Genomic DNA, 50,734 nt, shown 5'->3' with positions numbered 1-50,734 from the left:
GCTACGCTATCGCCTGCGGCCACCGCCTGATCTTTGATTGTCAGCACAACACTCGATGATCGCGGTGGCCGTTCCCATCTCTGCCACCAGCCCACACGCAAGATCGCCATCTACGGCTGGAGTACTAACTTCCTCACATATACCTCAATGGTAGTCGTGTGAATGTCAGGCGATCTTGTATCAGCAACTCTTTGATCTTGACAAGCTATGACAGAGAAATAAGTTTCGGACATAAAGCGGCCATAAACCCCGAGTATGGGGCAAGCGACCTAGCGTTATTTCATCCCCGGCCAAATCCAAGAGTCGCGACAGTGAGACTAGGCATGGCCGGACAGATCGATGCATATGAGACATATGTGAGCATTGACCGTGAGATACATCACACAATTACGGCCTGCGGGCCGCGTAGTCACGTGAGGGGTTCGCGGGCTCCACCGGGGGCGGCGAGGGCTTTGAAAGGTCGCTCAGCGGCAGCGCGCGTCGGGACGCTCGTCGCGGCCGCGTTCCGACTTGCTGAGGAACGGCGACCGGCCGAGGATCACGATGCCGCCGACGAGGGCGATCAGCCCGGTGACCTCCCCCGCCAGGGACTCGGGACGCACCCGCAGGTGCTCGCCGAGGATCGCCACGCCGAGGACGATGCCGCTGATCGGCTCGGCCGCCGTGGTGGCGGGCAGCGAGACCCGCAGGGGCGCCGCGTCGAACGCGCTCTGGTTGAGCAGGATCCCCGCCGTCGCGATGGCCGGGATCAGGTACGGCTGCCAGGAGGTGAAGAGGGCCTCCGGACCGTGCGACAGGATGAGGAGCGAGCCGCGCGTCAGGACGTCCTGGAGCCCGTAGAGCGTGCCGGCCGCTCCGGCCAGGAGCATCGCCTTGGCCGACAGGCCCATCCGCAACGCCACCAGCACCAGGACCGCCGCCACCGCGGGCACGGCCAGCACGGCCACCCACACCACCGACGCGGGACCGGGGACACCACCCCCTTCGGGCCGCGCCGACACCAGGAACACGGCCACCCCGCCGCTCACGAGCAGGGCGCCCAGCCACTCCGTGCGGCCCAGTCGCTCCTTGTAGAGGAAGGCCGCCACGCCGAGGGCGAAGATGAGGCTCGTCGCGAGGAGCGGCTCCACCCGCGCGACGTCGGCGTCCTGCAGCGCGAGGGCCCCGAGGATCTGCCCGCCGATCATCGTCGCCAGCCCGCCCAGCCACAGCGGCTGGCGGATCAGGTCGAGCAGCAGCGTGAGGCGCAGCATCGCGCCGAGGGGCTCGGTGTACGCGGCGTGCTGCTGGGCGACGAAGCCGACGCCCACCAGGCCGGCCGCCGCGAGAGCGAGGAGGACCGTGGCGATCATGACGGTCGCACCATGATCCTCACCTCGCTTCGCCGGGCCCGCCTGCCCCATTGCCCGGCCGCGTGCCCGCAGCCTCACACTTGCGTCAAGAACGGGTCATTTTTCGCCCGCGCGGGGGGTGCCTCGGGGTCAGATGAGACGGCGTGACACGATGCCGCCGCCGACGTCGTGCCCGCACCAGAGCCGGAAGCGCATGCCCGGCAGCAGATAGTCGACCGCGCCGTCGTCGGTCGTCGTGATCGTGACGATGTGCAGCCGCTCTCCGGGGACCAGCGGCTCCTCGTCGTCCGCCGCGATGGCGGCCTGGAAGGGGCGGCCGGGATGTCTCCCGTCCTCGGAGTCGTCGGCGCAGATCACCAGTGACTGCGTGCTGTACGGCAGTTCGTGGGAGAGCCCGCCCCTCTCGGGCGGGTAGAGAGTGATCAGCGCCTTCGCTCTGACGGTCATCACCATCACGACCTTTCGCCTGATATATCAAATGATGCACCACTTTGCGGCGATATTCCTGTTTGGCCCGATCGCCGCCGGCTCGGCGGCACGCGGAAACCTGCCGGGGGTCAGGCGATTTTTGGGGGAACAGGGGATTCGCTTGACCGCCCTGGCCCGTAGATAGCGGGTAGGGGTTCGCTGATGCTTCCGCCGTCCGCGTGAGGTGGTCATGCGCGTCCTACGCCTGTGCTCGGTATTCGAGCCGCCGGACTCGGCCCTGACCGGGTCAGGGGTGACCTACGACCCGGTCGGCGGCGTGCAGAACCACACCGCCGGCCTCACCCGGGCCCTCGACGCCCTCGGCGTGGCGCAGACCGTGCTCACCAGCCGGCCGCCGACCGCGCCCGTCGCCGCCCCGATCGGGCGGCACAGCCGGGTGATCAGGCTCGGCCACCCGATCGGCGCGTTCCGCCAGTGCTACGGCCTGTACGCGTGGATCCACCTGCCCCGGCTCGCCGCCGGCACCGATGTCGTCCACGCCCACCTGGGCGAGGACCTCGCCGTCGTGCCCCTCGCCCTGCGCGCCGCCGCCCTCAGCGGGGCCCCGATCGTGCTGACCGTCCACTGCAGCCTGCGCCACACCCTCAGCGGGGACGACCCCCGGTCGCTCTTACTGCGCACGCTCGGCGGCAGGCTCGAGGGCCGCGGGGTCGACCGGGCGGCGGCCGTCATCGCGCTCACCGAGCGGCTCGGGCGGCAGCTCTCCCGCCCCGGGGTGCACGTGATCCCGTCCGGGGTGAGCGGGGCGTTCCTGGCCGTGGAGCCCGGCCGCGGCCTGCCGCGCGACCTGCCGCATCCCCGCATCGCGTTCGTGGGACGGCTGCACCCCCAGAAGGGCGTCGACACCCTGCTGCACGCCTTCCGCCTCCTGGACGCCGGATATACCGGTTATCTGGTCATCGTCGGCGACGGACCCGAGCGGGCGCGCCTGCACCGCATGGCCCGCCACCTGGGGATCGCCCGCCGGACGCGCTTCCTCGGCTTCGTCCCGCACGACCGGATCCCGTCACTGCTGAAGGACGTCGACGTCCTGGTGCTGCCCTCACGCTACGAGGAGCTGGGCTCCGTGCTGGTGGAGGCGATGTACTGCGGGACGCCGGTCGTGGCCAGCGCGACCGGCGGCATCCCGGAGCTGGTCCGCGACGGGCACGAGGGCCTGCTGGTGCCGCCCGGTTCGCCGGCCGCCCTGGCCGGAGCCCTGCGCGAGGTGATCGACGATCCTCCGCTGGCCGCCCGGCTGGCCGGCCACGCGCGGCGGCGGGTCGACGAGCACACCTGGGATCACCTGGTCCACCGCGTCCTGGACGTCTACCGGGACGTCTGCCGGTCGGTCTCCCCGCTCCGGACCGCCTCCGACGGACCGCTCTCGGGCAGCCGGACGACGTCGAGGTGAGGCGCCTCCGCCGCCCCCGGGACGCCGAGGTCGGTGAGGACGGCGAGCGCGTGCCGCCACCGGCCGAGCGCCGCCTCGTGCCGGCCGAGATCTCCGGTGCGCAGGTGGCGGTGGAGCGTGGCCGACAGGCGCAGGGCGTGGCCGGGCCGTCCGTGGTCGGCCGCGTGGACGGCCGCGGCGAGCAGGTTGGTCAGTTCGGCGTCCAGCCACTCCATCGCGCGGGTCCGGTCGCGGAGGTCGGGTACGGCGACGCCCGCCCGCCGCTCGGCGCACGGCGGGGCGTCCCTGGAGTGAGCGCCGTCCACCGCGGCCGTCGCGGTCTGGACGTAGTAGTCGTAGAGCCTGGTCAGGGCGGTGCCCCGGTCGGCGTCCGCGTCCTCGTCCGCCAGCGTCGCGGTGGCGTGCGCGCGCAGGAGATCGTGGAACCGGTACCGGCCCGGCACCGGCTCCTGGAGCAGGTGGGCGTCGACCAGGTCGTCGATCAGCCGCCCGGCGTGGTAGGGCGTGGTCCCGGCCAGGGCCGCGGCCGCGAAGCGCTCGAAGTCGGGCCCCGGGTGCAGCCCGAGCAGGCGGTACATGTCCTGCCGGCCGCGGCCGAGATACCGGTACGACAGGTCCATCGTGGACGTGACGCTCAGCCGTCCCACTTCGAGCTCGCCGAGGCGGTGCTGGTGGTCGCGTAGCCGTTCGGCCAGGTGGGAGGGCGTCCAGCCGGATCGCACCCGCAGGCGCGCCGCGGCGATGCGGATCGCCAGGGGAAGCCGGCCGCACAGCTCGACGATCTCGGCCAGCAGCTCGGGGGACGCCTCCGCCAGCCGCCGCCGCCCGGCCGTGCGGATGAAGAGGGCGACGGCGTCGCCGCGCGGGAGGACGTCGAGCGACAGGGGCCGGACGTCCTCGAGCCCGGCCAGGCGCCTGCGGCTGGTGATCAGGACCAGGCAGGTCGGGGTGCCCGGCAGCAGGGCCCGGACCTGGGCCTCCTCGGCCGCGTTGTCCAGCAGCACCAGCAGCCGCTTGCCGGCCAGCCGGGTGCGGTAGAGCGCCGCGCGGGCGTCGAGGTCCGGGGGGAGCTGCTCGCCGGGCACGCCGAGCGCGCGCAGCATCTGGTCGAGGGCGTCGGCCGGGGCCACCGGCGACACGCCGTGGGTGAACCCGTGCAGATCGACGAAGAGCTGCCCGTCGGCGTAGAGGTCGGCCAGCCCGTGGGCGGTGTGGACGGCGAGGGCGGTCTTCCCGACCCCGGCCATGCCGTCGATCACGCTGACGACCGGAGCGGGCGGCCCGTCCGCCGGGCGGGCCAGGGCCCGCAGGCGCGCCAGCTCCGCCGCCCTGCCGGTGAAGCTGACGATGTCACGCGGCAGCTGCCGGGGCACGGCCGGGAGGACCGCCCCCACAGCCGCCCCCACGGCCGGGCCCGGGGCCGTTCCCTGGGCGGCTGCCTGAGCCGCGCCCGCGGGGTCGTGCGCCCGGAGCGGGACCGAAAGGTCCGCGTGGCCCGACAGCACCTGCTGGTGCAGCCGCCGCACGGCGGGGCCGGGCTCGACGCCGAGCTCGCGCACCAGCCGGCGGCGGAGGTCGCGGTAGGCCCGCAGCGCCTCGGCCTGCCGTCCGGAACGGTAGAGCGCGAGCATCCACTGCGCCTGCAGCCGTTCCCGCAGCGGGTGCTCGGCGACCAGCGCCCCGAGCTCCGGCAGCACGCCGGCGTGGTGGCCGAGGGCGAGCTGCGACTCGATCCACATCTCCTGCGCCGCGATCCTGCGTTCCTCCAGGCGGACCAGCTCCGCCTCCATCCGGTAGTCGAGCGGGACGTCCTCGAACGGCCGGCCCCGCCACAGCGCGAGCGCCCGTCTCAGCCGCTCGGCCGCGAGGACGGGCAGCCCGTCGCCGAGCGCCCGCTGGCCCTGATCCGCCAGCTCCTCGAACGCCAGCAGGTCGAGGTCGGCGGCCGACACCCGCATCTGGTAGCCCCCGGGCACCGTGGACAGCAGCGGGGGTTCCACCCGGTCGGCCAGCCCAAGGACCTGCCGGAGCGCCGACACGTAGGTCCGCAGCGCCACGGCGGCGGTGCGCGGCGGCCGTTGCGGCCACAGGGCGTCCAGGAGCCGGTCGGCGCTGACGGGGTGATTGACGTTCAGCAGCAGCACCGCGAGAAGAGCGCGTTGCTTGGCCGCGCCGAGACGGATCAACCGATGAGCACCGGAGCGGACCTCAAGTGTGCCGAGGACACGAAACCGCATGACCCGGCCATATCACACGTTTCGTACGCATCACTGTAATCAACAGGAGTTTTCAGAACAGGTTTGCCCGTAACACCCTTCCGGCCTTTTCTTCATATCCGAAAGCGGAAATTACGGCCGACGCCCTATCCCCCGCCGGCCATATCCCGCGCCGCCCGTTTCTCGAATCACGAGACGACCGGCCGCGCCCGGCGTAAACGGCGTCTTCCCAGGTCACAGATGCCTCTATGTCAAGCCGCGACTTTACCTGTCCTTGACGGCCCGCCCGCACCGTTGATCCCGCACGACCGTTTCCGCCGCCGGAGAAGGGAGATCGCGCGTGTCCGGACTGATCAGCCTCGACGAATGCGAACAGCTTGCCGCGGAACAGGTGCACGACCTGTACCGCAGACACGTCAGCCGAAGTCAGGTCTCACTCATGACGTCGTTCGGCTTCGGCCGCGAGCTCGTCGAACGCGCGGAGGGAGCGTGGATCTGGACGAAAGGCGGCCGGCGGATCCTCGACTTCACCGGCGGGGTGGGCGTGCTCAACCACGGCCACAACCACCCGCGCATCCTGGCCGCCCGGCGGCGATTCCAGGAGGCCCGGCGGATGGAGGTGCACAAGACCTACTTCTCGCCGTACGTCGCCGCGCTGGGGCACAACCTCGCCCACCTTCTGCCGGGCGACCTCACCATGTCGTTCCTGCCCAACTCCGGCGCCGAGGCCGTCGAGGGGGCGGTCAAGCTGGCCTACAAGTACCACGGGGGGCGCAGGCAGCGGATCCTCCGGGCCGACATCGCCTTCCACGGCAAGCTCCTCGGCTCGGGCAGCCTCACCGGCGGCGGCGACCGCTTCCGCTTCCCCGGTATCCCCGGCGTGACCACCTACCCGTACGGCGACCTTGCGGCCGTGCGCGCCGCGGTGGCCGCGGCCCGCACCGCCCGCGGCGGCTGCGACGTGTACGCGATCATCGTCGAGCCGTTCAGCGCGTCGACCATGCGCTCGTGCTCGGAGGAGTTCCTGCGCGGGCTGCGTGCCCTGTGCGACGCCGAGGACATCGTGCTGGTCTTCGACGAGATCTACACCGGCTGGGGCAAGACCGGCAGCCTCTTCTACTTCATGCGTTACCCGGGCCTGGTCCCCGACGTGCTCACCACGTCGAAGTCGTTCGGCGGCGGCAAGTCGTCGATCTCGGCGTACGTCGCGAGCGAGCGGGTGTTCCGCAGGGCCTACGACAACCTGACCGACTCGCTGCTGCACAGCACGAGCACGACCTACTACGGCTTCGGGGAGGAGGCGGCCACCGCGATCGAGGCGGTCAACATCGTCGTCGAGGACGACTACCCGCGGCGGGCGCGGGAGATCGAACGCGTCCTGGCCCCCGGCCTGGAACGGATCCGCAAGGGGCACCCCGACACGGTGGCCGAGGTGCGCGGCGCGGGTGCCCTGCACGGCGTCTTCCTGCGCGGCGGACCGAAGATCCTCGACCTGGCCGCGAAGATCGCGCCGGTCGGCATCGCGCGCGACCCCAACTTCCGGATCAAGCTCATCACCGGCTCGGTCGTGGACGCGCTCTACCGCGACCACGGCGTCTACGCCTACTACACGCTCAACGGGGACAACCCGCTGGTCGCGGCGCCGCCGCTGGTCGCCGGGACCGAGGAGGTCGAGTACTTCCTCGACAGTCTCGACGCGACCCTCTCGCAGGGGATGTCCCGGCTGCTCACCAGGTTCGTACGGGAGAAGGTGGCGCCGCGATGGCCGTCCGAGTCGTAGTCACGGGCAGCTCCGGGATGCTGGGCGGCGGCCTGGTCCGGCACCTGGCCGCCGAGGGACGCGAGGTGACAGGGGTCGACCTGCGTCCCGGCCCCGACCAGGTGCCCGGCGTCCGCTACGCGACCGGCGACATCCGCGACACGCCGCTGATGACCGAGCTGGCCGCCGGGGCCGGGGCCGTGGTGCACTGCGCGGCGGCGCTGCCCAGCTACCCCGACGAGGAGATCCGCGACGTCATCGTCCGGGGCACCGGCAGCGTGCTGACCGCCGCGAGCAGGGCCGGGGTGCCGCGCGTGGTGCACATCTCCTCCACCGCCGTCTACGGCCTGCCCTCGGTCGTGCCCACGCCGGAGACCCACCCGAGGCGGCCGGTCGACGCGTACAGCAGGGCCAAGGCCGCCGCCGAGGAGGTCGCGGAACGGTTCCGCGCCGAGGGGATGTGCGTGCCGATCCTCCGCCCGAAGACCTTCCTCGGCCCCGGCCGCATGGGCCTGTTCGCGATGCTCTTCGAGTGGGCGCAGGAGGGCCGCGACTTCCCCGTGCTCGGGCGCGGAGAGGCCCGCATCCAGATGCTGGCGGTCGACGACCTGTTCCGCGCGATCAGCCGGGCGCTCGACGCGCCGCCCGAGGTGGCCGGCGACACGTTCAACATCGCCGCCGCCGACTTCGCCACGCTCCGCGAGGACTTCCAGGCGGTGCTCGACGCCGCCGGGCGCGGCGGGCGGGTCCGGTCGATCCCGGCCCGCCCGGCCCTCGCCGTGCTCCGCCTCCTCGGGCGGGCCGGGGCGTCGCCGGTCTACGACCGCCTGCTGTACAAGCTGCTCGCCGACTCCTACGTCAGCGTCGACCGGGCCAGGGACCGGCTGGGCTTCGAGCCGCTCCTGTCCAACCGCGACGCGATCCTGCGCACGTACGAATGGTGGCGGCGGCACGCGGGGCCGGCCGCGGGCAGCGGCCGGACCAGCCGCGACGCCTGGCGGCAGGGCGCGCTGTCGCTCGCGAAGGTCTTCTTCTGATCCCGGCCGGAGGTGCGTATGCGTGTCATCGAGTCCCCCGGCAGGCCCCCGGGCCGCCGCCCGGGCCGGCCGCCCGGCCGTCCCCGGCCGGTGGCGGACCTCCTGGCCCTGGCACGGCCGGCGCACGCGGCCAAGAGCCTGCTGATCGTGCCCATCGCGCTCGCCGACGCGGGCGTCGTCACGGCGGGCGCGCTGGGCCGGCTGGCCTGGGCCGCGGGCGCGTTCGTCCTCGCCGGCGCCGCCGTCTACGTCGGCAACGACATCGCCGACCGGCACCGCGACCGGCACCACCCGGTCAAGCGCGACCGGCCGGTGGCCTCCGGCCGGGTGCCGGTCCGCGCCGCCGCGCTCTACTGCCTCGCGCTGCTCGGGCTGCTCGGCGTCGTGCTGTGCGCCGGACCGGACCGGCCGTACTGGCCGGTCCTGGCCTACCTCGCGCTCAACCTCGCCTACAGCCGTGTCCTCAAGCACCTCCCGCTGGTCGACGTCGGCGCGGTCGCCCTGGGCTTCGCGCTGCGCGTGCTCCAGGGCTGCCTGGTCGCCGGAGACCGGATATCCGGCTGGCTGATGGTCGCGGTGTTCTCCATGGCGCTGGTCCTCGTGATCGGCAAACGCCGCCAGGAGTTGCTGGACAGCGGGCCCGCTCACCGGCCCGCGCTGCGCGGCTACTCGGTGGAGCTGGCCAACCAGCTCCTCCAGCTCACCTGCGTGCTCGCCGCCGTCGCCGGCCTCATCTACCTGCGCAGCGAAGCGCCCCTCGGGCCGTACGGCCAGGCCGCGATGCTGCTGTGCACGCCGCCCGCGCTCTTCGCCCTGTTCCGCTACCTGAAGGCGGTGCTGGTCGACGGCCGGGGCGGCGACCCGGTGCGCGGGCTGCTCGGCGACCGCGGCATCGCCGCGGCGGGCGTCGCGATCGCGGTCGTCCTGGGCGCGGCCACGCTGCTCGCCCGCCACCCGGCGCTGGTCCCGGCCATCACCCCGTGACCCGCCCGCGACTCCCCGTCCCTCCTGTCGCTCCCGTCCCTCCGAACAAGGCGAAAGGCCACCGACGTGTCCCCACCGTCTCCCCTGGTGTCGGTCGTCGTCCCGGCACACAACTGCGAGAAGACGCTGCGCGCCTGCCTGTCGTCGGCCCTGTCCCAGACGTATCCCACGGTCGAGGTGGTGGTCGTCGACGACGCCAGCACCGACGGGACCCGCGAGATCGCCCGCGAGTTCCCCTGCACGCTGGTCGCCCAGCCGTACAACATGGGCGTCTCCGCGGCGCGCAACGCCGGCGCGGCGGCGGCTCGCGGCGCCGTCCTGTTCTTCCTCGACTCCGACGTCGCCCTCGCCCCCGACGCCGTCGCCAACGCGGTCCGGCTGCTCGGCGAGGACCCGAGGTGCGGCTGCGTCTACGGCGTGTACGCCAAGGAGCCGCTCGTCGACGACGGGCCGGTCGAGACCTACCGCACGCTGCGCATGCATCACGCGCTGCTGCGCGGCGCGGGCCTGACGGCGACCGCGGTCTTCGCCCTCGCGGCCGTCCCCAGGGCCGTGTTCGACGAGGTCGGCCCGTTCGACGCCCGGCTGCGCAGCGCCGAGGACGACGACTACAGCGAACGGCTGCTGGCCCGCCACCGGATCCGGCTCAGCCCGCAGGTGTCGGGCCGGCACGACGAGGCCGACCGGCTGCTGCCGCTGCTCGCGGAGCAGTACCGCAGATCGCGCCTGCTGCGGTTCTCCGCGCGCAACCGGATGCGGCCGGACGCCTTGAAGATCAACCGGATGGCCGGGGTGCTGACCACCGCGCTCACCCTCGCCGCCGTCCCGCTCGCGCTCGCCTGGCCGCCGGCGCTCCCCCTGCCGGCCGTCCTTTTCGCCGCGTTCGCGGTCTCCGACCCGCCGCTGACGCGGTTCGTGCTGCGCGAGAAGGGCCCCGCCTTCCTCGCGTACTTCACGGCGCTGCACTTCCTGACGCACGCGGCCCAGCTCTTCGGGGCCGCCGAGGGGCTGGCGCGGAGCGCGGCCGGCTCCTCCTTCGGGCCGTCGCGCCGCCTGGCCCCCCGCTCCCCCCAATCGTCGAAAGGCCGGTGAAACGTGGACTCCGCCCCCCTGGTGTCGGTCGTCATCCCCAACTACAACTACGGCGACGTGCTCGACCTGTGCCTCCGGTCGGTCCAGGAGCAGACGTACTCCCCGATCGAGATCATCCTGGTGGACGACTGCAGCACCGACGACTCCGTACGGGTCGCCCGCTCCCTGGGCGTGCCGGCGCTGAGCACGCCGCGCAACAGCGGCGTGTCCACCGCGCGCAACCTCGGCGTCGCGCACGCCCGGGGCGAGATCCTGTTCTTCCTCGACTCCGACGTCGCCCTCGCCCCCGACGCGGTCGCCCAGGCGGTGGAGATCCTGCGGTCCGACCCTCGCGTCGGCGCCGTGTGCGGCAACTACGAGCCGATCCCGCTGCGCCGCGACAGCCTGGTCAAGGAGTACCGCACACTCTACCGGCACTACTGGTACCTGGTCGCCGAGGGACCCATCACCGGTTTCCTGCCGGTAGCCATCATCGCCGTGCCCGCCGCCGTGTGGGCGGAGGTGGGCCCGTGGACCGACGCGCTGACGCAGTCGGAGGGCGCCGACGTCGGCGAGCGGCTGACCGGCCGATGGGAGGTGCGGCTCACCTCCGCCGTCCGCGGCCGTCACGACGACGACGCGACGCTGCGCGTCGCCCTCTGGAAGGTCTTCACCCGCACCCGGATGCACGTGCCGTTCTTCCTGCAACGCCGGTACGCCGCGGGGGTGGTGGGGTCGCCGGAGTCGGCGGCCAGCCTCGCCGCCGCGCTGACGGCGGTGACTCTGCCCGCGCCGCTGCTGGGCGGCGCCCTCTGGGCGGCGCTGCCGGCCCTGCTGTTCGCCGTCTGGCTGGCCATCGACCGGCGGATGTACCGGTTCGTGTTCTCCAGCCGCTCCACCTCGTTCGGGCTGTTCTTCGTCGCCATGCACTTCCTCGTCAACCTGACCATCGCCGCCGGGGCGGGCGCCGGGATCCTGCAGTGGCTGACGTCGCGGTCGTTCCGCCGCCTCTACGCCAAGGCGCCGGCGTGACCGGCGGCGGCGCGCGGCGCCGGAGGGTGTTCGCCGCGCTGCGCCTGGCTGCCTACGCGCTGGTGCTCGGATTTCTCGCCTACCAGCTCTGGCGGGTCAGGCACGGGCTGGGCCACAGCCTCGCCCGGGTGGGCTGGCGCGCCTGCCTGGTCGCCACCCTGCTCGCGGCGGTCGGCGGGGTGCCCGGCTTCGTCGGCTGGCGCATGCTGCTCGCCGGGCTCGGCACCCGGCTGCCCCTGCCCGTCGCCGTACGGGTGTTCTTCCTCGCCGGGGTGACCCGCTATCTCCCCGGCGGCGTGTGGCCGGCCGTGGCGCACGCCGCCATGGCGCGGCCCCTCGGGGAGCCGCCCGCCCGGCTGGCCGCGGCCTTCGTCGCCGGTCAGGGGCTCGGGGTGATCGCGGGGCTCGGCGTGGGACTCGTCGCCCTGCCCCGGCTGGTGCCGGCCGGCCCGCTCTGGTGGGGGCTCGTCCCGCTGCTGGCCGCGGCGCTCGTGCCGCTCGCCGCGCCGCGGCTGCTCTCCCGGCTGCTCGGGATCGCCCAGCGCGTGTTGCGCCGCGGCGGCCCGGCCCCCGTCCTGCCGGCCCGGCGGACGCTGCTCGCGGTGACAGGGCTGATGGCCCTCGGCTGGCTCGTCAGCGGGCTGCACGTCGCGGTGCTCGCCATCGCGCTCGGCGCGCCGCCCGGCGGGGCCCTGACCGTCGGCATCGGCGGCTTCGCGCTGTCCACGGTGGCCGGGATCTTCACCGTGATCATGCCGTCCGGGCTGGGCGCCCGCGAGGCCGTCCTCGGGCTCACCGTCGCCACCCTGCTGACCGGTCCCGGCCTGGTCACCCTGGTCGCCCTGAGCCGGGTCCTGATCACCGTCGCCGACCTGGCGTCCACGGCGGCCGTGCTCGCGGCGCTCACCTGGGCGGGCCGCCGCTCCCGTCCCTCCCCTGTCACCGACCGCCGGCCGGAAGGAGCCCCGCTGTCATGACGTCCGACTCCAGCCCCCTGTCCCTCACCCCGGGATCCGCGCAGCTCCGTCATCTCGCCCGGCAGGTGCCCGCCGGGCCCGTCACCGGCGCCCTGCTGCGGGCGGTCACCGCGCTGCCCCTCGCCGGCCGGTCGTTCGCCTGGCTTGAACGGCACCCGTCGGCCCAGGGCGTCCTGCTGACCGCCCTCGGCCTGCGCCGGCCGATCTTCATCGACCACCCCGGCCGGCCCGAGCCGCGGTTCGGATACGGCAGGCCCGATCACCCGGGCGTCACCGAGCTGCTGGAACGCGGCCGGGACCGCTACCGGCAGCGGCTCGGCCGGTTCCTGACCCTGTCGGACGACCTGGCGTCGATCCCGGTCCGCGACCGCCCCGGCGGCACCACGCCGTACTGGGACAACGGCTGGCTGCCGCCGCTGGACGCGCTCGCCCTCTACGGCCTGCTCGTGGAGGCGGCGCCGAGACGGTACGTCGAGATCGGCTCGGGAAACTCCACGAAGTTCGCCCGCCGCGCCGTCCGGCGGCACGGGCTGCCCACCTCCATCACCTCGATCGATCCGGCGCCTCGGGCGCACATCGACGCGCTGTGCGACCGGGTGGTCCGCACTCCGCTCGAACAGGCCGACCCCGCCGTCTTCGCCGAACTGGAGGCCGGCGACGTCGTCTTCCTGGACGGGTCGCACCGGGTCCTCATGGGTTCGGACGTGACCGTCTTCTTCTTCGAGATCCTGCCGCTCCTGCGCCCCGGCGTGCTGGTGCACCTGCACGACATCCTGCTGCCCCGCGACTATCCCCCCGAGTGGCGCTGGCGCTACTACTCGGAGCAGTACCTGCTCGCGGCGTTCCTGCTGGGGGGTCGCGACCGGTACGAGGTGGAACTGCCCGGCGCCTTCGTGCAGGGCGACGACGATCTGCGCGGCCTGGTGGAGCCGCTGTGGCGGCGGCTGGGGGTCGTCCACGACTACCTGCCCTCGTCGTTCTGGTTCCGTGTCACGGGCCACGGCGTCAACGGCGTCACGGGCGGCGGCGTCACGGGCGGCGGCGTCACGGGCGGCGCGGAGGAGGCCGCGCCGTGACGGGCGTCGCCGCCCGCGCGGCGACCTGGACGGGCCGGGCCGTCGCGGGCGGCGTGGCGGCGTGGCTGCTCGTGGGACTGGTCACCTGGTCGAGCGGGCGGTTCTGGTGGGGCGGCGCGGCCCCGATGCTGCTGGCGTTCGCCGCGCCGGTCGCCGTGCTCGGCGCGGCGGCGACGCCGCTGCTGGCCCGGCTGCCCCTGTCCCGCGGCGAGCGGGCGCTGGCCGGGCTGTGCCTGGCCGCGCTCCTGCTCGCCGTGCTCCGCCCGCTGCTCAGCGGCCGCACCTGGGTCTGGGTCGTGCCCGACCTGATGGTGCCGCCCTTGCTGTTCGCGCTGCTCCCGGCGGCGTTGCTCGCGATGTCGCTCGCGGCGTCCGCGACGGCCGCCGCGACGGCGGTCACGCCGCTCCTGACACGCCTTTCGCCCACGGCCCGCCGGTGGAGCGTCCTGCCCGCCGCGGCGGCCCTCGTCCTCGGGCTTGGCCAGTCGGGGCTCGAATGGCGGGCGCCGCTGGGCGGCGGCGGGGCCGGACCGGCCCCGCCGGGCGCGTTGCGCGTCGTCTCCTGGGACACGCTGTGCTGGAACGAGGGCGACGACCCCGCCCGGTTCCTCCGGTACCTGAAACGGTGGCGGGCCGACGTCTATCTGCTGCAGGAGCACGCGGGCTGCGCCCCGGGAGCGCTGGTGCCCCTGCACGACGAGGACCTGCTGCGGCGCGAGTTCCCCGGCAGCTGGTTCGCGACCGCCGACGGGCTGCTGACGATCTCCCGTTATCCGGTCGTCGGCCGGACGCCGGTCGGGTGGGCGGTCAACCCGGCCGCGGGCAACTGGAACCGGGCGGCGCTGCGCACCGACGTCCGCGTCGGCGACCGCGTCGTGTCCCTCTACAACGTGCACCTCTACGACATGCTCTATCTGGACTCCAGCCCGCTCTCCGGGCGGTTCTACCGGTCGATCCGGACGCTGGACGCGGCGCGGCGGACCCAGATCGACCAGCTCACCGCGGACCTTTCGGCCAATCGGAACCCGCTGCTCGCCAGTGGCGACTTCAACATGCTTCCGGGCACCGGGTTCGCCGGGCGGATGGACCGCTGGCGTGACGCGAGCCGCGCGGGGACGTCGATCTCGCCCGCCACGCTGACCTTCGCGGGGCTGCGCCTGTGGCGGATGGACTGGACGTTCACCTCGCCCGACCTGCGCGTCCACCGCTACGACCTGCGCTCCCCCGAAGGCCTGTCGAGCCATCACCTCCAGGACATGGTCGTCTCCCTGCCGCCGCGGCCCTGAGCGCCGCCGATCCCCCAAGCCAGTCCCCCGCAGCCGGACCCCAGGACAGCCGTTCTCCCCCCGAAGGCGAGGTCACCCGTGCCAGCCGACCGTCCCCTGGTCACCGTCGTCGTCCCCAATTACAACGGCGCGCGCTTCCTGCCGCTGTGCCTGCGCGCCGCGCGGGAGCAGACGTACGACCCGATCGAGATCATCGTGGTGGACGACCACAGCACCGACGAATCGGTGCGCATCGCCCGTTCCGCGGGCGTGAACGTGATACACACCCCCGCCAACGGCGGCGCGGCCGTCGCGCGCAACGCGGGCGCGGCGGCGGCGAACGGCGAGATCCTCTTCTTCGTGGACGCCGACGTCGCGCTCGCGCCGGACGCGGTCGCCACCGCGGTCGCGATCCTTGAGGCGGATCCGGGCGTGGGCGCGGCCTGCGGCATCGAGGACCCCGAGCCGCTGTTCCGGTCCGGCAGGGTGGAGGACTACCGGGCGATCCAGCACCACTACTGGTCCGTCGCCTCGGAGGGCGAGGTCTCCTTCCTGTGGTCGGCCATGTTCGCCATCCGGGCCACCGTCTTCGCCGAGATCGGCCCGTTCAACCCCCGGCTGCGGTACACAGAGGAGGTGGATTACGGGCACCGGCTGGGCCGGCGTTACAGGGTCCTCCTCACCTCGGCCATCGGGGGCCGCATGGGTCACGACCGGGAGCTGACCGCGTTGCTGCGCAAGCTCTTCCACCGCGGCCGGGCCCGCGTCCCGCTCTACGCGGCGCGGCGGCGGTTCGCCCGGGGCTACGAGACCGCGTCACGGGCCTGGGCCTCCCTGGCCGCCCTGCTCACCGTCGTCACGGTCCCGCTCGTGATCCCGTACGGTCCCGCCGCGGCGGCCGTCCCGGCCGCGCTGCTGGCCGTCTCGCTCGCCTGCGACGCCCACATGTACCGGTTCGTGTTCGCCCGCCGGTGCCCGCTGTTCGGCCTGTTCTACGCGGGCGTCCACTTCCTGGTGAATCTCGCCATCATCGGCGGCGTGGCGGCGGGCGCCGTGCAGTGGTTGTCGTCCGCGCGGTTCCGCGCCCTCTACGAGGAGCCCGCCCCGGCCGCGGCGGTCGCGGGAGGTGGCGGGGCGTGCTGACCGACCGGCCGGCCCCCGCGGCGACGACGAAACGTCCGCCGCGGTGGACGGGGCGTCTCCTGCTGTGCGTCGCGGCGGCGTGGGCGGCGTTCGTCGTCCTGCACCGCCTGCTGTCCGGCCGGTTCTGGCTGTGGCTGGTGCCCGACATGGTGCCGCCGCTCGTCTACCTGGTCGTGCCGCTCCTGCTGCTGGCCGCCGCGCCGGCGGCCGGCCGGGGATCGCGGCGGTGGTGCGCGGGTCTCGCGGTCGTCTCCCTCGCCCTGGGCGCGGGCCAGAGCGGCCTCGACCCGGCGGCGCTGTGGAACGGCGGAGGGCCGCCGGCCCCGCCGGGAGCGATCCGCCTGGTCTCGTGGAACACCGAGTACTGGGATCAGGGCGACGACCCGGACCGCTTCTACGCCCTGCTGAAGGCGCAGCACGCCGACGTCTACCTGCTCCAGGAGTATCTCCACTGGGTGAACGACGGCCCGCGGCAGGTCGACGATCTCGCCCGGCTCCGCCGCGAGTTCCCCGGCTACGAGATAACGACCGCGGGCGAGCTGGTGACCCTGTCACGCCTTCCCGTCGTCTCCACGGCGACGGTGGGCCCGGCGCGCGCTCTTGGGCCCGCGGCCCCCTGGCGTCCGGTCTTCGACCTGGCCAAGGTCCTGCGGACCGACCTGCGGGTAGGCGGGTCGACCCTGTCGCTCTACAACGTGCACATCCCCACGCAGTACGTGCTGGGCGAGAACCCGCTGTCGTCGCGGTTCTACGACACGCTGCGCGCCCGCGCCGCCGCCCGGGACGAGCAGTTCCGCGGGCTGGAGGCCGACATCGCGGGGAACCGCGATCCGCTGCTGGTGGCCGGCGACTTCAACAGCACCGTCGCGATGGGCGAGATGCGCCCGCTGTTCGACCGGCTGTCGGTCGCGGACGACGCGTCCCGCTCGCTCCTGCCCGCCTCCTGGCCCGCCGGCGGCCCGGCCCTGTGGAAGCTCGACTGGACCCTGACCTCCGCGGCCACCGTGCACGGCTACCGGCTGCTCGACCCGGGGGGCATGTCCGACCACCGTGTGCAGGAGATGCTGCTGTCCGTCGGCGGCAGGTGACGCGCGGCTCACCGGTAGACGACGGGCTTCTCCGCCTTCCCTGGATAGATCATGATGAGCAGCTCGACCGCGCCCTCCGGGGGGTAGGCCACCTGGTAGACCAGCTTGCGACCGCGCAGGTGAACGCGGACCCGGTACGACCCGGGCCCCTGCGGCGTGAGACCGCACAGGTCCTGCCCGTCGCCGTCGACCAGGCAGAGGGAGCCCTTCGGGCTCTCGTAGCCGACCTCGACCACCTCGTCCCAGCCCTTGAGTTCGAGGGGCGGCCGCCGCGCGTACGACTCGGTGGTCACGCAGGCGTTCCCCACCTCGTCGGCCGCCCAGAGGGCCAGCGCGCCGCGCTCGCTGCCGACGAGGTCCTCGACCAGGTCTGGGGTGGTCCCCTCGTATCCGTCCTCCCAGCCGTTGATCTGCCAGAACTCGGTCCACATCGTGGCCTGCCGCTGCCGTACCGGTCTCAGCCGTGGCCTGTGCCGCGGATGCGCCGCGCAGGCCCGTTCCGCCGCGGCCACGTACGCCCGTTCCTCCTCCTCTCCCCGCTGCTCCTCCGCCTGCTGGGCGCGGACGACGGCGGGACACAGGCTCGGCAGCGCCTTCGCGAGGGACGCCTGGGGCGCCGCCTGGACCGGCGCCGCGTTCACGTCGCCTCCGTTGCGCGTGGCCACGTCGCACAGCTGACGCCCCTGCGCCAGGACCTCCCGGTCGGGCACCCTCTCCCACCCCGGTATGCCGCCCGTCTCCATCAGCTCGGGCGTGTAGCCGCGGACGGCGCACAGGAAGCGCTTCTCCCCCTGGTCCAGCCCTCTGACCGTGCCGTGGCCCAGCCCGGCGCAGTCGAGCGCCGGTTCCCAGCTCACCTCGCCGGCCGGGGCCGACTCCGCCACGAGCAGGAGGACGGCCGCGGCGGTCAGGACGGCGGCCGTCGTACGGAAGACCGGCCCGCGGGGCGTGAACCGCTCCGGGCGGACGGCGAGCAGGATCAGGACGGGGGGCAGCAGGTCGTAGAGCCGTATCGCCAGCGTTCCGCCGACCTCGTCCGGCGGCCCCCACAGCGCCGCGCATCCAGGCCCGAGGCCGAGGTCGACCAGCATCGGCAGCAGATACGAGAGCTGCGACAGGATGAGCGCCCCCGCCACGCACCTGCCGGCGGTCCGGCCCAGCCGCCCGCGCCCGCGCCGGACCGCCATCCACCACGCCGCGCAGCCCAGCACGATCAACGGCGCGCCCCCGAAGTAGAGGAGCGGGACCTCCCGCAGCTGGGAAACCGGCAGCTTCAGGGACATCTCGAACCCCGGGCAGAAGGCGCTCCCCGAGGTCACGTAGACCTGGACGCCGTCGTCGCCGGTCAGCAGGTACAGCAGCTGGAAACAGAGGGTGGGGGCGAGCGCGGTCAGCGTCGCGCCCGCCCAGAGCGCCCATGATCGTCGCGACACGACAGCGAAGGCTACCCACGGCGGCCCCGGCCCGAGTGGGGTAAGCGGCAAACGCCCACGAATCCGCGCGAATAATTCTCGCAAAACGGTAAATAACCGTGCATAAAGGCATGATCAACTGGACTAGCATGGCCGGATGACATTGAGGGACTCCCCACCCGGATCGGGCGAGCGGCACGAAATCGGCGCCACCGACGCGGGCGGCCCGAACCTCTCCGTGCGGGAACGGCTGGTCGTGGCCATGCCGCGAGACGCCCTGTGGGGCTGGCTCGGACCGCTGATCGTCACCGTCTTCGGCGGATATCTGCGCTTCTTCCGGCTCGGCGACCCCAAGGCGATCGCCTTCGACGAGAGCTTCTACGCGAAGGACGCCTACTCCCTCATCCGGTTCGGCGTCGAGCAGTCGATGCTGGGCACGGACAAGGATCCCGTCGCCAACACGCGGCTGCTGGCCGGGAACACCGACATCTTCGTGCGATGCCCGCCCGCGCCGCTGTCGGACTGCGCCGCCTACGTCGCCCACCCTCCCCTGGGCAAGTGGATGATCGGCCTCGGCGAGTTCGTCTTCGGGCCCAACCCCTTCGGGTGGCGCTTCGCCGCCGCCCTGGTGGGGACTCTCTCCATCCTCATCCTGGCCCGTACGGCCCGCCGGATGACGCGCTCGACCCTGCTGGGCTGCCTCGCCGGCTTCCTGCTCGCGCTGGAAGGGCTGCACCTCACGTCGAGCAGGACCGCCCTGCTGGACATCTTCCTGATGTTCTGGGTCCTCGCCGGGTTCGCCTGCCTCGTCGCCGACCGGGACGTCACCCGCGCCCGCCTCGCGGACTGGTACGAATCCCGCCGGCGAGACGAGACCGGACCGGCGCCGGCCGTCCGATGGTGGCGGCTGGCGGCGGGCCTGTGCCTCGGCGCGGCCTGCGCGGTCAAGTGGAGCGGCGTCTTCTTCCTCATCGGGTTCGCGATCATGTCGCTGGTCTGGGACGCCGGAGCCAGGAAGTCCGCGGGACTCCGCCAGCCGTACACCGGCGGGCTGTCGCGCTCCCTGCCCCGCGCCGCGCTCGCGCTGGGCGTGCTTCCCGCCGTCGTCTACGTGGTGTCCTGGACGGGCTGGTTCGCCTCGGCGAGGGGGTACGGCCGCAACTGGGACGAGGCCACGTCGGCCGGGCCGGTCTTCTTCGTCATCGACTCGCTCGAGTCGTGGTGGAACTACCACACGAGCCTGCTCGGATTCCACACCGGCATGGCGGACACCCACCCGTACATGTCGAAGCCGTGGAGCTGGCCCCTGCTGCTACGGCCCGTCGCCTACTTCTACGAGTCCGCGCCGGGATGCGGGGCGCCCAACTGCTCCCAGGCGGTGCTGGGCACCGGCACCCCGGCCGTCTGGTACGGGGCCCTCGTGGCGCTCGTCGCCATGATCGCCTGGTACACGGCGTCCCGCGACTGGCGGGCCGGGGCGGTCCTGCTCGCGTACGCGGTGGGGTGGCTGCCGTGGTTCTACTACGCCTGGTCCGACAACCGGACCATGTTCCTGTTCTACGCGCTGCCGATGGTCCCGTTCATGATCCTCGCGATCGTCCTGGCCGCCGGGCTGATCATGGGCCGGCCCACCGCCGCGCCGCTCCGGCGATCCGTGGGAGCGGCGGTCGTGGGCGCGTTCGCGCTGCTGACACTGATCGACTTCTGGTGGCTTTATCCGGTGCTCACCGCGGAGAACATCCCGTACGACGCCTGGCACGCCCGCATGCTCTTCCCGTCCTGGATCTGACGGCGGCGGCGCGCCCGCGCGGCACCGGAGGTCAGCCCTCCGCCGCGCCGCGGCGGGCCGGGTGGATCCGCCCGTGCACGGCCGCGTAGGTGTTTTCGAGCGCGACTGCCGCCTCGTCGTAGCGCCGCTGCGCGACGCCGACGAACAGGCAGTCGACGACGGCGAGCTGGGCGATCCGGCTGACCGTGGCGCCGGACCTGAACGGGGTCTCGCGGGCGCGCGTGCTCAGCACGAGGTCGGCGATCTGCCCGAGCGCCGAGCGCGGATGGTTGGTGAGGGCGACGGTGGTCGCGCCGCGCTCGGCGGCCGCCCGCAGCGGCTCGATCGTGTCGAGGGTCGCTCCGGAGTGCGAGATGCCGATGGCGACGTCGCCGGGTCCGAGCAGCGCGGCCGCGGTCAGCGCGGCGTGGGCGTCGGTCCAGACGAATGCGATCCTGCCGATGCGGTGCAGCTTCTGGTGCAGGTCCTGCCCGACGAAGCCGCTCGCCCCCACGCCGAAGACGTCGACGCGCCTGGCCTGCGCCACCGCCTCGACGGCGCGGGCCAGGCTCGGCACGTCGAGCCCGGCGCGGGTGTCCTCAAGCGCCCGCGTCTCGGTATAGATGATCTTCTCTACGACCTGTTCGAGCGGGTCGGCGGGGCCGATGTCGGCGGTCATGAGGGGGCGTTCGCCCCCGCGCGCGTCCTCCCGCGCGGCGGCGCCGGCCAGCGCCAGGCGGAGCTGGGGATAGTTGTTCAGCCCGATGGCCCGGCAGAACCGCATCACGGTGGTGACCGACGTCTGGGCCCGGCGGCCGAGCTCGCTGATCGACAGGTGGGCCGCCCGGGCGGGATCGACGAGCACGGCCTCGGCCACGCGCCGCTCGGACGGCGCCAGCGAGGGCAGGGCCGAGCGGATGTCCACCAGGATGTCGGCCGCGGGGGGCGCCATGGTTCCTCCTGTGGGGGCCGGGTGGGCGACAGCGTATCCGGACTCCACTGATCGTCAAAAATATACGAACAGACGAATCTCCCGTTACTTATTGACATTCGGCGTTCACCGCTCAGATACTCGCTGGACCGCGAGCCCGCGCCCGCCACGTCGCCAGGTCCCCCGCATCCCGCGTCCCCTCCGCCCGGGCGGCCCGCCGCGCTCGCCCGGCTCGCCAAGCTCGTCGCGAGGAGTCAGCTGTGCGACATCTCGACCTTGTCGTCATCGTCGTCTACCTGGTCGCGATCGCCGCGATCGGGCTGCGCCTGTCCGGCCGGCAGAGATCGGCCAGGGACTACTTCGTCGGCGAGGGCCGCATGCCCTGGTGGACCGTCTGCTTCTCCGTGGTGGCGACGGAGACCAGCGTGCTCACCGTCATCAGCGTCCCCGGCGGCGCCTACAGCGGCCAGGGCTTCGGCAACGTCGAGCTGGCCCTCGGCTATGTCATCGGCCGTGTCGTCGTCGCGACGGTCCTGATCCCGCTCTACAAGCGCGGCGGTTTCGTCAGCGCCTACCAGTACCTCGGCGAACGCTTCGGGCTCAGGCTGCAGGGCCTCGCCTCCGTGACGTTCGTCCTCACGCGGCTCCTCGCGGAGGGCGTCCGGCTGTTCGCCTCGGCCATCCCGATCAAGCTGCTGCTGGACGAGTTCGGGGTGCACGCCGGCTACCAGGTCATCATCGTCGTGCTCACGGCCATCACGGTCCTCTACACCTACCTGGGCGGCATCAAGGCCGTGATCTGGACGGACGCCATCCAGATGCTCCTCTATCTCGGCGGGGCGGTCCTGGCGATCGTGGTCCTCGCCGGGCACGTCGGCGGCTCCGGGTTCTCCGGCGCGCTGGACGCCGGCCGGTTCCGCCTGTTCGACACCGACTTCGGCCTCGCCCACATCCTGACGAGCACGTTCGCCCTGCCGACCGCGATCATCGGCGGCGCCATCTTCGCGATGGCCAGCCACGGCTCCGACCAGCTCATCGTGCAGCGGATCCTGTCGACCCCCAACCTGCGCGACAGCCAGAAGGCCATGATCGGGTCCGGCGTCTTCATCGTCTTCCAGTTCGCCGCGTTCTCCCTCGTCGGCGCGCTGCTGTGGTCGTACAACCAGGGCCGGACGTTCGCCGAGCTGGGCCTGGCGAGCTCCGACAACCTCTACCCCCAGTTCATCCTGCACGCCCTGCCCGTGGGCGTCTCGGGTCTGCTGGTGGCCGGAATCCTCGGCGCCGCGATGGGCTCGCTTTCTTCCGCGCTCAACTCCATGTCGAACTCCACGGTCTCCGACGTCATCCACGGCTTCCTCCGCCGCGCGCCCTCGGACCGGACCATGCTGCGGCTGGCCCGGGTGATGACGCTGGTGTGGGCCGCGCTGATGGCCGTCTTCGCGAGCGCGTTCAGCGACAGCACGGGGAACGTCTATCTCACGGGCCTGGCCATCGCCGGTTACACGTACGGCGCGCTGCTCGGGGCGTTCCTGCTGGGCCGCCTGGTCCGGCGGGCCGGCGAGCTCGACTCGGTGATCGCGTTCCTGGTCACCGTGGCGGTGATGACGTACGTCGTCCGCGGCGTCAGGATCGACGTCACCGCCCACGGGACCACCACGTCGGCGGGGATCGCGGCGCAGTGGCTGGTCCCGCTCGGGGTGATCGTCACTCTGGTCGTGGGCGGCGTGCTGAGCCTGTTCCACCGCCCGCCCGCCCCCGTGCCCGCCGGAGCCCCCGACGACGCCGGCGCCGCGGGGATCGCCAGGCCCTGAACAGACCACGCGCCGTTGGAGGAGCCATGCGGGTGATCGGCCTCATGTCCGGAACGTCGTACGACGGCATCGACGCCGCCGCCGCGGAGCTGAGCCTGGCGGGCGACACCCTGGTGATGCGGCCGATGGGAATGATCCACGTGCCGTACCCGGACGAGGTGCGGGCGCGGATCGCCGCCCTGCTGCCTCCGGCGGCCACGACGGCCGGCGACGTCTGCCGGCTCGACACCAGCGTCGGCCGCGCCTTCGCCGCCGCGGCCGTCCGCGCCGCCGCCGAGCTCTGCGGCGGCGCGGCCGACCTGGTGGTCTCGCACGGCCAGACCGTCTTCCACTGGGTGGAGGACGGTGCCGTCCTGGGCACCCTGCAACTCGGCAACCCGGCCTGGATCGCCGAGGCGACCGGGCTTCCCGTCGTCTCCGACCTGCGCTCCCGCGACGTCGCGGCCGGCGGGCAGGGCGCCCCGCTGGTCAGCGTCCTCGACACCCTGTTGCTGCGGGGCCGGGCGGGCGTTCCCGCCGCGCTCAACCTCGGCGGCATCGCCAACGTCACCGTCGTCCCGCCCCGCGGGGAGCCGGTCGCCTTCGACACCGGCCCCGCCAACGCGCTGCTCGACGCGGCGGTGCGGCACTTCAGCGGCGGCGCCCGCGACCACGACGAGGACGGCCGGGGCGCGGCCGCCGGCCGGGTGGGCGACGGCCTGCTGACCAGACTGCTCGCCGACCCCTACTACCGCAGGCCCGCGCCCAAGACCACCGGCAAGGAGCACTTCCACCTGCCGTACCTGCTGGAGGCGCTGGCCGGGCGACCGGTGCCCGACCCGGCCGACGTGCTGGCCACGCTCACCCGGCTGACCGCCGTGACCGTCGCGGACGCCTGCCGGGCCCACTCCGTCACCGAACTCGTCGTGTCGGGCGGCGGCGTCCGCAACCCCACGATGCTGCGGATGATCGGCGAGGAACTGCCCGGCGTGCCCCTGCGGTCCAGCGACGACCTGGGCGTGCCGTCCGCCGCCAAGGAGGCCCTGGCGTTCGCCGTCCTCGGGTTCCTCACCGTGCACGGGCTGCCCGGCCAGGTGCCCTCCTGCACGGGCGCCCGGCACGCCGTGCTGCTCGGCGGCCTCACGCCGGGGCGCGGGCCGCTCCGCCTCCCGGAACCGGTCGCCGTGCCGCCCACGCGGCTGCGGGTCGCCGCTCCCGCCGCCTGAGGCTCACACGGCCGGTCGCCCGCTCGCTCGCCGTCAGGCCCGTTTCCCGGCCGGACGCCGGCCGGCGACGGCGAGGTAGCGGTCGTCGGTGTCGTGGCAGGCCAGCAGGGTCCAGCCGGCGGCCGACAGCAGCGGGCGGAGGTTGGCCTCGGCGCGGACGTCGTCGGGAGTGAGGACACGGCCGCGGCGGGCCGCCAGGACGGCGCGGCCCACGGGGTGGAACAACGCCAGCCGCCCGCCCTCCCGGGTCACCCGGGCGAGTTCGCGGAGTGCCGCCTCCGGTCGCGGGACGTGCGAGATCAGTCCCGACGCCAGCACGCCGTCGGCCACGCCGTCACCGAGCGGCAGCCGTCCGACGTCGGCCAGCAGCAGGCGGCCGTACGCGCCGCGGCCCCGGTCGCGGGCCGACCGGAGCATCTCGGGCGTGACGTCGACGCCGACGACGCGCCCGGCGGGACCGACCGCGTCGCGCAGCGGGACGAACGCGCGGGCCGTCCCGCAACCGGCGTCCAGGGCCAGCCCGCCTGGCGGCAGGGCCAGCTCCGCGACGGCGGCGGCGAAGGCCGGGCCGTCGTCGGGGTACTTCTCCTCCCAGGTGTCCGCCTTCGCGGCGAAGAAGGCCCTGGTCTCCGCGAGGGATCGCTCGTGCATCGTCGTGGCCTCCGTGACCGCTCTCGGGGCGTCGGGTGATCAAGCCGGGTGATCACAAGCCTCTCAGGCCCCCGCGGCCGCTCCTTCGGCGGCACGCCGCGCCTCGCTCCGTAACGGTCACCCCTCCCGGTCCTGGAGGGCCTGTGGCGGCCGGGGTAAGACCCGCGGCCGGGCCGTCACCAACAAGTCGAAACAGGTGCCGGCGCCGTGGGGCCCACGGCGCGCGGCCATCGGCACGAAGGGAATACTTCGATGACATTGCTCGACGCGGGTGACCGGTTCCCGTCCCTGACCGTCACGCTCCCCGGCGGAGACGACCTCGTCCTCCCGGAGGCGCTCGAGGGCCACTTCGGCGTGGTCCTGATCTACCGTGGCGCGTGGTGCCCGTACTGCAACGCGCAGCTGCGCGCCTTCCAGCGTGAGCTGGACAAGCTGTCGGAGCTCGGCATCAGGGTGGTCGCGCTTTCCGTCGACGACGAGGCCACCACCAAGGGGACCGTCGACAAGCACCACCTGACCTTCCCGGTCGCATACGGCGCGGACGCCCGGGCGGTGTCCAAGGCCGTGGGGGCGTTCGTCAACGCCGAGCCGGAGTATCTGCAGTCGACGGGCTTCGTGCTCGACCCCGAGGGCCGGGTCGTGGTCAGCGTCTACTCCAGCGGCGCGATCGGCCGTCTCGTCCCCGAGGACGTGATCGGCCTCGTCCGTTACCTGCGCCAGCACTGATCCGTACGCCGGGGCGCGGGTGCCCGCCACGGCCGGCACGACGATCGCCTGGATAGGGTGAGCATATGAGCTCTGCGGAATCGTCTGTCTCGGGCGACCCGGAACTGAGGCGCTCACCGGATCCCGACTCCGCCGAGTGGCTCCGTACTCTCACCGGGACGGGCCAGGAACGCGACCAGGCGATCGAACGACTGCACGAGCTGCTGCTGCGGGTGGCCCGCGCCGAGGTGCGCAGGCGCGGGGCCGGGCTGCGGGTGAGCGGCCCGGAACTCGACGATCTGGCGTACCAGGCCGCCGCCGACGCGGTGATGTCGATCATCCGTAAGATCGGGGAGTTCCGGGCCGAAAGCCGGTTCACGACCTGGGCGTACAAGTTCGTGATCTTCGAGGTGTCCGGGAAGCTCGGGCGTCATTTCTGGCGGCGTCCGGACGCCCGCCTCGACTTGGAGGACTGGAGCCGGCTGCCGGAGCGCTTCGGTTCCGGACCCGAGCACCACGCGGAGTGGCGCGACCTGATCGCGGCGCTGCGACGAGCGGTGGACGAGGAACTGACCCCCCACCAGCGGCGGGTCTTCGTCGCGCTCGTGCTCAACGGCGTCCCGCTCGACGCCCTCGTGGCGAGGCTCGGATCGAACCGCAACGCGCTCTACAAGACACTGTTCGACGCCCGCCGCAAACTGGAAGCCCGCCTTGCGGGCTACGTGACCCACAGGACATGAGGCGGTCATGAACGGCTTTTCACGACTCGAGCGATTCCTCCGCACCGACCCCCGGGACGTCGGATGCGGCGAGGCGATGGAGATCCTGCACGTCTACGTCGAGCTCGTGGCCGCCGGGGAGGATCCCGAGGCCCGATACCCGGGGGTCGCCGCCCATCTGCGGGCGTGCGGTCCGTGCGAGGAGGACTTCGCCGGCCTGCTGGCGGCGGCCCGCCTCATCGGGCCGGAATGACCGGGGCCGGAACGGCGGGCCCGGAGCGCTAAGGGGGCGGCGTCGCGCCGGGCGGCAGGGGCCTGCTCCGCAGGTCGGGTTTGCGGATCTTGCCGGATCCGGTCCTGGGCAGGCCCTCCACGAGGTCGAAGTACACCGGGATCTTGTACTTCGCGAGCCGGGGACCGAGGAAGTCGCGCAGGTCGCCGGGGGTGACCGCGGCCCCCTCGCGGGGAACGACGAACGCCCGCCCGACCTCCCCCCACTTCTGGTCGGGCACGCCCACGACGGCGGCCTCGGCCACCCCCGGGTGCTCGAAGAGCACCGCCTCGACCTCGGCCGGGTAGACGTTCTCCCCGCCGGAGATGAACATGTCCTTCACCCGGTCGACGATGTGGAGATGCCCCTCCTCGTCGACGGTGGCGATGTCGCCGGAGTGGAGCCAGCCGCCGTCGATCAGGGCGGCCGCGGTCGCCTCCGGGTCGCGCCAGTAGCCGGGCGTGACGTTCGGCCCCTGGACGAGCACCTCTCCCGGCTCCCCCACGGCGGTGAGGGTGAGGTCGGGACGGACCACGCGCACGTTGGCGAAGAACACCGGAACCCCCGCGGAACCCGCCTTGCGCACGCTCTCCCCGGCCTCCAGGAACGTGGCGCCCGGCGCGGTCTCGGTCAGCCCGTAGCCCTGGCAGAAGACCAGCCCCCGCTCCTGGTAGACCCGGATCAGCGCGACCGGGACGGCCGCCCCGCCCGACATCAGGGTGCGCAGCGACGCCAGGTCGGCGCCGGCCCACCGCGGCGACCGGGAGAACGCGGCGAACATGGCGGTGACCCCGAACATCCAGGTGACGCCGTGCTTCTCGATCAGGTCGTAGCAGAGGTCGACGTCCCAGGACGGCATGATGACCGAGCTGCCGCCCTTGAGGAAGGTCGGCAGCAGGGTCTGGTTCAGGGCCGCGACGTGGAACAGCGGCGCGCTGATCAGCGTCACCTCGGTGCTCGTCACGTCGACGCCGATCATGATGTTGAAGCAGTTCCACACCAGGTTGGCGTGGCTGAGCATCGCGCCCTTGGGACGCCCGGTGGTCCCCGACGTGTAGAGGATGAGGGCGATGTCGTTCAGCGCCACCGGGGTGTCGATGGGGGTGGAGTCGCCCTGAGCCAGCCAGGACTCGAAGTCCCGCTCGCCCGGCGCGGGCGACTCCAGCGCCACGATCGTGCGCAGGGCCGGAAGCTCCGGAAGCGCGTGCGCCACCTCCGCGCACTCCGGCGCGTAGACGAGCACGGAGGAGCCCGAGTCGGCCAGCATGTACGCGATCTCCGGCGCGGTCAGCCGGAAGTTGAGCGGGACGAAGATCCCGCCCAGCACGTGGGTCGCGAACATCGTCTCGGCGAAGGCGATGTGGTTGGGGCCGAGATAGGCGACGCGGTCGCCCGCTCGCACCCCCGCCTCTCGCAGCCGGGACGCGAGCCTCGTCGTCCGCTCGTGCGCCTCCGCGTAGGTGACCCGCCGGTCGGCGAAGACGAAGGCGGTGCGGCCGGGGCTCATCTGGGCCCGGCGGGCGGGCCAGCCGCCCAGTCCGGCGTTGCGCATCCGTGGTCCCTCTCGTCAGGCGGAGGACGGCTTCGGCGCGTCGGCGACGCGCCCTGAGGGCGTCACCGCGGGAGTGACCGTGGTCAGGTCGTGCCGGCTGGTCTCGCGCAGGGCGAGGACGCAGCCCACGGTCAGCAGGCACGAGGCGGCGATGATCACCGAGATCACCGTGGTCCCGCCGCCGCCGGTCGACGCGTCGAGCTGGGCGAACAGCAGCGGCCCCAGACCCGCGCCGAGCCCGGCGATCTGATACCCGAGCGAGGCTCCGGTGTAACGGCTCCGGGTGGCGAACAACTCGGTGTAGAGGGCGGCGAGAGGGCCGTACATCAGCGGATGGATGACGGCCTGGCCGAGCACCAGCGCCAGGGCGAGCACGCCCGTGTCGCCGGTGTTCACCATCGGGAAGAGGACGAAGCCGAACACGGCCATGAGCAGCGCGCCGGCCAGCACCACCGGACGGCGTCCCACCCGGTCCGAAAGCGCCGACCAGCCGAGGATGCCGACGACGGCAAGCGCCGACGAGAGCGTGAGGCCGTTCAGCACGTCCTGCCGGGCGAAGCCGGTCCGCACGCCGTACGCGATGATGTAGGTGGTGAGCGTGCCCTGGGCCACGAAGGCGGACAGGCCGACGCCGACCCCCAGCAGGAGGACCTTCGGGTGGTGGCGGAGCACGTCGGCCAGCGGAGCCCGGGAGACCCCCATCTCCCCCGCGGCCTGGAACACCGGTGTCTCCTCGACCCGCAGCCGGACGAACAGGCCGAGCGCCACCAGCAGGAAGCTGAGCAGGAACGGCACCCGCCAGCCCCAGCTCAGGAACGCGCTCTCGTCCATGAGCGCGGCCGTGCCGGTGAGCACGCCCGTGGACAGGACCATGCCGAACGGCGCTCCGGCGTTGGTGAAGCTCGCCCACAGGCCGCGGCGGCCGGTCGCGTGCTCGGCGGACATCAGGACCGAGCCGCCCCACTCTCCGCCGACCGCGACGCCCTGGAGGATCCGGAGCACGACGAGCGCGACCGGGGCGAGGCTGCCGATCTGCGCGTAGGTGGGAAGCAGGCCGATGAGGAAGCTGGCCGCGCCCATCAGGACCATGGTCAGCACCAGCATGCGCTTGCGTCCCAGCCGGTCGCCGTAGTGACCGAAGATCACTCCGCCGAGCGGGCGCGCGAGGTAGCCGGTGGCGAACGTGCCGAAGCTGGCGACGGTCGCCGCGAGCGGGTCGAGGGAGGAGAAGAAGACCTTGTTGAAGACCACCGCCGCGGCCGTGGCGTACAGCAGGAAGTCGTAGTACTCGATGACGCTGCCCAGGAAGCTGGAGGCGACCGCGCGTCGGAGCTGGATCCGGTTGGGGGGTGTCTGAGACAGATTCGGCATGACCGAGCTCCTCATGGGGGGAGCGAGTGGGGGGAAACTTCGCCTTCTTGTCCGGGAGGTTAGGCAGACTCGTAACGGACGTCAATAGTTTGCCGAATTTGGACCGAGCCCGGGCCGGCGGCCGCCCGCCGGAACCGGACGTGGCTCATCCTCAAGCCTCTGACCAGCGGAGACGCCCCGGCGGGCGCGGCCGGTCGGGCGGTGTGGCGCGGGTGACTTTCAGGCGTAGTGGCGGTAGACGGCCCGCGCCACGCAGGCGGGCTTGGCGGACCCGTCGACCTCGACGGTGAAGTCGAGCAGCATCTGCACGCCGTCGCCGGCGACGTCCTCGACCGCGACGACCACGGCGGCGAGGCGGACCTTGGCACCGGTCCTGACCGGGCTGGGGAAGCGGACCTTCTCTAGGCCGTAGTTGATGCTCATCCGCACCCCGCGGATGTCCAGCAGCTCGTTGAACAGCGGGATGACCAGGGAGAGCGTCAGATACCCGTGCGCGATCGTGCCGCCGAACGGCCCCTGTGCCGCCCGTTCCGGGTCGACGTGGATCCACTGGTGGTCGCCGGTGGCGTCGGCGAAGGTGTTCACCCGCTCCTGAGTGACCTCCAGCCACCCGCTGCGGCCGAGGTCCGTGCCCGCGAGCGCCCTGATCTCGGCGAGCCCGTGCGCCGTCGTGGTCATGACCGCGTCGTCCTTTCCTCCGTACGGAGCCCGAGCAGGCGTACGGCGTTGTCCTTGAGGATCCGGGGGCGGACCTCCGGCTTGATGTCGAGCGCGTCGAAGTCGGCCAGCCAGCGGTCCGGCGTGATCACCGGGTAGTCGGAGCCGAAGAGCACCTTGTCCTTCAGCAGCGTGTTGGCGTACCGGACGAGCTGCGGCGGGAAATACTTGGGCGACCATCCGGACAGGTCGATGTAGACATGCGGCTTGTGCGTGGCGACCGCCAGCGCCTCGTCCTGCCAGGGAAAGGACGGATGGGCCAGGATGATCCGCAGGTCGGGGAAGTCCACCGCGACGTCGTCGACGAGCATGGGGTTGGAATACTTCAGCCGGATCCCCCCGCCGCCCCGCACTCCGGCGCCGATGCCCGTCTGGCCGGTGTGGAACAGGGCCGTGACACCGAGCTCCTCGATCGCCTCGTAGAGCGGATAGGCCATCCGGTCGTCCGGCGCGAAGCCCTGGATGCTCGGATGGAACTTGAACCCGCGCACGCCGTACTCCTCCACCAGCCTGCGCGCCTCGCGGACGCCCGCCCGGCCCTTCCACGGGTCGACGCTGCCGAAGGGGATCAGCACGTCCGCGTGCTCGGCGCAGCTCTCGGCCACCTCCTCGTTGGAGATGCGCGGGTGCCCGGTGGCGTGCTCGGCGTCGACGGTGAAGACCACCGCCGCCATCCTCCGCTCCCGGTAGTAGGCGGCGATCTCCGGGATGGTCGGCCTGGGGTGCTGTTTGAAGTACTTCTCCGAGGCGCCGAAGAGCTCGGCGCCCATCGAGGTGCGCCCGTCCGCGGACACCTCGGCGTGCGTGTGCACGTCGACGGCGACCAGTCCGTCGACGTCGATGCCCGCCACCTCAGCTCTCCGGGATCTTGGGCGCGGGGATGCCGTACGTCTCGGGTTCGGCGCCCACTCCCGTCTCCCAGCCGGTGGCGATGGCGTCGGCCGTCCAGCCTCCGTCGGCGTACGCGACGGCCTTCTCGGCCGGGTGGGACCAGAGGGCGAGCCGGTCGCCGCCGATGCCGACGGCCTGGCCCGTCACGTGCGCGGAGGCGTCCGAGGCGAGATAGACGACGAGCGGGGCCACGTCCTCGACCGTGCCGAGGCCCTCGTCGCGGCGCAGCCACTCGGGGAACCGCCCGCCGGCACGCTCCGCCTCCTCGATGACCGGGGCGAAGGCGGGGATGGTCCGGGTCATCTCCGTGGCCGCCACCGGGACGATCGCGTTGACCGTGATGTTCGCCCTGGCCAGCTCCATCGCCCAGGTGCGGGCCATCGCCACGATGCCCGCCTTGGCCGCGGCGTAGTTGGTCTGGCCGAAGTTGCCGCGCTGGCCCGCCGGTGACGAGACGAGGATCAGGCGGCCGCCGCTTCCCTGCTCGCGCATGCGGACCGCCGCCGCCCTGGCGCAGGTGAACGTGCCGCGGAGGTGGACGTCCATCACCGTGTCGAAGTCGTCGTCCGACATCTTCCACAGGACGCGGTCGCGCAAGACCCCGGCGTTCGTCACCATCACGTCGAGCCGGCCGAACTCCTTGACGGCCGCGGCGACGAGCCGCTCGGCGACCTCGCTGGACCCGACCGGGGCCGCGACGGCCGCCGCCGCGCCGCCCTTCGCGACGATCCCGGCGGCGACCGCGGCCGCCGAGCCGCCCTCTACGTCGTTCACGACGACCGCCGCGCCGGCCGCCGCGAGCGCTTCGGCGTACGCGCGCCCGAGGCCGCGACCCGCGCCCGTGACGACGGCCACCTTGCCCGACAGATCCATGTACCTCGCCTTTCGCTGGAGAGCGGGACACCGTCTCGAATCTATGGCACTTATATGACCATCGTCAAAGATTTGCATGATGTCCTGGACGGTCTACCCTTCTGCTGTGACCATCGGCGGCGAAGACGACCAGACCATGGCATCCGTGCGCCCGCAGTCCCTGATGTTCAGCTTCCTCGGCGTCTACGCGTTGGACCGCGACATCGCCGTCTACTCCGGGAGCGTCATCGACGTGTTCGCCCGCCTCGGCGTCTCCGAGGAGGCCGTACGGTCGACGCTCGCCCGCATGGTGAAGCGGAACCTGCTGTCGCGGCATCCGCGGGGACGGAAGGTGTACTTCGGTCTCACCCCGCACGCCGTCCAGGTGCTTGAGGACGGCCGCAGGCGGGTGTGGGAGACCGGCGCGGTCAACCGCGACTGGGACGGCACCTGGACACTCGTCGGGTTCTCGCTGCCGGACAGCCGGCGCAGCACCCGGCACGACCTGCGGTCCCGGCTCATCTGGAACGGGTTCGGCCTGCTGCAGAGCGGGCTGTGGATCGCGCCGGGGGCCAAGGACGTCAGCGACGTCCTCGCCTCGCTCGACCTCGGCGACCACGTCACCGTGCTCACCGCGACGGCGTTCAAGCCGACCGAGGCGGCCGACCTGGTCAGGAAGGCCTTCGACCTGGAGCAGATCGCGCGGCGCTACCGGTCGTTCCTCGGGCAGTGGGACGTCCCGCGGCCGGTGCCGGGCGCGCCGGACGACCTGGCGCGGCAGCTCCTGCTGCACACCGACTGGCTGCAGCTCGTCCGCCAGGATCCCCACCTGCCGGCCGAGCACCTGCCCCGGGACTGGCCGGCGATCCGCGCCGAGCAGGTCTTCCACGCGCTCGCCCGTGAGTACGAGTCCCGCGCCGCCGGGCTGGCCGCCACCGTCCTGGACGAGCTGGCCCTGTGATCCGGCCGGCCCGGCGGGCGGTGGTGCGAGCCCGGGAAGGACTCGCACCACCCTGCTCCGAGATGGTTCACGCACGGCCGGGGAGCTACGCCGTGGCGCAGGCCGTGCCGTTGAGGGCGAACGCGGTGGGGGCCGTGTTGGCGCCGCTGTAGGAGGCCTGGAAGCCGAAGCTGGTGTTGCCTCCGGCCGGGATGGCGGCGTTGTAGGACATGTTGCGCGCGGTGACCTGGCGGCCCGACTGGGTCACGGTGGCGTTCCACGCGTTGCTGACCTGCTGGTCGCCCGGCCACGTCCAGGTGACGGTCCAGCCGTTGACGGCCGCGCCGCCGGTGTTGGTGATCGTGAGGTTGGCGGTGAAACCGTTGTTCCAGGAGTTGGCCGTGTAGGCGACCCGGCACGTGGCCCCGCCGGGGTTGGACGGGCTGGCGCTCGGCGACGCCGACGGCGAAACGGAGGGAGACGCCGACGGCGACGCGGACGGGGACACCGAGGGAGACGCGGACGGGGACGTGCTGGGGCCGCTACCGTTCAGCCCGAAGAACTGGATGGCGTAGGCGGCCATGCCGGTGGCCGGCAGGGTGTGCCCGGCGCCCTGGATCGTGTACGCCTCGACGCGGACCGTGCCGGAGGAGTCGGCGTACCGGCGGCGGTTCCAGCCGGACTGGGGGGTGTCGGTGGACGTGGGGGTCTGGCTCAGGCCGTGCACGTTCGTCCACTGCTTGATCTCCTCCTCCAGCTCGGAGTAGGCGACGACGGTGTCGTTGGTGCCGTGCCACAGCTGCATGCGCGGCCACGGTCCGTGGTAGCTCGGGTTCGCGTTGCGCACGACGTCACCCCACTGCTGCGCGGTCTTGCCGACGCAGGGCGCGGAGTTGCCGCCCGGCTGGTACGCCGCCTCGTTGGGGAAGCACGTGAACGGCACGCCCATGAAGGCGGCGCCCGCCTTGAACACCTCGGGGTACAGCGCGAGCATGGCGTTGGTCATCATGGCGCCCGAGGAACTGCCGGTCGCGAACACCCGGCCGGGGTCGCCGTGATACTGCTGCTCGGCGTAGGTGACCATGGACATCAGGGACACCGGGTCGGTCTGGCCGCCGCGCACCTTCGACGCGTCCGACCAGTTGTCGAAGCAGTTGAACTTCTTGTTCGACGCCGACGGGAAAATGACGATGAAGCCGTACCGGTCCGCGAGCGACGCGAACTCGCTGGACGAGTAGAAGCCCGGTCCCGAGCCTCCGCAGGGGTGCATGGCCAGCACGATGCCGGGATTCTGCTGGACGCCGTTCGGCACGTAGACGTACATCCGCAGGTTCCCGGGATTGGCCCCGAACGCGGTCACCTCGGTCAGTGTGGCCGCGGTGGCGGGGTGCGCGAACACCAGCGTCGCGGCGGCGCACAGCACCGCGGCGCAGACGCTGGCGAGCGCTGCGATCAATCGCTTCATCCGCTCCTCCTCTGCTCTGGTTCGCGAGCGGTCTTCTCTGCGTGGAACAGAGGGACGGAACACCACCGGCTCGCGAGTTGACGACGGAAGCCGATATAAAAGCGACCGGAACGGGCGGTCAAGGTTCGGCGCGAACGGCCGTCGAGATCGACCAGGCGGCGCGCCGTATTTCCGCTGCATATCAAGTCACTTGTTATCAATTAGCTTGATACGAGGGTGCGAAACTTACATCCTCAGGAACGCAGGGTATGGTCATCCGGTGACCGCCCGCCGCACGCGTCCGGCCGCCCAGCCGACCTCGACCACTCCCCGCCTGAGCTACCTGGTGTTCCGGTTGGAGCGCCGCATCCGGGCCCATCTGGACGACGCGCTGGCCCGGCACGGCGTCACCACGACGGAGTACATGGCACTCAGCGAACTGCGCACACGCGACGGCGTGTCGTCGGCGGAGCTGGCCAGAATCGCCTTCGTCACGCCGCAGGCGATGAACCTCGTCATCCGCGACCTGGAACGGCGCCGGTTGATCCGCCGCGATCCCCACCCCGACGGCGGCCGGGTGCTGTGCGCCCGGCTCACCCCCGAAGGCGTGTCGGTGCTGGAGAAGTGCGACGGATCGCTCGACGACATCGAGTCCGGCATGCTCGCGAGGATCGACGACGCCACGCGCGCCACGCTGGCAGATGGTCTGACCGTGTGCGCGCGGGCTCTCCGCCCAGACGCGTACTGACACGCCCGGCCGGGCCCCGGACGGACGGGAGCACAGGGCGGCCCCCGGCGCACGACCCCGCCCGGGACCACCGGGCGGACGTCGTGTCCGAGGGCCGTGCCGGCCGGGGCGCCGGTCTACTGGGGCGCTCCCTCCGCCCCGGCGGACGCGCGAACCGCGACGGACGTGTTCGCCCCGTCGAGCGTGAGTTGCAGCACCGGCGCGATGGTCCCGCCGAACCGGGACCGCGCCTCGGCGGCCCCGACGTCCCTCGGGTCCTTGCCGTCAGCGGACCGGTAGTTGAGGAAGCTCACCGCGGTGAGGTCGGGCAGCACCACCCATGCGTACGCCTGGTCGGGCTCCTCCGGCGGGTTGCCGATCACCAGCCCGGAGCCGTTCAGCGGGGTGTACGGCCCGGTCAGGGCGGGGGCGACGAAGCCGTAGAGCCCGGTGGGCCCGCTTCCCCACGGGTGGAACCCGTAGCGCTGGGCGGAGAAGAAGAGGTAGTAGGACGAGTCGTGGACCACGACGTGCGGGCGTTCGATCTCGTGGTGGACGCCGTCGGCCACCAGGAGCGGCGGCTGGAGCGACCAGCCGCCCGGCACCTCGCCGGCCACGGCCACCGCGCCCATGAAGCGGTCCTCCCACGGCACCGACGCGGCCACCAGCAGGTGGTCCCGGCCGTCGGCCGGGTCGCGGAACCAGCCGGGGTCGCGGAACGCCCTGATCCGTCCCGGCCCCCCTTCGATCTCGTCCGCCGGCAGGTACGTCACCCCGTCGGAGGTGAGGATCAGCCGGTGCTCCGCGCCCGGGTCGAGCCGGATCCGGCCGCCGTCGGTGAGCAGCCGGGCGCGCGCCTCGACGACGCGCTGGACGAACGACGGCCGCGCCTCGCCGCGCCGCCCGGCGGCCGTGTAGTAGACCGACACGGTGCCGTCGGGCCGGTGGATCGCCGATCCCGACCACTCGCGGCTGCCCGGGGAGACCCCGTCGGCGAACGCGTCGCCGAGGTCCTCCCAGTCGTCTCCGGCCTTGGCCAGCAGCCGGATGCGGGCGACGTCGTGGCGCTCCTCCGGGTGACCCGTGGCGGGCGCCGACAGCGCCATCCACAGCTCGCGCCCGAGCGCCACGGTCGTCGAGCCGTCCTCCTCCTGGATCGGCCACAGGTCCCACAGGTCGTGATCGGACAGGATCCGCGGCGGCTCCGGCAGGCCGATGACCGGCGGGGTCGTCGCCGGGTCGCCCGCGGAACCGGCCAGGAGGTCGAGGTGCCGGCGCGTCCAGTGCGCCGGCCGGCTGTCGTTCACGCGGCGCCCTCACCGCGCGGGCGACCGCCGGCGAGCGCACCGCGGCGACCGGAGCCGCGCGGCGCTGTCGGAGCGCCGCGTCGCCGCCCCCGTGCTGTCATTGATAGACCTCCAACTCATCCGCGCCGGGGTTTCCCCGCGCGTCGTCGACACCGGCCGCGTCCTCGCGGCCGGGATGTGTTCCCGCTCCGTCCTCCGGGTCGCGCAGCTCGTCGCGGGCGAGTTCGACCGCCCCGATGACGCCGGCGCGGTCCCCGAGGGAGGGGGCGACCACGTACTCGTCCATGGCCGCCGGATCGGTCAGCGCGGGCGTCGCGGGATAGCCGGCGGCGAGGTCGAGCAGACGCGCCCGCACCCGGGCGAGCAGGGCGGGGTGCTTCGCCACGCCCCCGCCCACGATGACCCGCTCGGGCGACAGGGCGTAGGTCAGGTTGAGCACGGCCAGGGCGAGATACTCCGCCTCCAGCTCCCAGGCCCACGCGTCGTCCAGCGTCTCGGCGCGGCGTCCCCACCTCCGGCGCATGGCCTCGCCCGACGCGAGCCCTTCGAGGCAGTCCCCGTGATAGGGACAGCTTCCGGCGAACGGATCGCGGGCCCGGTCGTGGGGGACGAGGATGTGGCCGAACTCGGGGTGCAGGAGACCGTGCGCCGGCCGGCCGTTCACCAGGGCGCCCGCGCCGATGCCCGTTCCCACGGTGATGTACGAAATGGTGCTGAGCCCGGATCCGGCGCCCCGCCGCCCCTCGCCCAGCGCCGCGGCGTTCACGTCCGTGTCGAGGCCGACCGGGACGCCCAGCGCCTCGCGCAGCGGCGAGACGACGTCGGTGTGCGCCCAGCCCGGCTTGGGCGTGCTCGTGATGTAGCCGTATGTCGGCGAGCCGGGCCGCAGGTCGACCGGCCCGAAGGTCCCGACGCCGACCGCGGCCGGCGTCCCGTGGCGCCGGAAGAATCCGATCGCGCCGGGGATGGTCTCCTCCGGCGTCGTCGTCGGTATGACCTCGGTCGCGAGCAGGTGCCCGTCGGCGTCGGCGACCGCGCACACCCACTTGGTGCCGCCCGCCTCGATTCCCCCGTACATCGGGGCCGTTCCCGTCATCTTCGTCATCCCTTCAGCGAACCCTGGAGCAGAGCCGTGACAAAGCGTCGCTGGAAGACGAGGAAGATCGCGAGTGTGGGGGCCAGAATCAGCAGGGATCCCGCGGAGAGCAGCGGGATGTCGGTGCCCCACTGGCCCTGGAACGCGCCCAGGGCGCCGGACATGGTCCGTTTCAGCGGATCGTCGACGAGCACGATCGCCAGCAGGAACTGGTTCCAGGTCCACAGGAACAGCAGGATGGCCAGCGACGACAGCGCGGGCATGGCCAGGGGCACGTGCACGCGCCAGAACAGCTGCCACAGGTTGGCGCCGTCCATCCGCGCGCTCTCGGTCAGCTCCTGCGGCATGTTCACGAAGTGGGCGCGCATCCAGAAGACGGAGAACGGCATGAACAGCCCGATGAGCGGCAGGATGATGGCCCACCTCGTGTTCAGCAGGCCCAGGTCGCGCACCTGGTAGTAGAGCGGCGTGATGATGCCCTCGAACGGCAGGGTCAGGCCGAGCACGAAGGTCAGGAACACCACGTTGCGCCCGGCCATCCGCAGGTGGCCGATGGCGAAGCCCGCGAGCGTCGCCAGGAGCAGCGAGATGGGAACCACGCCGATCACGATGAGCGTGCTCGACTTCAGCAGCTCACCCATGTTCGCGGCCTCGAACGCCTTGACGAAGTTGTCCCAGTGCGGATCGCCCGGCCAGTCGAGCCCGAGCGGGTAGCTGCCCGAGGGGTGCAGGGCCGTGACGAAGAGGCTGATGAACGGCACGACCGTGACCGCCATCAACAGGACGAGCAGCAGCCTTCCGGTCCACACCTCCCGGCGTCCGACGATCATGAGTTCTTGTCCTTGGTGAGCCACTGGATGGGAAGGGCGCAGATGAGAACCAGCACCATGAGGACCACGGCCAGCGCCGAGGCCATGCCCACCTGCCGTTCGGAGAAGGCCAGGTAGTAGATCTCCAGGCCGGGGACCATCGTCGAGTTGCCCGGACCGCCCTGGGTCGAGATGTAGACGATGTCGAAGCTGGCCAGCGCCGCGATGACGGTCACCGTCACACAGACGCCGATCTCCTGCCGCAGGATGGGCACCGTGATCGAGAGGAACTCACGCATCGATCCCGCGCCGTCCAGCCGGGCGGCCTCGTAGAGCGCCGGATCGATCCGGCTCATGCCGGCCAGCAGGAGCAGCGTGCACAGGCCGAGCAGCACCCACGCGCCGATCACGCCCACCGCGGGCAGGGCGGTCGAGAAGTCGCCCAGCCAGGCGCGGGTCACCCCGCCGAGGCCGAGGTGCGACAGCACCTGGTTGACCACGCCGGTCGACGACAGCACCCAGGTCCAGGCGATGCCGGCAGCGACGAGCGGGATGACCTGCGGCAGGAACAGCACGGTCCGCGCCACGAGCGCGAGCCTGCTGGTGGCGATGCGCCGGATCGTCGAGGCGATCGCGAGGCCGAGCAGGACGGGGATCACGCTGAAGAAGAGGATCAGCTTGACCGCGTTGAGGATGGAGTCGAACAGGTCGGGGTCGGTGAAGACCTTCCCGTAGTTCGCCAGTCCCACCCAGGTGGACGGGCCGATGCCGTCCCAGCGGTACAGCGAGTACTGCACCGTGAGGACGATCGGGCGCAGGACGAAGACCACGTAGAAGGCGAGCGCCGGTGCGACGAACAGCCAGCCGACCCAACTCGGCGTGCGGAGCCCCGCCGCGCGGGCGGGGCTCCTCGTCTTCGCCACGGCTGCCGGCCCATGGCGACCCTTGGAGGGGTCGGCCGCGGTGTCGGGAGTCGGCCGTGCCATCGGTGCTCAGCTCCCCCCGACCTGGCTCTGGTAGTCGCTCTGCACCGACTTGAGCAGCGCGTCGGGCGTCTGCTGCCCGGCCACGAGCTTCTGCAACTGCGGGGTCCAGCTCTTGGCGTAGATCGCGCCGGTGGCGTTCGCGATGAAGTCCATCGCGCCGTTGTCCTCGCCGATCTTCTTGCCCGCCTCCAGGGTGCTCGCCGTCACCGTGCCGGGGGTGACTTCCGGCATGGAGGCGTCGGCCGACCCCATTGGGTGCGACCCGCCGATCTTCACGTCGATGTCCCGCGCCTGCGGGTTGGTCGCCACCCAGTTGAGGAAGAAGGCGGCGCAGTCGGCGTTCTTCGCGCGCGAGCTGATCCCGTAGGTGAGCGGGGCCGACATCGCGGCCTGCTTGCCGCCCTTCTCGAGCGGAGGCATCAGGAAGAAGCCCACGTCGCCCGGCATCTGCTTGTCGAGGTTGCCCGACTCCCAGTCGCCGTTGAACATGAACAGGCCCTGTCCGCCGATGAAGCGGCTCATCATCGTCGCGTAGTCGACGGCGTTGACGTCCTTCTGGAAGTAGCCGGCCTTGATCCACTTCTCGAGGTGCTGGGTGGCCTGCAGGTTCGAGGGCGTGTCGATGGTCGCCCCCTGCTTCTGGAAGATCCAGTCGTTGATCGGACCGGCCGGACCGTAGGCGGCCATGAGGTCCTGCAGCGGGAAGGCGAGGCCGCCCGTGGCTCCGCCGTTGAACTGGGTGATCGGCGTGATGCCGGCGGTCTTGGCCTTCGCCATGGCGTCGTCGAGCTCCGCCAGGGTGGTGGGCGCCGACGACATCCCGATCTTCTCGGCGAGCTTCTTGTTGTAGAACACGCCGGTCATGCTGAAGTTGAGGCCCATGGCGTACAGCGATCCCTCGCCGCGCGTCCGCCCGCCGGGGCCGAGCCGCATCTGCGCGAGCTGCGAGGCCGGCCAGGAGTCCCAGCCGAACGCCTTCGCGTAACCGTCGAGGTTCTTGAGCAGGTTGTTCTTGACCAGCTCGGAGACCTGGGGCAGCCGCATGAGGTCCGGCGGATCGTCGGCCAGGACGCGCGGGGCGTTCTGTGTGATCACCGCGAACTGGTCCTCACGGATGTCGAACTTGACGTTCGGGAACTGCTTGGAAAACTCGGTGGTGAGCGCCTTGGGCAGGGGGAAGCCGGTCTCGAAATAGCCTTTCATCGTGACCGGTGCCGTGCCGCAGGTCGGCGCGCTCGAGAGGGTTGTGCTACTGGCCTCCGCCTGGGGCGCGTCGCTGCCAGGTCCCCCGCACCCGGCGACCAGCGTTCCCCCTATGGCTACCACAAGCACCGCCCCGTTCCAGCGGGGGCGAACTCGACGCGACATCTGCGTCTCCTCGGTTGATTGGGGCACGCCGGCGAACGCCGGGGCCCCGGACTCAGGTTTGCTAAATCGGATTAGCAATGCGATAGTCTCACCATGCGTGTCGCAGGGTGTCAACCCCCACAACGCAGGAGGTCTCTCTGTGAGCCCACGACGGGTCACGCTGGCGGACGTCGCCAAGATCGCCGGTGTCTCCCGGACCACCGCGTCGCTCGTCCTGTCCGGCAGGGGGCGTGAGCTGCGCATCTCTCAGGATGTGGAGCAGCGCGTCCTCAAGGCGGCCGACGAGTTGCAGTACAGGCCCAACATAGTCTCCGTGGGCCTGCGCACCGGCACCACCCGGACCATCGCCTTCGTCTCCGACACCGTCGCGACCTCGCGCCTCGCCGGCGACATGATCAAGGGAGCGCTGGAGGCCGCGCGCGAACGCGGCGTGATGCTGTTCATCGGTGAGACGGAGGGCGACCCGGAGCTCGAACGTCTCCTGCTGCACGCCATGCACGACCGTCAGGTCGACGGGATCATCCTGGCCTCGATGTTCACGCGGACGATCAGGGTGCCGAAGGGGATGGCGGCGATCCCGGCCGTCCTGCTCAACGCGCTCCCCAAGCAGCCGTCGATCCTGCCCGCCGTCGTCCCCGACGAGGTCGAGGCCGGCCGCACCGCCGTGCGCGTCCTGCTGGAGGCCGGCCACCGTGACGGCATCTACCTGATCGGAGTGGGTCTCGGCGCGCGGGACATGCCGCCGGAGAGCGTCGCGGCCGTGGAACGGCTCAGGGGCATCCGCGAGGCGCTCGGCGAGGCGGGGATCAAGCCGGCCGGCGGCCGGTCATGCCCCGACTGGCAGCCCGAATACGGCCTGGACGCGACCCGGGCGCTGCTCGAGACCACCCGCCCCCGCGCGTTGATCTGCTTCAACGACCGGCTCGCGCTGGGCGCCTACCAGGCGCTCGACGACTTCGGGCTGAAGGTGCCCGAGGACGTGTCCGTGATCTCCTTCGACGATCACCCGATCGCCGCGTGGATGCGCCCCAAGCTGACGACCGTGGCCCTCCCCCACTACGAACTGGGCCGCAGGGCCGTCGACGTGCTGTTCGAGGAGATCGGCCGGGACAAGGCGGACCCCCATCCTGAGGGCGCCGTGCACCGGGTTCCGATGCCCGTACGCGAGCGCCAGTCCGTGACGCCGCCGGGCGCGTGAGACGGGCCGAGGCGGAACGGACGATGGCGCTCCGCAGGGCCGTCGTCCCCGCGGAGCGCGCGCGTTCAGTCCTTGACCGCGCCGGCCGTGACGCCCGCGGCGACGTAGCGCTGGGCGATGACGAGCAGCACGGTGGCGGGAATGGACGCCACGACGGCCGTGGCCATGATGGCGTTCCACTGCTGGTTGTTGTTGCCGATGTAGTGGTAGATGCCGAGGGTGATCGGCTGGCCGGCGCCGCCCTGGTCGAGCGTGCTGGCGAAGATGAAGTCCGACCACGCCCACAGGAACGCGAACAGCGACACCGTGATGATCGAGTTCCGGCTGATCGGCAGCACGACGGACCAGAACACCCGTAGCGGCGTGGCGCCGTCCACCCGGGCGGCCTGCATCAGCTCCTCGGGGATTCCGGACATGAACGTGGTGAAGATGAGGACGGCGAACGGCACGGCCAGCGTGGAGTCGGCCACGATCAGGCCGGGCACGGTGTTCAGCACGCCCGTGCTGAGGTAGATGGCGTAGAACCCCATCGCCATGATGATCCCCGGGATCATCTGCGCGATCAGCAGCACGAAGCTCAGCACCCCGCCGCCGCGCGGGCGCAGCTTGGCCAGCGAGAAGGCGGCCGGCGCCGAGACCACGAGGGTCAGGAGCACGGTGCCCAGCCCCACGATCAGGCTGGTGAGGAGGTAGGGCCCCTGCTGTTCGAGCACCGCGCGGTAGCCCTCGAACGTCCCGTTCACCGGGAACCAGTACGGCGGCGACTTGCGCATGTCCTGGTCCCTGGTGAACGACACATTGATCATCCAGTAGACCGGGAACAGCATCAGCGCCGTGAGCACCAGGCCCAGGGCGGTCCGCCACCAGCCGCGTCGGGTCGCCGTCATGACAGTCCCTGCCTTCGCTGCACACGGATGTAGATCAGGCCGAAGACGAGCGCCATCACGATCAGCAGGTTGCCCACCGCGGCGCCGGGACCGAAGCTCGGCAGCAGGTTGCCGAAGCCGAGCCGGTAGGACCACGTGGCCAGCGTGGTGGACGAGTCGCTGGGCCCGCCCTTGGTCATGATCCAGATGATGTCGAACACCTTGAGGGTGTAGACCAGCCCGAGCAGCAGCGTGATCGCGGAGACCGGCCGGAGCAGGGGGAAGGTCACCCTCCAGAACCGCTGCCAGTTGGTGGCTCCGTCGAGCTGGGCCGCCTCGTTGATGTGCGAAGGGATCGCCTGCAGGCCGCTGTAGAGCACGACCAGGTTGAACGGGATGCCGATCCAGACGTTGGCGATCGTCACCGACCACAGCGACCAGTCCGGAGAGGTCAGCCAGTTGACCGGCCCCAGCCCGACCATGTGCAGGAACGCGTTGACGACGCCGGAGTCGCTGTTGAGCATCCACGACCAGGTCGACGACGACACGATCAGCGGCAGCAGCCACGGCACCAGGAACAGCGCCCGCAACGTGGCCGACAGCCGGAAGTTCCGGGTGAAGAACACCGCCAGGGCCAGCCCGATGGTGAACTGGAACACCAGCGACACCACGGTGAACACCATCGTGTGCCACAGCGCCGGCCCGAATGTGGCGTTCTCGAAGACCTTGGTGTAGTTGGCGAATCCGGTGAACGGCGCGTTGCCCTGCACGAACGACCGCACCGTGTAGTTCCGCAGGCTCAGGTCGACGTTGCGGTAGAGCGGATAGGCGTAGAACGCGAGCAGGTAGACCACCACTGGCGCGAGGAACGCCCACGCGGCCAACTGCCCGGTCCACCGGCGGCGCGCCGGCGCGCGCCGCCTGCCCTGGGACGGCGGAGGCGGGACCCGCTTCCGCCCGCCGCCCGAGACGGACGGAGACGGCGTCTGTGTTGCGTGATTCATGCTGTCCTTCATCTGACAGTGACCAGCGGGCGGCCCAGGATCCGGGGCGCGGACGCGCCCCGAATCCTCCCCCGGCCGCACGTCGGTCCTACTGAGTGGCGCTCGCGGCGGCGGTCTGGGCCTCCGTCAGTGCCTCCTGCGGCGGCTGCGAGCCGCTCAGCGCGGCCTGCATCGCCTTCCACATCGGCTCCGAGATCTTCGGGTACTTCGTGCCGAGGTTGTCACTGGTCCGGCCCTTGGCCGCCTTGACCGCCTCGACCCACACCTTCAGCTCGGCGTTCTGCTCGACCTGCTTGGTCTGCACCGCGTCGGTCGGCGCGATGTACGACAGCGTGGTGTCGGTGGTGTAGGAGTTGTCGGTGCTGGTCAGGCACGTCACCAGCTTCTGCGTCGTGGCGTAGCGGCCGGTGTCCTGCTGCACCGGCATGCTGACGAACTCGCCGCCCGTCGGCGCCGGCGCGGTGCCGCCGTCCTTGGCCGGGATCGGAATGATGCCGTAGGTGAAGCCGGCCTTCTTGGCGTTGCCCAGCTGCCAGGTGCCGTTCTCGGCGAACGCGAAGTCACCGGTGGCGAACTCCTGCCAGCTGGTCGTCTGCGTGTTGTTGATGACCGAGTTGGGGGCGTAGCCCTTCTTCACCCAGTCGGTCCACAGCGAGAGAGCGGCCACGCCCTCGGCGGAGTCGAGCTTGGTGAGCTGGGCGCCCGAGCCCCAGAACCACGGCAGGAACTGGAAGCTGCCCTCCTCGGTGCCGATGGCGGAGAACGTGATCCCCTTCTTGCCCGCCGCCTTCACCTTCTCCAGCGCCGCCGTCAGCGACGCCCAGTCCTTCACCGACTCCGCGTCCACCCCGGCCTTCTTCAACACCTCCTTGTTGTAGAACAGCGCCAGCGTGTTCGCCCCGATCGGCACACCGTAGGTCTTGCCGCCGATCTGGCCGGCCGCCAGCAGGTTCGGTGAGATCGCGGAGGTGTCGAGCTTGCTCTCCTCCGTCGTCGTCAGGACGCCGGCGTCGGCGAGCGTCGAGACCACCGGGTTGTCGACGATCAGCACGTCGGGCGAGTTGCCCTGCTGCGCCGCCAGCAGCGCCTTGTTGGTCAGGTCGGTGGTGTCGTAACCGGTCCGCTTGACGGTCACCCCGGCGTCCGTGCCGCACTGCGTGAGCAGCTTCACCCAGTCGGAGGAGTCGTCGAACTGCGGGTACGGGTCCCAGATCGTGTATGTTCCGCCCCCGGCGGCCTGGCTCGCCCCGGCGCTCGCACCCGCGTCCGCGGCGGAGTCGGAGGTGGAGGGGGCCGACGTGCAGGCGGCGACGCCGCCCACCATCGTGACGGCGAGGAGGGCCGCCCGCAGGCTACGCCGTCCCAGCTGGCGTGATTCCATCTATCTCTTCCTTTCGACGCCGGATCACCGGCTCAAATAGTCGTTCGGACCGTGCGGGCCCTCACCGGTCGGAGCGCGAGCCCGTACCGCGCCGTTCAGGTGAGCTGGATGTAGTCCAGCTCGGCGTAACCGGTGCCACCGGAGAAGCCGGGGGATCCCTTGGCCAGGCGGATCACGTTGTATCCGGCCTGAAGGTTGATCGACTTGCTCACCGTGGCACCGAACTGGCCCCAGGCGGAGGTCGGCGGGTAGCTGACCGTGGTCCAGGCGCCGCCGTTGGCTGCCAGGCCCTGGGTGGAGGTCGCCCCTGTCGCGTTGGCGTAACCGATGGTCATCGTGTACGCCCGGGCGGTCGGCACGTTCACCACGAAGTCGACGTAGCTGTCCGTGCTGTGCGTGCCGGTGTTGTTGTCGATGCGGCCGACGTAGCCGCCCTCGGACGCGCTGGAGGAGGTCAGCCGCTGCGCGCGGAAGACCGACGCGCCCTCCGCCTCGTACCTCTGCTGGTAGGAGGGCACCCCGCTGGCTGGCTGGACGACCAGGTTATACGCGCTCGTGGCGGACATGTTGGGCACCGAGACGCTGATCTCCCCGTTGCTCACGGTGTAGGTGCTCGTGGAGATCGTAGTGGGAGCCGTCACAGCCGTGAAGCGCCCGTTTGACGGAGTGGACTGCAGCGTCACCTGGACGGACGGGCCGAGCCCGCCGATGCCGGTCAGCCGGACCGTGTTGGTGCCGGAGTCGTTGCCGAGGACCACGTTGACGATTTTGCGGGTGCTGTCGTAGGAGGCGAAGCCGTCCAGCCCGGTCTGGTTGGGCGGGGTCGTGGTGACCATCCGGCCCGCCATGTCGCCGTACCACTTGTACAGCCACCACGAAGCGGTCGGCTGGTTGTTGTTGACCACCAGGCCGTTCATCGTGCCGTACTCGTACCAGAACGCCCGATGCGCCGTCTCCACCCCGCCCCGCTCGAACTTCGCCACATAACTGGCGATCCGGCCGGGCACGTCCACCTCACTGGTGGCCGCGTACTCGTTGATCGAGATCCGGCGCGGGCTGATCCCCAGCGACGACTCCAGCGCCCGGTAGTCGGCGATGTCGGCGGCGATGTTGTTGGGACTGCCCAGTTCGTGCCAGCAGATGATGTCCGGCAGCGTGTTCGCGGCCTTGGCCGCGGTCAGGAACGACGACATCCACGACCGGTTGTAGTACGAGATGCTCGGCCCCACGATCGGCGTCGCGGCGTCCAGCGCCCGCACCGCCCGGAAGGTGCGCGTCCAGCCGTCGCTGAAGGCCCCGGCGGCGGAGGTGTTCCAGGTCCAGTCCGGCTCGTTCCACAGCTCCCAGCCGACGATGTTGGTCGCCGAGGTCGTGTTCAGCCGGGCCCGGACCATCGTGTCCACCTTGGCCAGCCAGTCGTTCCAGCTCACCCACTTGTAGGGGAAATTGGGGTAGATGTCCGGCATCCGGATGTACTCCCCCGCCCCGACCCGGGTGGCCTGCGGCGACACCAGCAGCGAATCACCACCCGGCGGCTGACCGTTGGGCCGCTGCCCCACCCCCGGAGCGGGCTGCGTCAGCGAGTTGACCTTCAGCGGCAACAGGGTCGAGTCGGCCGGCTTGCCGTTCTCCGCCAGGCCGTACAGGCCGCCGGTGGCGACGTGCGTGACCGGCCGGAAGGGCTGCGCCACGTTCACCGTGAGGGTGGCGCCCGCGGCCTCCGCCGGCGCCACGGAAACCAGGCCGAGGCCCGTGGTCAACAGCGCCGCCGTCAGCGGCGCCCTGGTCACCCCGGGCGCGCCTCGCGCCGTGATTCGGGGTCTGCGCATGAACTACCTCGCTCTTTCTGTGCTCATGTGGGGGGTGTCGAGCAGGAGGTGGAACGGGACCGTCTCCCCCGAATCCGGCGGAAGCCGTGAGACGGTCCCCATGCGGGCGGGCCCTGCCGGCGAGCGCCGGCACGGCCCGCCGTGGTCATCCGGTGGCGGCGAGCGGAATCCAGACCCGCATCGGGCCCTCGCTCCGGTTGCCCCACAGGAAATACGGCACCGCCGTGAGCGCGAGCGGTGCGCCTGTCTCCCGGCCCGGCCCGGACTCGTCCAGGGCGGTGTACAGCGCGTCACCGGAGCCGGCGAGCCGGCCGCCCGCGGTGAGGACCACCGGGATGCCGGCCGGATCGTCCCGGTGAGCCGCCTCGACCGGCGCCGCGGGGTCCAGCCAGACATCCTCCAGGACGACGCCGGGCGGTAGGTCGGCCTGCTCCAGGCAGTACACGACGGGACCGCGAGCCAGGGCGACGCATCCGCGCACCGCGTCGACCCGCGGATGGGCGCTCAGCCGGCGGACCGGCATGGCGAGGTCGAGGACGAGGGTCGTGCCCGGCGCCCACACCCGGGTGAGCCGGACGTAGCCGTCCTGGACGGGGACGTCGACGGTCTCGCCGCCCACGCTCACGGCATAGGTGTCGCACCAGGCCGGCACCCGCAGCGCGAGGGTCCACGGGTCCTCGTCCCGGCCGCCCTCGTCCTCCACGGTCAGCTCGACGCGGCCCTGCCACGGGTAATCGGTGCGCATCTCCACCCGGACCGGCCGGCCCGCGACGCCGGTGTCGAGGGAGGCGTCGCCGTACAGGTGGATCTGGAGGCCGCCGGCGTCGGCGGTGGCCACGTATCCGGGCAACGACGCCATCAGCCGGGCGATGTTGGGCGGGCAGCACGCGCAGGAGTACCAGGGCAGCCGCCGCGCCGCCGCCTCCTCGCCCGAACCGGCGTGGCCGGTGCGCAGCTGGAGGGGATTGGAGTAGAAGAAATGCCTTCCGTCCGCCGACAACGCGGGGGCGATCGCGTTGTACAGCGCCCGCTCCATCTCGTCGGCGTAACGGGCCCGGCCGGTCGCCAGCAGCAGCCGCCAGTTCCACTGGAAGCTCGCGATGGCGGCGCACGTCTCGCCGTAGGCCCGGTCCGGCGGCAGCTCGTACGGGTCGCCGTACGCCTCGTCCCGATGACGCGACCCGTGCGCGCCGGTGACGTAGGTCTTGGTGTGGAAGACGTCCTCCCACAGCCGTTCGGCGGCGTCGAGGAGGGTCCGGTCACCGGTCTCCACGCCCACGTCGACCATCCCGGCCAGGAGATAGAGCTGCCGCACGGAGTGGCCGGCGACCTCGGTGGCATCGCGCACGGGCACGTGGTCCTGGTAGTAGACGGGCCCGAACCGCCCGGGGCCGAGCAGCCCGCGCCCGCGCAGGTCGAGGAACCGCCGCGCCAGGTCGAGGTAGGGCCGGTGGCCGGTCAGCCGGTAGAGCTCGGCGAGGGCCGTCTCGATCTCCGGATGCCCGCAGACCTCCTCGACCCCCTCCGGCCCGAACCGCTCCACGATCAGGTCGGCGAACCGCCGGGCCACGGCCACGAGTTCCGGGCTGCCGCCCGTGCGGCCGGCGGCGACGGCCGCCTGAATGAGGTGGCCCGCGCAGTAGAGCTCGTGGCTCCAGTCCGGCTTCAGCCACCGCTTCTCCGGGGCGGCGATGGTGAAGTGGGAGTTCAGGTAGCCGTCCGCCTGCTGGGCACGGGCCAGCAGCGCCGTCGTGGTGTCGACGAAGTCCTTCAGACCGGCGTCGGCCGGGGACGTCGCCAGCTCCCACAGCGCCGCCTCCAGCGTCTTGTACACGTCGGAGTCCGCGAACCACATGCCGGCGAACTCCTGGTCGGACTCCCCCGCGGCCGCGGCGAGGTTGCCGATGTTGCCCTGGCTGTGGAGGTTGTCGACGCAGTGCGGCAGGGTGTCCTCGGCGTTACGCCGCCGCCACCGGCCGAGCAGGCCGTCGGGGCGCAGCCGGGCCTGATCCAGGCCGAGCGGCCGCAGCGCGCCGACGGCGCCCGGCGCGGGGACGGCCGGCCCCACGTCCGTCCGGGCGCCGGGCGCGGCCAACGTGTCGGACAGCTTGTGCTCTGTCATTCCTCATCTCTCGTCCGGTGACGTCGGCGCCTCCGTCGCGGTCACGGAACCCCCGTACTCCCACGATGGGACACGGCTGGCCCTTCCGGAGACGGACACGCCCCTGGAAGACTGCGAAGAGAGGAGCCGGCGATGATGCCACAGCAAGCGGCAAAGCAATCAGGAAAACGATTGCCGAAAAGCTACCAACGCGCCCATGCCTCGTCAATAGCACGTTTCCGCCTTGTTACCTGGGCGAGCGGGACACCGGTGTCGTGGCTATACAGTGGACTAGGCAACAGTCACCGGAAAACGGAGGAAACGTGGGAAAGCTGGCGCGTCCCGCCACGATCGCCGACGTCGCGGCGTTGGCCGGAGTCTCGGTGGGCACGGCCTCCAAGGCGCTGAACGGGCGCGGGTCCTTACGGGAGGAGACGCGGACGCGGGTCAGGGAGGCGGCCAGGCAGCTCAACTTCGAGGCGAACGCCGGCGCCCGCAGCCTGCACTCCGGCCGGACCTACACGGTCGGGATGATCACGACGGACACGATCGGCCGGTTCAGCATCCCCGTTCTGATGGGCGCCGAGGACGCGCTGGGAGCCGGGGAGATGTCGATCTTCCTCTGCGACGGCCGCGGCGACCCGATTCGCGAGCAGTACTACGTCAGGACCCTGCTCAGCCGCAGGGTCGACGGCATCATCGTCACCGGACGGCGGACCGAGGCGCGGCCGCCCATCGGAGTCAGCCTCCCGGTCCCCGTCGTGTACGCCTTCATCAGCTCGTCGGACCCGGACGACTGCTCGGTGGTCCCCGACGAGGTCGGCGGCGCCCGCAAGGCGATCGAGCACCTCCTGGCCATCGGCCGTACCCGGATCGCGCACGTCACCGGGCCCGAACGGCACAACTCCGCCCGGGTCCGCGCGTCCGCGGCGCTGGAGCGGCTGGCCGAGGCGGGGGTCGAGCCGGCGGCGCCGCCGTTGTTCGGCGGGTGGAGCGAGGTATGGGGACGTCAGGCCGTCGGCATCCTGCTCGCGGGCCAGACGCCGTTCGACGCCGTCTTCTGCGGCAGTGACCAGATCGCCCGCGGGGTCGGAGACGCCCTGCGGGCCGCCGGCCGCAGGGTGCCCGAGGACGTCGCCCTCGTCGGCTTCGACAACTGGGACGTGATGATCGACGGCGCCCAGCCGCCCCTGACGAGCATCGATCTCAACCTCGAAGGGCTCGGCCGGTCGGCGGCGGAGAAGCTTCTCGCCGCCATCAACGGCTCCCCCGAGCCCGGCCGCCACGCCCACCCCTGTCATCTCGTGGTGCGGGAGTCGACCACCGTGCCGCTCACGCCCATCACGGCGCCGTCCCCGCTGGGGTGACCCGGCGCCCGGCCGTCCGAGGGTGCGGCAGCGCCCCCGAACGGCGCGAATCGGGCCGGGGCTGTGGCCCCGGCCCGATCTCATCTTCGCCTCATCCGTGAGGTCAGGGGCTGGTGCAGGTGGCGGTGGGGGTTGCCGCGGTGCCGTTGGCGGTGAAGCCGAACGTCGTCGAGCCGCCCGCCGCGATGGAGCCGTTGTAGTCGGCGTTGCGGACCGTCACCGAGGAGCCGGACACGCTCTGCGTGCCGTTCCACAGACTGCTGATCGTCTGGCCGCTTGGCCACGTCCACTTCACCGTCCAGCCGTTGACGGCCGAACTCCCCGCACGAACGGTCACGGTCGACTGGAACCCGCCTGGCCACGAATTCGTCGTCTCGATCGTCGCCGAACACGCACCCGTCACCGGAACCGACGGAGACACCGACGGGGACGCCGACGGGGACACCGGCGGGGATGCCGACGGCGAGGTGTTGGGGCTGCGTGTGGGGCTCACCGAGGGGCTCGGCGATACCGGGGTTGCGTTGTTCAGGGCGTCGAGGACGGAGGTGTAGGCCTGTTTCTTGTTGTAGTTGC

Annotated in this window: 44 protein-coding genes; 21 read left to right on the top strand and 23 right to left on the bottom strand. The window is 71.9% G+C overall.

The window, feature by feature from the left end:
• Window positions 1-464 precede the first annotated feature (464 nt).
• Together JOL79_RS32075 and JOL79_RS32070 are read right to left on the bottom strand one after the other, a co-directional pair.
• A complete protein-coding gene (locus tag JOL79_RS32075; RefSeq protein ID WP_210159690.1) occupies window positions 465-1,352 on the bottom strand; it encodes a DMT family transporter in 888 nt (295 codons plus the stop codon).
• Window positions 1,353-1,481: 129 nt separating this feature from the next.
• Window positions 1,482-1,799 carry a hypothetical protein gene (locus tag JOL79_RS32070; protein ID WP_210159689.1) on the bottom strand — a complete coding sequence of 106 codons (318 nt, stop codon included), beginning with the start codon at window positions 1,797-1,799 and terminating at the stop codon, window positions 1,482-1,484.
• A 211-nt stretch (window positions 1,800-2,010) separates the two neighbouring features.
• Here JOL79_RS32070 and JOL79_RS32065 point away from each other — a divergent pair, with 211 nt between their 5' ends.
• The gene (locus JOL79_RS32065; RefSeq protein ID WP_210159688.1) at window positions 2,011-3,234 is read left to right on the top strand and encodes a glycosyltransferase family 4 protein; all 1,224 of its coding nucleotides are present in this window, start codon (window positions 2,011-2,013) and stop codon (window positions 3,232-3,234) included.
• Here the strand turns inward: JOL79_RS32065 and JOL79_RS32060 are convergent.
• Window positions 3,150-5,471 (bottom strand): AfsR/SARP family transcriptional regulator, encoded by a 2,322-nt coding sequence (locus tag JOL79_RS32060; RefSeq protein WP_210159687.1) that lies wholly within the window; start codon window positions 5,469-5,471, stop codon window positions 3,150-3,152. The genes JOL79_RS32065 and JOL79_RS32060 overlap by 85 nt on opposite strands.
• A 319-nt stretch (window positions 5,472-5,790) precedes the next feature.
• On the opposite strand from JOL79_RS32060, the gene JOL79_RS32055 reads away from it, so the two are divergent.
• From JOL79_RS32055 to JOL79_RS32010, 10 genes are all read left to right on the top strand, one after another.
• The gene (locus JOL79_RS32055; RefSeq protein WP_210159686.1) at window positions 5,791-7,230 is read left to right on the top strand and encodes an aspartate aminotransferase family protein; all 1,440 of its coding nucleotides are present in this window, start codon (window positions 5,791-5,793) and stop codon (window positions 7,228-7,230) included.
• Window positions 7,212-8,246: an NAD-dependent epimerase/dehydratase family protein gene (locus JOL79_RS32050; protein WP_210159685.1), complete on the top strand. Its 1,035-nt coding sequence runs from the start codon at window positions 7,212-7,214 to the stop codon at window positions 8,244-8,246. Before JOL79_RS32055 ends, JOL79_RS32050 begins: the two co-directional genes overlap by 19 nt.
• Before the next feature lie 18 nt (window positions 8,247-8,264).
• Window positions 8,265-9,230 carry a UbiA prenyltransferase family protein gene (locus JOL79_RS32045; RefSeq protein ID WP_210159684.1) on the top strand — a complete coding sequence of 322 codons (966 nt, stop codon included), beginning with the start codon at window positions 8,265-8,267 and terminating at the stop codon, window positions 9,228-9,230.
• A gap of 24 nt (window positions 9,231-9,254) precedes the next feature.
• Entirely contained in the window at window positions 9,255-10,322 is a 1,068-nt protein-coding gene (locus JOL79_RS32040; protein ID WP_504739997.1) for a glycosyltransferase family 2 protein, read from the top strand.
• A 3-nt stretch (window positions 10,323-10,325) separates the two neighbouring features.
• Window positions 10,326-11,333, top strand: a complete 1,008-nt coding sequence (locus tag JOL79_RS32035; RefSeq protein ID WP_210159682.1) for a glycosyltransferase family 2 protein — start codon at window positions 10,326-10,328, stop codon at window positions 11,331-11,333.
• A complete protein-coding gene (locus JOL79_RS32030; RefSeq protein ID WP_210159681.1) occupies window positions 11,330-12,310 on the top strand; it encodes a lysylphosphatidylglycerol synthase domain-containing protein in 981 nt (326 codons plus the stop codon). Before JOL79_RS32035 ends, JOL79_RS32030 begins: the two co-directional genes overlap by 4 nt.
• Window positions 12,307-13,386 carry a class I SAM-dependent methyltransferase gene (locus tag JOL79_RS32025; protein ID WP_210159680.1) on the top strand — a complete coding sequence of 360 codons (1,080 nt, stop codon included), beginning with the start codon at window positions 12,307-12,309 and terminating at the stop codon, window positions 13,384-13,386. The genes JOL79_RS32030 and JOL79_RS32025 overlap by 4 nt, the downstream gene beginning before the upstream one ends.
• Window positions 13,383-14,672: an endonuclease/exonuclease/phosphatase family protein gene (locus tag JOL79_RS32020; RefSeq protein WP_210159679.1), complete on the top strand. Its 1,290-nt coding sequence runs from the start codon at window positions 13,383-13,385 to the stop codon at window positions 14,670-14,672. Before JOL79_RS32025 ends, JOL79_RS32020 begins: the two co-directional genes overlap by 4 nt.
• Window positions 14,673-14,750: 78 nt before the next feature.
• The gene (locus JOL79_RS32015) at window positions 14,751-15,794 is read left to right on the top strand and encodes a glycosyltransferase family 2 protein (protein WP_307848842.1); all 1,044 of its coding nucleotides are present in this window, start codon (window positions 14,751-14,753) and stop codon (window positions 15,792-15,794) included.
• Window positions 15,788-16,882: an endonuclease/exonuclease/phosphatase family protein gene (locus tag JOL79_RS32010; protein ID WP_210159678.1), complete on the top strand. Its 1,095-nt coding sequence runs from the start codon at window positions 15,788-15,790 to the stop codon at window positions 16,880-16,882. The genes JOL79_RS32015 and JOL79_RS32010 overlap by 7 nt, the downstream gene beginning before the upstream one ends.
• A gap of 8 nt (window positions 16,883-16,890) precedes the next feature.
• On the opposite strand, the gene JOL79_RS32005 is transcribed toward JOL79_RS32010, so the two are convergent.
• The gene (locus JOL79_RS32005) at window positions 16,891-18,315 is read right to left on the bottom strand and encodes a hypothetical protein (protein WP_210159677.1); all 1,425 of its coding nucleotides are present in this window, start codon (window positions 18,313-18,315) and stop codon (window positions 16,891-16,893) included.
• 136 nt (window positions 18,316-18,451) lie between these two features.
• On the opposite strand from JOL79_RS32005, the gene JOL79_RS32000 reads away from it, so the two are divergent.
• Window positions 18,452-20,083 carry a dolichyl-phosphate-mannose--protein mannosyltransferase gene (locus JOL79_RS32000; RefSeq protein WP_210159676.1) on the top strand — a complete coding sequence of 544 codons (1,632 nt, stop codon included), beginning with the start codon at window positions 18,452-18,454 and terminating at the stop codon, window positions 20,081-20,083.
• A gap of 31 nt (window positions 20,084-20,114) precedes the next feature.
• On the opposite strand, the gene JOL79_RS31995 is transcribed toward JOL79_RS32000, so the two are convergent.
• A complete protein-coding gene (locus tag JOL79_RS31995) occupies window positions 20,115-21,014 on the bottom strand; it encodes a MurR/RpiR family transcriptional regulator (RefSeq protein ID WP_210159675.1) in 900 nt (299 codons plus the stop codon).
• A gap of 239 nt (window positions 21,015-21,253) precedes the next feature.
• Here JOL79_RS31995 and JOL79_RS31990 point away from each other — a divergent pair, with 239 nt between their 5' ends.
• Both JOL79_RS31990 and JOL79_RS31985 read left to right on the top strand, forming a co-directional pair.
• Window positions 21,254-22,804 (top strand): sodium:solute symporter, encoded by a 1,551-nt coding sequence (locus JOL79_RS31990; RefSeq protein ID WP_210159674.1) that lies wholly within the window; start codon window positions 21,254-21,256, stop codon window positions 22,802-22,804.
• A gap of 26 nt (window positions 22,805-22,830) precedes the next feature.
• The gene (locus tag JOL79_RS31985; protein WP_210159673.1) at window positions 22,831-24,009 is read left to right on the top strand and encodes an anhydro-N-acetylmuramic acid kinase; all 1,179 of its coding nucleotides are present in this window, start codon (window positions 22,831-22,833) and stop codon (window positions 24,007-24,009) included.
• A gap of 33 nt (window positions 24,010-24,042) precedes the next feature.
• Here JOL79_RS31985 and JOL79_RS31980 read toward each other — a convergent pair whose 3' ends face one another.
• Window positions 24,043-24,660: a class I SAM-dependent methyltransferase gene (locus JOL79_RS31980; RefSeq protein WP_210159672.1), complete on the bottom strand. Its 618-nt coding sequence runs from the start codon at window positions 24,658-24,660 to the stop codon at window positions 24,043-24,045.
• Window positions 24,661-24,912: 252 nt separating this feature from the next.
• Here JOL79_RS31980 and JOL79_RS31975 point away from each other — a divergent pair, with 252 nt between their 5' ends.
• The 3 genes from JOL79_RS31975 to JOL79_RS31965 all read left to right on the top strand — a co-directional run bounded on the left by JOL79_RS31975 (window position 24,913) and on the right by JOL79_RS31965 (window position 26,337).
• Entirely contained in the window at window positions 24,913-25,386 is a 474-nt protein-coding gene (locus JOL79_RS31975) for a peroxiredoxin family protein (protein ID WP_210159671.1), read from the top strand.
• A 65-nt stretch (window positions 25,387-25,451) separates the two neighbouring features.
• A complete protein-coding gene (locus JOL79_RS31970; RefSeq protein ID WP_210159670.1) occupies window positions 25,452-26,105 on the top strand; it encodes a sigma-70 family RNA polymerase sigma factor in 654 nt (217 codons plus the stop codon).
• Window positions 26,106-26,112: 7 nt separating this feature from the next.
• Window positions 26,113-26,337 carry a hypothetical protein gene (locus JOL79_RS31965; protein WP_210159669.1) on the top strand — a complete coding sequence of 75 codons (225 nt, stop codon included), beginning with the start codon at window positions 26,113-26,115 and terminating at the stop codon, window positions 26,335-26,337.
• 28 nt (window positions 26,338-26,365) lie between these two features.
• On the opposite strand, the gene JOL79_RS31960 is transcribed toward JOL79_RS31965, so the two are convergent.
• The 5 genes from JOL79_RS31960 to JOL79_RS31940 form a co-directional block, all read right to left on the bottom strand.
• Window positions 26,366-27,907, bottom strand: a complete 1,542-nt coding sequence (locus JOL79_RS31960; protein ID WP_210159668.1) for an acyl-CoA synthetase — start codon at window positions 27,905-27,907, stop codon at window positions 26,366-26,368.
• 15 nt (window positions 27,908-27,922) lie between these two features.
• Complete coding sequence (locus tag JOL79_RS31955; RefSeq protein ID WP_210159667.1) at window positions 27,923-29,278, bottom strand: MFS transporter; 1,356 nt, start codon at window positions 29,276-29,278, stop codon at window positions 27,923-27,925.
• 219 nt (window positions 29,279-29,497) lie between these two features.
• Window positions 29,498-29,956, bottom strand: coding sequence for a MaoC family dehydratase (locus tag JOL79_RS31950; RefSeq protein ID WP_210159666.1), 459 nt, complete (start codon window positions 29,954-29,956; stop codon window positions 29,498-29,500).
• Window positions 29,953-30,846: an amidohydrolase family protein gene (locus tag JOL79_RS31945; protein WP_307848841.1), complete on the bottom strand. Its 894-nt coding sequence runs from the start codon at window positions 30,844-30,846 to the stop codon at window positions 29,953-29,955. The genes JOL79_RS31950 and JOL79_RS31945 overlap by 4 nt, the downstream gene beginning before the upstream one ends.
• A gap of 1 nt (window position 30,847) precedes the next feature.
• Window positions 30,848-31,759 carry an SDR family oxidoreductase gene (locus JOL79_RS31940; RefSeq protein ID WP_210159665.1) on the bottom strand — a complete coding sequence of 304 codons (912 nt, stop codon included), beginning with the start codon at window positions 31,757-31,759 and terminating at the stop codon, window positions 30,848-30,850.
• A 106-nt stretch (window positions 31,760-31,865) separates the two neighbouring features.
• Here JOL79_RS31940 and JOL79_RS31935 point away from each other — a divergent pair, with 106 nt between their 5' ends.
• Entirely contained in the window at window positions 31,866-32,699 is an 834-nt protein-coding gene (locus tag JOL79_RS31935) for a PaaX family transcriptional regulator (protein ID WP_307848840.1), read from the top strand.
• 85 nt (window positions 32,700-32,784) lie between these two features.
• Here the strand turns inward: JOL79_RS31935 and JOL79_RS31930 are convergent, their stop codons facing one another.
• On the bottom strand, window positions 32,785-34,143 hold the full coding sequence (locus JOL79_RS31930; protein WP_210159664.1) for an extracellular catalytic domain type 1 short-chain-length polyhydroxyalkanoate depolymerase: 1,359 nt from the start codon (window positions 34,141-34,143) through the stop codon (window positions 32,785-32,787).
• A 259-nt stretch (window positions 34,144-34,402) separates the two neighbouring features.
• Between JOL79_RS31930 and JOL79_RS31925 the strand changes: the two genes are divergently transcribed.
• On the top strand, window positions 34,403-34,870 hold the full coding sequence (locus JOL79_RS31925) for a MarR family winged helix-turn-helix transcriptional regulator (RefSeq protein WP_307848839.1): 468 nt from the start codon (window positions 34,403-34,405) through the stop codon (window positions 34,868-34,870).
• Window positions 34,871-34,986: 116 nt separating this feature from the next.
• Here JOL79_RS31925 and JOL79_RS31920 read toward each other — a convergent pair whose 3' ends face one another.
• From JOL79_RS31920 to JOL79_RS31900, 5 genes are all read right to left on the bottom strand, one after another.
• Window positions 34,987-36,156 (bottom strand): glycoside hydrolase family 68 protein, encoded by a 1,170-nt coding sequence (locus JOL79_RS31920; protein WP_210159663.1) that lies wholly within the window; start codon window positions 36,154-36,156, stop codon window positions 34,987-34,989.
• Window positions 36,157-36,253: 97 nt separating this feature from the next.
• Window positions 36,254-37,252 (bottom strand): ROK family protein, encoded by a 999-nt coding sequence (locus JOL79_RS31915; protein ID WP_210159662.1) that lies wholly within the window; start codon window positions 37,250-37,252, stop codon window positions 36,254-36,256.
• Window positions 37,253-37,257: 5 nt separating this feature from the next.
• Entirely contained in the window at window positions 37,258-38,082 is an 825-nt protein-coding gene (locus JOL79_RS31910) for a carbohydrate ABC transporter permease (protein WP_210159661.1), read from the bottom strand.
• Entirely contained in the window at window positions 38,079-39,047 is a 969-nt protein-coding gene (locus tag JOL79_RS31905; protein WP_210159660.1) for a carbohydrate ABC transporter permease, read from the bottom strand. The genes JOL79_RS31910 and JOL79_RS31905 overlap by 4 nt, the downstream gene beginning before the upstream one ends.
• A 6-nt stretch (window positions 39,048-39,053) precedes the next feature.
• Window positions 39,054-40,250 carry an ABC transporter substrate-binding protein gene (locus JOL79_RS31900; protein WP_210159659.1) on the bottom strand — a complete coding sequence of 399 codons (1,197 nt, stop codon included), beginning with the start codon at window positions 40,248-40,250 and terminating at the stop codon, window positions 39,054-39,056.
• Between the two features lie 304 nt (window positions 40,251-40,554).
• Between JOL79_RS31900 and JOL79_RS31895 the strand changes: the two genes are divergently transcribed.
• Window positions 40,555-41,613, top strand: a complete 1,059-nt coding sequence (locus tag JOL79_RS31895) for a LacI family DNA-binding transcriptional regulator (RefSeq protein WP_210159658.1) — start codon at window positions 40,555-40,557, stop codon at window positions 41,611-41,613.
• A 65-nt stretch (window positions 41,614-41,678) separates the two neighbouring features.
• Here JOL79_RS31895 and JOL79_RS31890 read toward each other — a convergent pair whose 3' ends face one another.
• The 5 genes from JOL79_RS31890 to JOL79_RS31870 all read right to left on the bottom strand — a co-directional run bounded on the left by JOL79_RS31890 (window position 41,679) and on the right by JOL79_RS31870 (window position 48,815).
• On the bottom strand, window positions 41,679-42,500 hold the full coding sequence (locus JOL79_RS31890) for a carbohydrate ABC transporter permease (protein WP_210159657.1): 822 nt from the start codon (window positions 42,498-42,500) through the stop codon (window positions 41,679-41,681).
• The gene (locus JOL79_RS31885; protein WP_210159656.1) at window positions 42,497-43,483 is read right to left on the bottom strand and encodes a carbohydrate ABC transporter permease; all 987 of its coding nucleotides are present in this window, start codon (window positions 43,481-43,483) and stop codon (window positions 42,497-42,499) included. The genes JOL79_RS31890 and JOL79_RS31885 overlap by 4 nt, the downstream gene beginning before the upstream one ends.
• An 88-nt stretch (window positions 43,484-43,571) precedes the next feature.
• Window positions 43,572-44,864, bottom strand: coding sequence for a sugar ABC transporter substrate-binding protein (locus tag JOL79_RS31880; RefSeq protein ID WP_210159655.1), 1,293 nt, complete (start codon window positions 44,862-44,864; stop codon window positions 43,572-43,574).
• A gap of 95 nt (window positions 44,865-44,959) precedes the next feature.
• Complete coding sequence (locus tag JOL79_RS31875) at window positions 44,960-46,693, bottom strand: carbohydrate-binding protein (protein ID WP_210159654.1); 1,734 nt, start codon at window positions 46,691-46,693, stop codon at window positions 44,960-44,962.
• A 145-nt stretch (window positions 46,694-46,838) separates the two neighbouring features.
• Entirely contained in the window at window positions 46,839-48,815 is a 1,977-nt protein-coding gene (locus JOL79_RS31870; protein ID WP_210159653.1) for a glycoside hydrolase family 127 protein, read from the bottom strand.
• A gap of 302 nt (window positions 48,816-49,117) precedes the next feature.
• On the opposite strand from JOL79_RS31870, the gene JOL79_RS31865 reads away from it, so the two are divergent.
• Window positions 49,118-50,161 carry a LacI family DNA-binding transcriptional regulator gene (locus tag JOL79_RS31865; protein ID WP_307848838.1) on the top strand — a complete coding sequence of 348 codons (1,044 nt, stop codon included), beginning with the start codon at window positions 49,118-49,120 and terminating at the stop codon, window positions 50,159-50,161.
• 103 nt (window positions 50,162-50,264) lie between these two features.
• On the opposite strand, the gene JOL79_RS31860 is transcribed toward JOL79_RS31865, so the two are convergent.
• Window positions 50,265-50,734 (bottom strand): cellulose binding domain-containing protein (locus tag JOL79_RS31860; protein ID WP_210159651.1); only part of this gene is annotated, 470 nt, incomplete at its 5' end.

This window comes from Microbispora oryzae (assembly GCF_017896165.1).
GTDB classification, from domain to species: domain Bacteria; phylum Actinomycetota; class Actinomycetes; order Streptosporangiales; family Streptosporangiaceae; genus Microbispora; species Microbispora oryzae.
Note: the sequence above shows the minus strand (reverse complement) of the source record. Positions and strands in the feature narration are given on the sequence as shown.

Bases quoted from the DNA above. Each gene is read 5' to 3' on its own strand.
- JOL79_RS31980 (WP_210159672.1), bottom strand. From the start codon at position 24,660: ATGCACGAGCGATCCCTCGCGGAGACCAGGGCCTTCTTCGCCGCGAAG.
- JOL79_RS31870 (WP_210159653.1), bottom strand. From the start codon at position 48,815: ATGACAGAGCACAAGCTGTCCGACACGTTGGCCGCGCCCGGCGCCCGG.
- JOL79_RS32025 (WP_210159680.1), top strand. From the start codon at position 12,307: ATGACGTCCGACTCCAGCCCCCTGTCCCTCACCCCGGGATCCGCGCAG.
- JOL79_RS31995 (WP_210159675.1), bottom strand. From the start codon at position 21,014: ATGGCGCCCCCCGCGGCCGACATCCTGGTGGACATCCGCTCGGCCCTG.
- JOL79_RS31910 (WP_210159661.1), bottom strand. From the start codon at position 38,082: ATGATCGTCGGACGCCGGGAGGTGTGGACCGGAAGGCTGCTGCTCGTC.
- JOL79_RS31955 (WP_210159667.1), bottom strand. From the start codon at position 29,278: ATGCCGAATCTGTCTCAGACACCCCCCAACCGGATCCAGCTCCGACGC.
- JOL79_RS31900 (WP_210159659.1), bottom strand. From the start codon at position 40,250: ATGAAAGGCTATTTCGAGACCGGCTTCCCCCTGCCCAAGGCGCTCACC.
- JOL79_RS32070 (WP_210159689.1), bottom strand. From the start codon at position 1,799: ATGACCGTCAGAGCGAAGGCGCTGATCACTCTCTACCCGCCCGAGAGG.
- JOL79_RS31975 (WP_210159671.1), top strand. From the start codon at position 24,913: ATGACATTGCTCGACGCGGGTGACCGGTTCCCGTCCCTGACCGTCACG.
- JOL79_RS32065 (WP_210159688.1), top strand. From the start codon at position 2,011: ATGCGCGTCCTACGCCTGTGCTCGGTATTCGAGCCGCCGGACTCGGCC.
- JOL79_RS31930 (WP_210159664.1), bottom strand. From the start codon at position 34,143: ATGAAGCGATTGATCGCAGCGCTCGCCAGCGTCTGCGCCGCGGTGCTG.
- JOL79_RS31960 (WP_210159668.1), bottom strand. From the start codon at position 27,907: ATGCGCAACGCCGGACTGGGCGGCTGGCCCGCCCGCCGGGCCCAGATG.
- JOL79_RS31880 (WP_210159655.1), bottom strand. From the start codon at position 44,864: ATGGAATCACGCCAGCTGGGACGGCGTAGCCTGCGGGCGGCCCTCCTC.
- JOL79_RS31885 (WP_210159656.1), bottom strand. From the start codon at position 43,483: ATGAATCACGCAACACAGACGCCGTCTCCGTCCGTCTCGGGCGGCGGG.
- JOL79_RS32075 (WP_210159690.1), bottom strand. From the start codon at position 1,352: ATGATCGCCACGGTCCTCCTCGCTCTCGCGGCGGCCGGCCTGGTGGGC.
- JOL79_RS31970 (WP_210159670.1), top strand. From the start codon at position 25,452: ATGAGCTCTGCGGAATCGTCTGTCTCGGGCGACCCGGAACTGAGGCGC.
- JOL79_RS31965 (WP_210159669.1), top strand. From the start codon at position 26,113: ATGAACGGCTTTTCACGACTCGAGCGATTCCTCCGCACCGACCCCCGG.
- JOL79_RS32060 (WP_210159687.1), bottom strand. From the start codon at position 5,471: ATGCGGTTTCGTGTCCTCGGCACACTTGAGGTCCGCTCCGGTGCTCAT.
- JOL79_RS31905 (WP_210159660.1), bottom strand. From the start codon at position 39,047: ATGGCACGGCCGACTCCCGACACCGCGGCCGACCCCTCCAAGGGTCGC.
- JOL79_RS32000 (WP_210159676.1), top strand. From the start codon at position 18,452: ATGACATTGAGGGACTCCCCACCCGGATCGGGCGAGCGGCACGAAATC.
- JOL79_RS31985 (WP_210159673.1), top strand. From the start codon at position 22,831: ATGCGGGTGATCGGCCTCATGTCCGGAACGTCGTACGACGGCATCGAC.
- JOL79_RS31875 (WP_210159654.1), bottom strand. From the start codon at position 46,693: ATGCGCAGACCCCGAATCACGGCGCGAGGCGCGCCCGGGGTGACCAGG.
- JOL79_RS32050 (WP_210159685.1), top strand. From the start codon at position 7,212: ATGGCCGTCCGAGTCGTAGTCACGGGCAGCTCCGGGATGCTGGGCGGC.
- JOL79_RS32045 (WP_210159684.1), top strand. From the start codon at position 8,265: ATGCGTGTCATCGAGTCCCCCGGCAGGCCCCCGGGCCGCCGCCCGGGC.
- JOL79_RS31890 (WP_210159657.1), bottom strand. From the start codon at position 42,500: ATGACGGCGACCCGACGCGGCTGGTGGCGGACCGCCCTGGGCCTGGTG.
- JOL79_RS31950 (WP_210159666.1), bottom strand. From the start codon at position 29,956: ATGACCACGACGGCGCACGGGCTCGCCGAGATCAGGGCGCTCGCGGGC.
- JOL79_RS31940 (WP_210159665.1), bottom strand. From the start codon at position 31,759: ATGGATCTGTCGGGCAAGGTGGCCGTCGTCACGGGCGCGGGTCGCGGC.
- JOL79_RS31915 (WP_210159662.1), bottom strand. From the start codon at position 37,252: ATGACGGGAACGGCCCCGATGTACGGGGGAATCGAGGCGGGCGGCACC.